Origin of the sequence: Algibacter pectinivorans, assembly GCF_900112595.1 — a bacterium.
Classification (GTDB): Bacteria; Bacteroidota; Bacteroidia; order Flavobacteriales; family Flavobacteriaceae; genus Algibacter_B; species Algibacter_B pectinivorans.
This window is the reverse complement of record NZ_FOMI01000001.1, coordinates 1-57,671: the sequence shown is the minus strand read 5'-3', so window position 1 is coordinate 57,671 and position 57,671 is coordinate 1. Positions and strand designations below refer to the sequence as shown.

The 57,671-nt window shown below is 33.4% G+C and carries 38 protein-coding genes and 1 tRNA gene (1 of these 39 running past the window's edge); 24 read left to right on the top strand and 15 right to left on the bottom strand.

Going from position 1 to position 57,671, the window contains the following annotated elements; genetic code table 11:
- The 5 genes in view from mutL to BMY96_RS00175 are tightly spaced (at most 53 nt apart) and all read left to right on the top strand, a layout consistent with a single transcriptional unit that may run on beyond the window.
- On the top strand, nt 1-992 hold the 3' portion of the coding sequence (gene mutL / locus BMY96_RS00195; protein ID WP_092847565.1) for a DNA mismatch repair endonuclease MutL. The gene continues 859 nt to the left of window position 1, outside the view; only the last 992 of its 1,851 coding nucleotides appear in the window; its start codon lies off the left edge, out of view; its stop codon occupies nt 990-992.
- A 1-nt stretch (nt 993) separates the two neighbouring features.
- A complete protein-coding gene (locus tag BMY96_RS00190) occupies nt 994-1,743 on the top strand; it encodes a rhomboid family intramembrane serine protease (protein ID WP_092847563.1) in 750 nt (249 codons plus the stop codon).
- Nucleotides 1,743-2,612, top strand: a complete 870-nt coding sequence (locus BMY96_RS00185; protein WP_092847561.1) for a rhomboid family intramembrane serine protease — start codon at nt 1,743-1,745, stop codon at nt 2,610-2,612. Before BMY96_RS00190 ends, BMY96_RS00185 begins: the two co-directional genes overlap by 1 nt.
- A 53-nt stretch (nt 2,613-2,665) precedes the next feature.
- A complete protein-coding gene (locus BMY96_RS00180; protein ID WP_092847558.1) occupies nt 2,666-3,022 on the top strand; it encodes a four helix bundle protein in 357 nt (118 codons plus the stop codon).
- Nucleotides 3,023-3,062: 40 nt separating this feature from the next.
- Nucleotides 3,063-4,085, top strand: a complete 1,023-nt coding sequence (locus tag BMY96_RS00175) for an endonuclease/exonuclease/phosphatase family protein (RefSeq protein WP_092847555.1) — start codon at nt 3,063-3,065, stop codon at nt 4,083-4,085.
- Between the two features lie 461 nt (nt 4,086-4,546).
- On the opposite strand, the gene BMY96_RS00170 is transcribed toward BMY96_RS00175, so the two are convergent.
- From BMY96_RS00170 to udk, 13 genes are all read right to left on the bottom strand, one after another.
- Nucleotides 4,547-4,855 (bottom strand): DUF6122 family protein, encoded by a 309-nt coding sequence (locus BMY96_RS00170; RefSeq protein WP_092847553.1) that lies wholly within the window; start codon nt 4,853-4,855, stop codon nt 4,547-4,549.
- Complete coding sequence (locus tag BMY96_RS00165; RefSeq protein WP_092847550.1) at nt 4,855-5,478, bottom strand: WbqC family protein; 624 nt, start codon at nt 5,476-5,478, stop codon at nt 4,855-4,857. Before BMY96_RS00165 ends, BMY96_RS00170 begins: the two co-directional genes overlap by 1 nt.
- Nucleotides 5,479-6,207 carry a M15 family metallopeptidase gene (locus BMY96_RS00160; RefSeq protein ID WP_092847547.1) on the bottom strand — a complete coding sequence of 243 codons (729 nt, stop codon included), beginning with the start codon at nt 6,205-6,207 and terminating at the stop codon, nt 5,479-5,481.
- A gap of 47 nt (nt 6,208-6,254) precedes the next feature.
- Nucleotides 6,255-7,844 carry a signal peptidase I gene (lepB, locus tag BMY96_RS00155; protein ID WP_092847545.1) on the bottom strand — a complete coding sequence of 530 codons (1,590 nt, stop codon included), beginning with the start codon at nt 7,842-7,844 and terminating at the stop codon, nt 6,255-6,257.
- A 65-nt stretch (nt 7,845-7,909) separates the two neighbouring features.
- On the bottom strand, nt 7,910-8,614 hold the full coding sequence (dapB, locus tag BMY96_RS00150; protein ID WP_092847543.1) for a 4-hydroxy-tetrahydrodipicolinate reductase: 705 nt from the start codon (nt 8,612-8,614) through the stop codon (nt 7,910-7,912).
- 36 nt (nt 8,615-8,650) lie between these two features.
- Nucleotides 8,651-9,271: a DUF5683 domain-containing protein gene (locus BMY96_RS00145; protein ID WP_092848734.1), complete on the bottom strand. Its 621-nt coding sequence runs from the start codon at nt 9,269-9,271 to the stop codon at nt 8,651-8,653.
- Nucleotides 9,261-10,175 (bottom strand): ParB/RepB/Spo0J family partition protein, encoded by a 915-nt coding sequence (locus BMY96_RS00140; protein WP_092847540.1) that lies wholly within the window; start codon nt 10,173-10,175, stop codon nt 9,261-9,263. The genes BMY96_RS00145 and BMY96_RS00140 overlap by 11 nt, the downstream gene beginning before the upstream one ends.
- 2 nt (nt 10,176-10,177) lie before the next feature.
- Nucleotides 10,178-10,942 carry a ParA family protein gene (locus BMY96_RS00135; RefSeq protein ID WP_092847538.1) on the bottom strand — a complete coding sequence of 255 codons (765 nt, stop codon included), beginning with the start codon at nt 10,940-10,942 and terminating at the stop codon, nt 10,178-10,180.
- Between the two features lie 112 nt (nt 10,943-11,054).
- A complete protein-coding gene (gene scpA / locus BMY96_RS00130) occupies nt 11,055-13,244 on the bottom strand; it encodes a methylmalonyl-CoA mutase (RefSeq protein WP_092847537.1) in 2,190 nt (729 codons plus the stop codon).
- A gap of 6 nt (nt 13,245-13,250) precedes the next feature.
- On the bottom strand, nt 13,251-13,928 hold the full coding sequence (locus BMY96_RS00125) for a hypothetical protein (protein ID WP_139205197.1): 678 nt from the start codon (nt 13,926-13,928) through the stop codon (nt 13,251-13,253).
- Between the two features lies 1 nt (nt 13,929).
- Nucleotides 13,930-15,291: a methylmalonyl-CoA mutase subunit beta gene (locus BMY96_RS00120; protein WP_092847532.1), complete on the bottom strand. Its 1,362-nt coding sequence runs from the start codon at nt 15,289-15,291 to the stop codon at nt 13,930-13,932.
- On the bottom strand, nt 15,284-15,607 hold the full coding sequence (locus BMY96_RS00115) for an FtsB family cell division protein (protein WP_092847530.1): 324 nt from the start codon (nt 15,605-15,607) through the stop codon (nt 15,284-15,286). The genes BMY96_RS00120 and BMY96_RS00115 overlap by 8 nt, the downstream gene beginning before the upstream one ends.
- Before the next feature lies 1 nt (nt 15,608).
- Nucleotides 15,609-16,214, bottom strand: a complete 606-nt coding sequence (gene udk, locus BMY96_RS00110; RefSeq protein ID WP_092847529.1) for a uridine kinase — start codon at nt 16,212-16,214, stop codon at nt 15,609-15,611.
- A gap of 260 nt (nt 16,215-16,474) precedes the next feature.
- Between udk and BMY96_RS00105 the strand changes: the two genes are divergently transcribed.
- Nucleotides 16,475-16,549: transfer RNA gene (locus BMY96_RS00105), tRNA-Pro, on the top strand.
- 388 nt (nt 16,550-16,937) lie between these two features.
- Here the strand turns inward: BMY96_RS00105 and BMY96_RS00100 are convergent.
- Together BMY96_RS00100 and BMY96_RS00095 are read right to left on the bottom strand one after the other, a co-directional pair.
- Complete coding sequence (locus tag BMY96_RS00100; protein WP_245750510.1) at nt 16,938-18,512, bottom strand: solute:sodium symporter family transporter; 1,575 nt, start codon at nt 18,510-18,512, stop codon at nt 16,938-16,940.
- A 30-nt stretch (nt 18,513-18,542) separates the two neighbouring features.
- Nucleotides 18,543-19,415: an inositol oxygenase family protein gene (locus BMY96_RS00095; protein ID WP_092848728.1), complete on the bottom strand. Its 873-nt coding sequence runs from the start codon at nt 19,413-19,415 to the stop codon at nt 18,543-18,545.
- Nucleotides 19,416-19,685: 270 nt separating this feature from the next.
- Between BMY96_RS00095 and BMY96_RS00090 the strand changes: the two genes are divergently transcribed.
- The 18 genes from BMY96_RS00090 to BMY96_RS00005 form a co-directional block, all read left to right on the top strand.
- Nucleotides 19,686-22,766, top strand: a complete 3,081-nt coding sequence (locus BMY96_RS00090; protein WP_092847527.1) for a SusC/RagA family TonB-linked outer membrane protein — start codon at nt 19,686-19,688, stop codon at nt 22,764-22,766.
- 12 nt (nt 22,767-22,778) lie between these two features.
- The gene (locus BMY96_RS00085; protein WP_092847524.1) at nt 22,779-24,431 is read left to right on the top strand and encodes a RagB/SusD family nutrient uptake outer membrane protein; all 1,653 of its coding nucleotides are present in this window, start codon (nt 22,779-22,781) and stop codon (nt 24,429-24,431) included.
- 75 nt (nt 24,432-24,506) lie between these two features.
- Nucleotides 24,507-26,585: a GH92 family glycosyl hydrolase gene (locus BMY96_RS00080; RefSeq protein ID WP_092847521.1), complete on the top strand. Its 2,079-nt coding sequence runs from the start codon at nt 24,507-24,509 to the stop codon at nt 26,583-26,585.
- A 2-nt stretch (nt 26,586-26,587) separates the two neighbouring features.
- On the top strand, nt 26,588-28,225 hold the full coding sequence (locus BMY96_RS00075) for a glycoside hydrolase family 28 protein (protein ID WP_092847519.1): 1,638 nt from the start codon (nt 26,588-26,590) through the stop codon (nt 28,223-28,225).
- Nucleotides 28,222-30,528, top strand: a complete 2,307-nt coding sequence (locus tag BMY96_RS00070; RefSeq protein ID WP_092847516.1) for a GH92 family glycosyl hydrolase — start codon at nt 28,222-28,224, stop codon at nt 30,526-30,528. Before BMY96_RS00075 ends, BMY96_RS00070 begins: the two co-directional genes overlap by 4 nt.
- A gap of 83 nt (nt 30,529-30,611) precedes the next feature.
- Entirely contained in the window at nt 30,612-32,051 is a 1,440-nt protein-coding gene (locus tag BMY96_RS00065) for a glycoside hydrolase family 125 protein (protein ID WP_092847514.1), read from the top strand.
- Complete coding sequence (locus BMY96_RS00060) at nt 32,052-33,128, top strand: phosphatidylinositol-specific phospholipase C1-like protein (RefSeq protein ID WP_092847510.1); 1,077 nt, start codon at nt 32,052-32,054, stop codon at nt 33,126-33,128. It begins immediately after the preceding gene.
- A 22-nt stretch (nt 33,129-33,150) separates the two neighbouring features.
- Complete coding sequence (locus BMY96_RS00055) at nt 33,151-36,066, top strand: glycosyl hydrolase 115 family protein (RefSeq protein ID WP_175473481.1); 2,916 nt, start codon at nt 33,151-33,153, stop codon at nt 36,064-36,066.
- Between the two features lie 7 nt (nt 36,067-36,073).
- Nucleotides 36,074-37,867, top strand: coding sequence for a metallophosphoesterase family protein (locus BMY96_RS00050; protein WP_092847505.1), 1,794 nt, complete (start codon nt 36,074-36,076; stop codon nt 37,865-37,867).
- Nucleotides 37,868-37,882: 15 nt separating this feature from the next.
- Entirely contained in the window at nt 37,883-41,917 is a 4,035-nt protein-coding gene (locus tag BMY96_RS00045; RefSeq protein ID WP_092847502.1) for a hybrid sensor histidine kinase/response regulator transcription factor, read from the top strand.
- 628 nt (nt 41,918-42,545) lie between these two features.
- Nucleotides 42,546-43,865 (top strand): L-fucose:H+ symporter permease, encoded by a 1,320-nt coding sequence (gene fucP, locus BMY96_RS00040; RefSeq protein ID WP_092847500.1) that lies wholly within the window; start codon nt 42,546-42,548, stop codon nt 43,863-43,865.
- Nucleotides 43,866-44,549: 684 nt separating this feature from the next.
- Nucleotides 44,550-45,524 (top strand): type I phosphomannose isomerase catalytic subunit, encoded by a 975-nt coding sequence (locus BMY96_RS00035; protein WP_092847498.1) that lies wholly within the window; start codon nt 44,550-44,552, stop codon nt 45,522-45,524.
- A 10-nt stretch (nt 45,525-45,534) separates the two neighbouring features.
- Nucleotides 45,535-47,868: a GH92 family glycosyl hydrolase gene (locus BMY96_RS00030; protein ID WP_092847495.1), complete on the top strand. Its 2,334-nt coding sequence runs from the start codon at nt 45,535-45,537 to the stop codon at nt 47,866-47,868.
- A 7-nt stretch (nt 47,869-47,875) separates the two neighbouring features.
- Complete coding sequence (locus tag BMY96_RS00025) at nt 47,876-49,786, top strand: GxGYxYP domain-containing protein (RefSeq protein WP_092847493.1); 1,911 nt, start codon at nt 47,876-47,878, stop codon at nt 49,784-49,786.
- Nucleotides 49,787-50,330: 544 nt separating this feature from the next.
- On the top strand, nt 50,331-53,210 hold the full coding sequence (locus tag BMY96_RS00020) for a glycoside hydrolase family 38 N-terminal domain-containing protein (protein ID WP_092847490.1): 2,880 nt from the start codon (nt 50,331-50,333) through the stop codon (nt 53,208-53,210).
- Between the two features lie 435 nt (nt 53,211-53,645).
- Complete coding sequence (locus BMY96_RS00015; RefSeq protein ID WP_092847488.1) at nt 53,646-54,617, top strand: type I phosphomannose isomerase catalytic subunit; 972 nt, start codon at nt 53,646-53,648, stop codon at nt 54,615-54,617.
- Nucleotides 54,618-55,453: 836 nt separating this feature from the next.
- Entirely contained in the window at nt 55,454-56,941 is a 1,488-nt protein-coding gene (locus tag BMY96_RS00010) for a xylulokinase (protein WP_092847485.1), read from the top strand.
- Nucleotides 56,942-57,135: 194 nt separating this feature from the next.
- Nucleotides 57,136-57,671 (top strand): apurinic/apyrimidinic endonuclease family protein (locus BMY96_RS00005; RefSeq protein WP_489884282.1); only part of this gene is annotated, 536 nt, incomplete at its 3' end.

Genomic DNA, 57,671 nt, shown 5'->3' with positions numbered 1-57,671 from the left:
ACTTAACCGTCGATCCGCAAACTATAGATATTAATATACATCCCACAAAAACAGAAATTAAGTTTGACGATGAGCATACCTTGTATGCCTTATTGCGTTCTGCCGTAAAGCATAGCTTAGGGCAATTTAATATTGCGCCTGTTTTAGATTTTGATCGCGACCCTAATTTAGACACACCGTATAGCTATAAAAAAACGGAAACTAGCGTTCCTAAAGTTGAGGTTGATAGAAGTTTTAACCCTTTTCAAGAAGAAAAAACTTCACAGCCAAGAGTATCAAACTATAAAAAAGAACCTACCGAAAGTTGGGAAAGTTTATATGTAGGTCTAGAATCTAAAGGAAATCATTCTAAACAGGAATTTAGTGCCATTAGCTTTGAAAGCGAAGAACGCACAGCATCTATTTTTGATGATGATAAGCAGGTTGAAAAAACGCATACCACGTATCAGTTACATAACAAATATATTGTAAGTACCATTAAATCTGGTATGATGGTTATCGACCAGCATAGAGCACATCAACGTGTGTTGTATGAAGATTTTTTAAAAAATTTAACGGTAAAGGAAGCGGCTAGTCAGCAATTACTTTTTCCGCTTCAACTGCATTTTTCGCCACAGGATATCGTTATTATAAATCAATTAAAAGTAGATTTAGAACATACAGGTTTTGTGTTTTCTAGCGTTATGGAAGAGTTGGTAGAGATTACCGGAGTTCCTGTAGGTGTGCCAGAAAGCGAAGTATCCATTATTTTAGAGCAATTAGTAAGCGATGTAGAGAACGAAGTGCCCGAAAGTCATTTTAGTGCTTCCGATTTGTTAGCAAAGTCTATGGCAAAAAGTTTAGCCATTAAAACAGGACAGTCTTTACAAAAGGATGAGCAAGAGCATTTGGTAAATAAACTTTTTGCATGTAAAGAACCCAATGTATCGCCTACTAATAGAACAACATTTATTACCATGAGTGTTGATGAGTTAGATAAAAAATTTATATAATATGATGAGAATTTCAGATACCGTTAAGCATTTAATAATCATTAACGCGATTATGTTTATTGGTACATTAACTATAGGGAATGGGAATACGTTCTACGAATGGTTCGCCATGTATTTTCCGCAGAATGATGCTTTTAAGCCTTGGCAAATTATAACGCATATGTTTATGCATGGTGGTGCTATGCATATTTTGTTTAACATGTTTGCTTTATGGATGTTTGGTACACCTGTCGAGCAAGTATTAGGTTCTAAGCGGTTTTTGTTTCTGTATATTTCAGCAGGATTAGGCGCCGTATTATTGCAAGTTGGGTTTTATTATTTTCAATATCTTCCTAATTATAATGCTTTAATAGATTCTGGTTTAACCTCAGAAAGTATCAAGCAAATGTTAACGAGTAATCAAGTAAGTTCCGGGGTTTCGCAAGCGCAGGTTGCTATGCTTAAAGATATTTTTCCTGCTTATAATGCAAGTATGGTAGGCGCATCAGGATGTATCATGGGTGTTATGGCTGCTTTTGGTATGATGAACCCTAATGCCGAATTAATGATGATATTTTTACCAATTCCAATAAAAGCTAAATACTTTATACCTGGAATTATTATTTTAGATTTAATTTCTGGTGTTACAGGGCAATCTTTCTTTAGTCCAAGTAATACGGCTTATATGGCACACGTGGGTGGTGCGGTAACAGGTTTTTTAATTATGTGGTATTGGAAAAAAAATCAGTTTAACAGTAACCGTTGGTATTAATGACAACACTTACACAAGACATAAAAGACAAACTTTCAAACCTTAACGTGCTAGAAAAAATTATAGCCATTAATGTGGTGGTTTTTCTATTGGCGCTTATTTTAAGAACAGATTTAATTTGGTTTGAGTTACCAAGTAGCTTTTCTAGTTTTATCATGAAACCTTGGAGCATTATTAGTTATGCTTTTTTACATTACGATGTTTGGCATATCCTATTCAATATGCTATGGTTGTACTTTTTAGGGCGCATGTTTTTAAACCTGTTTAGTGCTAAAATGGCTATAAATATTTATTTTCTTGGTGCTATTTCTGGAGGGTTGCTATTTATGTTTTGTTACAGCTTATTTCCAGGCGTATTTGGTGGGAGTTCAAGGTTATTAGGTGCTTCTGCAGCAGTGAGAGCATTACTGATTTTTTTGTGCGCTTACATGCCAAATCAAGAAATGCGTTTTTTTACATTTAGTTTAAAACTATGGTATGTTGGAGCCGCTATTGTAGCATTGGATGTTATAGGTGTTTTTTCGGGTATTAAAGATCCGGTATATGGAAATGCAGGTGGTAACTTAGCGCATCTAGGAGGAGCGATATTAGGCTATTTTTATGCTAAACAATTGCTTAGTGGAAACGATATAGGGAAAGGTTTCGAGCGTATGGCAGATAGCGTGGTAAGCATGTTTAAACCATCAAAAAAAGGACCGTTAAAAACGGTTCATAAAAATAAAGGAAAAGTTGGTGGTTATACTAAAGCCGATTTTAATGCCTTTAATAATCAGAAAAAAATTGATGTCATTCTAGATAAAATCAGTAAAAGTGGTTATGATAGTTTAACTTCAGAAGAAAAGGAATTTTTGTTTAGAGCAGGGAAATGAAAAGTGACGGAAGTCGGAAGGTAGAAGACAGAAGATAAAAAACGTATTGCGTTATGAGTAAATTTAAGTTCGAGAAACTGCTTATTTGGCAAAAAGCAATGGATTTAGGAGAGGAAATCAATGTATTGATTGATGATTTTCCTAAAAAAGAATATTATAATTTATCCTCGCAATTAATAAGAGCAGTAGATTCTGTTGCTTTAAATATTTCAGAAGGCGCCATTGGGCAATCAAACCCTGAACAAAACAAGTTTTTGGGGTATTCAATTAGGTCTTTAGCGGAAGTTGTAACCTGTTTACATAAAGCAATTAGGAGAAAATATATTTCAGAAGAACAATTTAATAAATATTATAACGAATCCTTTCATTTGATGAATATGATGATAGCATTCAAAAGAAACCTAAAGTAATCAACCGTCAACGGTCAAAAGTCTCCTAGCAGTTAATTTCATGAAAAAACTAAGCTTCATAAATAAAATCATTTACCTAGTAAATGTTGTTGTGGCTGTACTGCTTTTGCTATCTTTTGTTTTGCCTTTTTTACCGCCTAAAACATTCTCCATATTAGCGGTTGTAAACCTAGGTGTTTCCTTCTTAATTATTATTAATGTTGTGTTCTTTTTATACTGGATGTTTCGCTTAAAAAGGCAGTTTATGTTATCGTTGGTGGCCTTATTAATTGGCTATTTTTCCTTTGGTTCGCTTTATAAATTTTCATCATCTGTAAAAGTAGAAAGCCCCAGTAATATAAAGGTCATGAACTACAATGTAAGGTTGTTTAATTTATATCAATGGATTCCAGAAAAGGGTGTAGAAACTAAAATTGTAGACTTTATAAAAACCGAAGCTCCCGATGTACTTAGCATACAGGAATACCATCCGCATAAAAACATCGATTTATCGTTTTTTAAATATAAATTCGAAAAGCTATCCGGAAAAAAAATGAAATACGGACAAGCTATTTTTTCAAAATTTCCAATAATAAATTCCGGCTCAATCGAGTTTCCAGATACGGCTAATAATGCCATTTTTGCCGATGTTGTAAAAGGTAAAGACACCATAAGGTTTTATAACATCCACCTCGAGTCTTTGCGTATCGATACCAAGGTAGAAAGTCTTAAAAAAGAAGACTCCGAGCGCTTATTTAAACGTATTGGTTCCACCTTTAAAATGCAGCAATTTCAAACCGAGTTGTTTTTAATGCATAAAAAGCAATGCAAATACAAAATGGTTATTTGTGGCGACTTTAATAACACCGCATTTTCGTATGTATACCGACAAATTAGAGGCGATTTAAATGATACCTTCAAGGAAGCTGGAAACGGATTTGGCAGAACTTACGATTTTAAATTTTTCCCTGTTCGTATCGATTTTATTTTTGCCGACCAAGCCTTTAACGTCAATGGTTTTAAAGCCTATAACGCCCATTATTCCGATCATTATCCCATTACAACAACACTTAGTCTCGAGTAGGCAGCACCCTGTTTTTTTAATTTGGGCGCAACCACACCCTTCGACTCCGCTCAGGACAGGTGGTCGGGCTATCCGTTACAAGTCCTCGCACCTCCTACGTCGGGCTGTGGGCTTTCCTCTACTATCCCTTGCGCAGCTGTTCGCAGCGTCGTTTACTAAAAGCTAATTTTTTTTCAAATCTATAGGTCGTGTCTTTTCACCCTTATACAACAAACAAGTTTTCAGTCTCAGTGGCAGTATTCAGTCTTGCTCAATCGTAAAAAATATCATAAAGATTTCCAGAAATAAGAACATTCCCAGCAAACAACACTGCGCGACAACATAGTATTCAGTCTCAGTTTTTAGTTAATAGCGTAATGTTTCAGGTTACCTATTTGTCATTTAAAACCTTCTATTATACTGCTATCTAAAAGTAGCAATTTAGGCTTAAAACGCTCTACGAATCGCCGTGGTGTAATATGCTACATTAAAGCACAATCAACAGTATCAGCAATAATATGAATCACTAAACCTAAGCCTACCAATCTGGATGTTTTGGGCACACATAAAAAAATATAAAACAAAATAGCAAAACTAGAGTGTAACGGATGAAACCCAATACTACATCGGTTAGGATCGAAAATAGGCGTAGCCAATACATGGTCTAAATCAATTAACATACCTGCAATCATTACTAAATAAGCGTATTTCCAATTCGACTTATAAAAGAGTAATGCCACCACAAGTGGTAACAAAAAATGACAACCATAATGTGCAAAAGTTTGTAGCATTATAAAAGGCTTATGTTTTGAGCTTCCAGATAATTTAAAGCATTTGGACCCTCGTTAAAAAGCAAGTCTAAAATACTTAAATTAGGTATGTAACCGTGTTTACTATTAAATACCTGCGTGTAACTTTCAAAAGGATAAAGCGGCTCTTTTTTAGCATGCACTAGAGGTCTAAAGTCTGTTTTATCAGAGTAGGTTTTTTGGTAGGTTTCGGTTTTGGTTAACTCTAAATCCAACTGCAAACAATCGGTAATAACTTCAAAACATTTTAAATTAAAATCTAATAAAAACTCCGCTTTTTCGGTAAATAAATGTTGGAGCTCATCTTCGTAATATTCAAAAAATGGCGATGTTCTGTAGGCCGATAGTAAAGATTTCCAATGTAAACTTTGCCAATTATCTTCATTAAAAATTTTAACGTCCCTGTATTTTTGTCTGTTTTTTTGCGAATGAATAACGGGGATGTTCAAACCTAATTTACCGTTGGCGCCATAAATGTACGCGCGATTTCTGTAGGTTTGTTTCAGGAAATTATCATCCATTTCAAAGGCAACCGTTTTCGCGTTAGCCATAGCAACAAAGTGTGCAATATTAGGGAAGTATGTTGGATGTATAACAATATTCATTTAGTCTTTATTAAATGCCGTTTTGGCTTTTTTAGAAATACCATTTACATATAAAGCTATAGTATTCAATTCTTTTGCAAGCTTTGAGCCTTTAAAACCCGTAATATCCAAGTACGTTATGTGCTTATTATAAAACGCTAAGTAAGTTTTAGCTAAGGGCATGTAGGACCAATGCCAACGCTCTAAATTATAACCCGTTCTACCATTAGTTTTGTTCGTGTAAACTTGGTAAAAACCATAGGTATTAGCGTTTTTTAAAAGCCATTGGTATTCCAGTTTGCCTTTACCATGGTTAAAATACGAATTGGTAAAATTGTTTAAATCCATATCGGTGCCCCAATGGTGTCTAGATGTTGTGGGCATTGAACTATATTCTAATATTTTATTAGCTCGGTCCATGGGGTTTAGGCTGCTGTATTTTGCCCATTTACGTTCCCAAATGGCTTTCTGTTCTTTAAAATTTCTGGTACCAGATTTTATAATTAAATCAACGCCATCTGCCTTGGCGTGTTTATGCATTTTAAGAAATGCCGAATACACGTCTATGTTTAAAAATATGGTTTTAGAGGCATGAGCCATATCCACTTTAGTAAATTGGGCATGCGTTTTATAGTCAAATTTCCCTAAAACAAAATCTTTAGTAATAGCAGGTGCTTCTATAGCATTATGGTTTTGACCGAAAGCTATCAATCCTATAAAAAAAGTTATGATACCCGCTTTAAAAGACATACATATGGTTTGTGACGTTACAAGTCGGCCGTAAAATATACTTTAGTTTATTCCTTTTCTGCTTTACGCTTTCTCCATTTATTAAACCCTATCCAGCCAAATAATAAAACTAAAAACGGAATTAAAAATGAGGTTGCTTTCCCTGTTCCGCTAACGGTAGTAAAGAAACGCTCCCAACGTGGTTTAAATAAACTCATGTCTTTAAGGCTCATCCAAATAAATACAGGTTTACCAATAACATGATTAAAAGGTACAAAGCCCCAACGTCTTGCATCAATAGAGTTATGGCGGTTATCACCCATCATCCAATAATAGTCTTGTTTAAAGGTGTAAGTATTGGTTACTTTGCCATTAATAAGAATTTGATTGCCTTTAACTTGTAACGTGTTGCCTTCGTACTCGGTAATAGCACGTTTGTATAGCGGTAAATTTTCTATGTTAATTGCTATCGATTTGCCTTCTTCAGGGATATATAAAGGTCCAAATTGATCTACATTCCAATTATAGTTAGGATCGTGTGGAAAAATATCGGCATCGCGAACGCCTTTTTCTTGAATATTAGATGATATACTTTTTACATTAGGATGATTTTTAAATGTTGCTAGGGCTTCATCTGAAATCGCCGAAAAGTAATACGTGTTTTGAGCATTCATTATACCAAAACCATCAGTAATATCATAACGCTCCTTAATGTAGTTTGGGTTAAACTGATTTGTTTTAGGTTGCACCAAGTAACTAAATTGTAAATGTGCACGGTCTGGTAACTCATTTTTCTTGCCGTTTATATAAACATAACCATCTCTAACCTCTAGAGTATCGCCAGCAACACCAACACAACGCTTTACTAAGTTTGTTTTCTTATCTATAGGTTTGTAATAATTTCTATCTGGCGTAAAATCATTCATATCCAACAAGGTATCTGCCGGCTGATTGAAAACCACAATATCGTTACGTTTTATTTTTTGAAATCCAGGAATTCTTAAATAGGGTAGTTGTAGTTTGTTTTTCCAGGATGTGTTGCGGTCTTCAAAATGATCGTCAAATACATATGATTTTTTGTTTAAACCAGGAATGGTATCGTGTACCATAGGTGCGCCAACCGTTGTCATTGGTACTCTTGCGCCGTAATGAAACTTACTTACAAATAAAAAATCGCCTACCAATAACGATTTTTCTAAAGAAGAAGAAGGAATAGTAAACGGCTGCATAAAATACGTATGTACAATAGTTGCCGCTACAATAGCAAATAAAATAGAACTTGTCCAATCGCCAGAACTAGATTTTGGTTGTAAGCTTCTGTTTTCTATATAACTAACATCGGCAACATAGTTTAAGTAAAAATTGTAAAATCCTAGCGTAACAACCGCTAAAATGGTATCTACTATGGTGTTTTTGCCAAAGCTTCTCGCAGTTTCAACCCAAATAACGGGTAGCATAATAAGATTTACAATAGGCAGAAACAAAAGGATAATCCACCACCACGGACGGTTTATTATTTTCATTAATACAACACCATTGTAAACAGGAACAAAGGCTTCCCAGGCTTGTCTTCCTGCTTTAATATATAGTTTCCAGGTGCCTAAACCATGAATAATTTGTATTATTAAGATGAATATAAACCATTGTGTCCAAGTCATAATCTCAAAATTTTAATTTGTTGTTAGTTGTAACAGCGTTCTATTTGTTACAGTATTATTTTGTGTTAACCAATATTTAACACATCGTTCATGCTGAAAACACCAGATTTTCCAACAATCCACTCTGCTGCAACAACAGCACCTAAAGCAAAACCTTGTCTAGTATGTGCAATATGCTCTATGTTTATGGTATCTACTTCGCTTTCGTAAGTAACGGTATGTGTACCAGGTACATCGGCAATACGTTTTGCTGCAATAGGAATGGTTTGCTCTCCGCTTTCTTCTAATTTCCAGTTTTTGTAACCATCGTGGTTTTCAATTACGCCATCGGCTAAAGTAATAGCAGTTCCACTAGGCGCATCAAGTTTTTGAGTGTGATGAATTTCTTCCATAGAAACATTGTATTGTTTCAAGGCACTCATCATTTTAGCTAGTGTTTTATTAAGTTCAAAAAAGATGTTTACACCTAAACTAAAGTTAGATGCATAAATAAAAGCACCTTTTTTCTCTTGGCATAAGGCTACAGCATCTTCATATTTATCTAACCATCCGGTCGTTCCAGAAATAACTGGTACATTGTTGTCAATACAATTTGCAATATTACTATAAGCTACTGTTGGAATACTAAAGTCGATAGCTACATCTGCTTTAGTAATGTCGTAATTGGTGTCGCCTTTGTCGATAGTCAAAACTACTTTATGTCCGCGTTTAATGGCAATTTGTTCAATAGTTTTTCCCATTTTTCCGTATCCGAGTAATGCTATATTCATATTAAAATGTATTGTTTATAAAATCCCAATTAAGGGTTAAAAATTAAAGTTTAAAGTTAGTCCGAAATTACTTTTTGCATCAAATTCATTGAATTTATAATGGGGCGCTAAAGATAGGTTTTCATCAATGTTATACTGCAGTAAATGCGCATCTACATTGGCATCAATAATGTTTAAGGCATACAACCCAAGTGTTACTAAAAGTGAAATTTCTTTGTTACGCCTATAAAATTCTTGAGCGTCTTCAAGTTTATCGGTAGATAGTCTTGGAGTTGTTAATTGATTACCAGCGGCGTCCAAATAAAACTCATCGTTAGTAAAGCCGGCGAGTCTGCTTTTATAAGCATCTCTATACCTGTTGTATTCTTTGTTGTTAGTAATGTAAAAGTATACACCCGTACCTATGGCACCATAAACAATTGGGATTTTCCAGTATTTTTTATTGTAAGCTTGACCTAAACCGGGTAAAATTGCAGAATAGAATGCTGCTTTGGCAGGCGAAAGCGGATTAATAGGATCGCTAACTTTTACAATGGAGTCTACAACCACTTCTTTAGGAAGTACTTTTTCGTCTTTCTCCTTTTTTTTGTCTTGTGCAAAAGTGGCAAAACAAAGTAAGCATGATACTATTCCTGTTATTAGGATTTTATTTGGAATCACCTTGAACTAATTTTTTTATGCGATTAAAATCTTCTTCAGAATGAAAAGGAATTGTAATTTTCCCTTTGCCATTCTTAGAAACTTTAACGTCAATTTTATGTCCAAAGTATTCAGAAAATGCCGTCATGCCTTTTTTAACAAACTTTGGCATATCGTCTTCTTCTGTCTTTTTCTCGGTTTTTTTTGTTGGACTTTCAGAATTAAAATCGCGAATAAAGTTTTCGGTTTCTCTAACTGAAAGTTTATTGGATAGTATGTTTTCGTAAATATCTAATTGATCGCTTTGGTCTTCAATGGCAATTAATGCACGACCGTGACCCATAGAAATAAAACCATCGCGCATACCGGTTTGAATAATTGGGTCTAGTTTAAGTAAACGCAAATAGTTGGCTATTGTAGATCGTTTTTTACCTACACGCTCGCTCATTTGCTCTTGAGTTAAATTGATTTCGTCAATTAAACGTTGGTATGATAAAGCAATTTCAATAGGATCTAAATCTTGACGCTGAATGTTTTCAACCAATGCCATTTCCAACGATTCTTGATCGTTAGCAATCCTAACATAGGCAGGAATAGTTTCTAGGTTTAATGATTTAGACGCTCTAAAACGACGCTCTCCAGAAACTAATTGGTATTTGTTTAAGCCTAATTTTCTAACGGTAATGGGCTGTATAATGCCTAATTCCTTAATGGAAGAGGCTAGTTCGCGAAGCGATTCTTCACTAAAGTTAGTACGTGGCTGAAACGGGTTAACTTCAATAAAATCTAAATCAAGCTCTACAATGTTACCAATAACCTTATCGGCGTTGGTATCTTGAGCAGATTGAATATCGTTACTAGGGTCTTTCAATAGAGCCGATAAACCTCTACCTAAAGCCTGTTTTTTAATTGCCTTAGCCATAATTAAGCGTTTTTATTAATGACTTCTTTTGCCAAACTTAAGTAATTGTTAGCACCTTTACTACTGGCATCGTAATTAATTATACTTTCGCCATAGCTTGGTGCCTCACTTAGTCTTACGTTTCGTTGAATGATGGTTTTAAACACCATATCGTTAAAGTGTTTTTGCACTTCTTCAACCACTTGATTGGATAATCTTAAACGCGAATCGTACATGGTTAACAATAAGCCCTCAATATCTAAGTTGGGGTTATGAATTTTTTGAACACTTTTTATAGTGTTTAATAACTTTCCTAAACCTTCTAATGCAAAATATTCACATTGAATAGGAATAATAACAGCATCGGCCGATGTTAATGCGTTTAAAGTTAACAAACCTAATGATGGCGCACAATCAATAATGATATAATCATAATCATCCTTTATCTCTTGTAACGCTTTTTTAAGCATATATTCGCGTTCATCTTTATCAACAAGTTCAATTTCAATTGCAACAAGGTCGATATGCGCAGGAATAATATCTAAATTTGGCGTTTCTGTTTTTACAATAGCTTCTTTGGCAGAATGAGAATGCTCTAAAAGTTGATAAGTTCCAACGTCTACAGATTCTACATCAATTCCAATTCCAGAAGTTGCATTTGCTTGAGGGTCAGCATCTATAAGTAATACTTTCTTCTCTAGAACACCTAGTGAAGCTGCTAAGTTTATTGAGGTTGTTGTTTTTCCAACACCGCCTTTTTGATTAGCAATTGCTATGATTTTACCCATGAAATGATTTGGTTTTATTAGCTGTAAAAATACAATTATTTACGAGGAATAAAAGCGGAATTTGTTAACAATTGAAATAGACGACCTCATTTACGAGGTTGATATTTAATTATTAATTTATCAAAATTTCTAAAACCTGAATGGCAGTCTCGCTAATTTTGGTGCCTGGGCCAAAAATAGCTACGGTTCCGGCATCAAATAAAAACTGATAATCTTGTTTGGGCACAACGCCACCAACAATAACCATAATATCTTCGCGACCGTAATTTTTAAGTTCTTGTATTACTTGAGGTACAAGTGTTTTATGTCCTGCAGCTAACGATGAAATGCCTAAAATATGCACATCGTTTTCAACGGCTTGTTTTGCAACTTCTTTTGGTGTTTGAAATAAAGGACTAATGTCCACATCAAAACCAACATCGGCATAACCTGTGGCAACCACTTTTGCACCACGATCATGACCATCTTGCCCCATTTTTGCTATCATAATACGAGGGCGTCTGCCATCTTGCTCAGCAAAAACATCGGCTAGTTCTTGAGCTTTTTTAAAGGATTTATCGTCTTTTATTTCTTTACTATACACACCAGAAAATGATTTTATTTGTGCTTTATGTCGCCCGAATTCTACCTCTAAGGCATCACTAATTTCACCTAAGGTTGCACGTTCGCGGGCCGCTATAATAGCAAGTGCTAATAAGTTGTAATCGTCATCTAGATTGCCGTCTATTGATTCTGATTCCTGATTTTTATTGGACTTTCTATGTTCTGAATTTAACGAAAATTTTGCAGCTTCGCTTAATTTTGATAAGGCTGCTTTAACTTTTTCTGGATTTCTTTCGGCTTTAATCTTAGTTAAGCGCTCTATTTGCGCGTTTCTTACGGTTTGGTTATCGACTTCAAGTGTTGTAATTGGTGCTTCTTCTTCAAGCACATATTTGTTTACACCAACAATAATATCTTGATTAGAATCTATTCTGGCTTGCTTTCTAGCGGCAGCTTCTTCAATTCTAATTTTAGGAATACCGGCATCAATAGCCTTAGTCATCCCACCAAGGGCTTCAATTTCTTCAATTAAAGTCCAAGCTTTCTGTGCAATATCATGTGTTAGTTTTTCAACGAAATAACTACCAGCCCAAGGATCAACGGTTTTTGTAATATGGGTTTCTTCAAGCAAAAACAGTTGTGTGTTTCTTGCTATTCTTGCCGAAAAATCGGTGGGTAAGGCAATGGCTTCATCTAAAGCATTGGTATGTAGCGATTGTGTGCCGCCAAATACGGCTGCGGCAGCCTCTATAGTTGTACGTGCCACATTGTTAAACGGGTCTTGTTCGGTTAAACTCCATCCAGACGTTTGGCAATGGGTACGCAGTTTTAAAGATTTTTGGTTTTTAGGATTAAATTGTTTTAGCAATTTAGCCCAAAGCATTCGTGCAGCGCGCATTTTTGCAATTTCCATAAAATGGTTTAACCCAATGGCCCAGAAAAACGATAATCTAGGGGCAAAAGTGTCAATATCCATTCCGGCAGCTAATCCTTTACGAATATACTCTAAGCCATCGGCTAGTGTATATGCCAATTCAATATCGCAGGTCGCTCCAGCTTCTTGCATATGGTAGCCAGAAATACTAATGCTATTAAATTTAGGCATGAATTTGCTGGTATACTTAAATATATCCGAAATAATTTCCATGGAAGGTGCAGGCGGGTAGATGTAGGTATTGCGCACCATAAACTCCTTTAATATATCATTTTGAATGGTGCCTGCTAATTGTTCTGGTTTTACACCTTGCTCTTCGGCAGCCACAATATAAAATGCCATAATGGGTAGTACGGCGCCATTCATGGTCATGGAAACCGACATTTTATCTAACGGTATTTTGTCGAAGAGTATTTTCATGTCTTCAACCGAATCTATTGCTACTCCTGCCTTACCAACATCGCCAACAACGCGTTCGTGGTCTGAGTCGTAGCCTCTGTGGGTTGCCAAATCGAAAGCAACAGATAAGCCTTTTTGTCCTGCGGCTAAATTTCTTCTGTAAAAGGCATTGCTTTCTTCGGCGGTTGAAAATCCCGCATATTGGCGTATCGTCCAAGGCCTTTTAACATACATGGTGCTGTAAGGCCCTCGAAGATACGGTTCAATTCCTGCCACAAAATTTAAGTGTTGTAAACCTTCAATGTCAGCTTTAGTGTAAGTTGATTTCACATCAATAGTTTCGGACGTTTGAAAACAAGAAGGTGTAGTTTCTAAGTTTTCAAAGTCCGAATTAATTTTGATATGTTGAAGATTTTTTCTGCTCATTAGAGTTTAATGGTTATGTCCTGCGTGTGGGTCTTCTGCCGGGTTTTTTATAGAAGGTACTGCGTTAAAGTCAACCTTTTGCTCTGTTCTTTCAAAATTCACTTTGCTAAAATCGATATCGAACATTTTAGCATAAAACAAATCTAGGGTGATGTACATTGCTAAACTTTTGTCGTTTAATGCGTTTCTAGATTTGCTAACTAGAGCAGGACCAAATAATTTTGGTGCCATACTATTTGTAGATATTAGTGCATTTAAAGTTGTTTTTAAACTCGTGTCTTTAAGAGAATTGGCAATACAGTTTAGTACTTTGCTGTTATAATTCAGGTGACTTTTTGGGTTGTTAGCGTCCCAAAGATTGTCTTCCTTTTTTAATGCTTCAAAAACATTAACTGTATGTTTTGATGCGATATCCTCTATTTTTAACCTGCCATAAATAGAGTTTCTTATTATTTGCGAATAGGCTTGGTCTAGTCTAGGAGTGCCATTTCCTTTATGATAGTGCGTAATGATATCATTTTCAAAACTATAAAGCGCTTCGTTTAATAATTTTAAATTTACACCATCGCAGGTAATAGTTTCTGGCTTGTCGGCGTATTTAAAGTCTTTAAATTGACTTTCTTGATTACAGCTTAATAAAGTTATAACTAATAAAAATGTAAGTGTTGTGATTTTTGATTTCATTTTAATTTTCATTTTTTAATCGGTTTTTTTCTAAATGTTCTGATAATCTGTTTTCTATAATGGGTTCAATAAGTGTTTTTCTAGGTTTTATTTTAACAAAAGGATAAATTTCTAACTCGTTTTTCATTTTATCCATAGCATTTGGGTGTTTGTTTGTGCCCAACAAAATAATAGCTCCGTTATCAAATTGCTCTTGCTCTTTTGCTGCACTTTCTTTTATTTTTCGTTGAATTGTGCCTAGTTTTAATTGTTTTAAAAAACCACCTGCAGATTCCATGTTTTTAAATAACTCCAAGGCTTTTTCAGCGAGTTGTTGGGTTAAACTTTCAATGTAATATGATCCGTCTGAAGGATTATTAACTTTATCAAAATAACTTTCGTTTTTTAAAATTAATAGTTGGTTTCTTGCAATGCGTTCGGCAAATTCATTGCTTTTATGGAACACATAATCATAGGGTAAGTTACAAATAACATTTGCGCCACCCAACACAGCACTCATACATTCTGTAGTGGTGCGTAGCATGTTTGTGTTGTAATCGTATACGGTTTTATTGCGCTTTGTAGGAGTTACTTCAATAGCGCAATTTACATCTATATGATATTCTGATGCTAAGGTTTTACATAATACCCTTAGTGCTCGTAGTTTTGCAATTTCAAAAAAGTAATTTGTACCAACGGATACATGAAATGTTACGCTAAGCGAAGATAAATCACTTTTAAAGGCCTCTAGATTATTTAAATACTCGTTGGTATGGGCTAGGGTATAAGCCAGTTCCTGCACCATGGTAGCACCTGCATTTTGGTAAAGCGAAGCATTTATATGAAGTGCTTTGGTGGTGTTAATTAAGCTTTTAGAAGTCTTTAAGTCGTCGTTTAAACTTTTAAACCAATTTCCTGTTTTAGCTAATTGGCCAATGCAATCTAGTTTTATTTTGGCTTTTGGTACTAGGCTTTGTAATTGTGTTGTGTAGGCTTCAGAAAGGAATAGTAATTCAAATTGAAGGGTTACGGCATCTAGATTAATGTGCTGAATTAAATTTTTAATGGAAACAGCGTCTGATGGTATAATGAAATTAATTTGTTCAGCACCACCTTTAATACTGCGAATAGCGTTTAAATTAGATTTTTCGACATCGGCAACAAAAATACTTTGTCCAATTTTCCATTGTGTTGCTTTGGTGTTAGATATGTTTGGTAGTTTTTCAAAATCATCGGCATGATAAAAAGGCTTTAAATCGATGTCTTCATTGGTTTTCCAAATAAGCGTATCGTTGTAGTCAGCTCCTTTTAAATCGAACTGAATTTTTTGTTTCCATTGTTTAGCAGAAACCGAATTGAAACCATCAAACAAGTTTTTAGTCATTATCTGTAGTTTTTAAGCTGTCTTCGTACTCAATAATGTAAATTTCTTCATTATCACGCTTCATATAGTATGCTTCTCTAGCAAATTTTTCTAAACCTTCATCGGTGCTTATCTTTTTTAAATCTTTCTTGTCTTTTTCTATTTCTTTTTTATAGTAACTTTTTTCGTTTTCTAAATCTTCAATTTCTGTATTTAATTCATGATGAATTAGCCATGAGTTGGCATCAAAAAACAACATCCAAACTACAAATACAACTAATATAAGTAGGAATATATTTTTAAAAGGTTTTAAATATTTGCTTTTTGGAAGTGCCATGTTATAGTTTATCGTTTATTATGGTTCTAACTATATCTATAGCTACTGTATTGTGTTTATTGGTTGGGATAATAATATCTGCATATTCCTTAGTAGGCTCAATAAACTGATTGTGCATTGGTTTTAAGGTGGTTTGGTAGCGGTTTAAAACCTCGTCTAAATCGCGTCCTCTTTCTTTTATGTCTCGTTTTAGTCGTCTTATTAAGCGCTCATCACTATCGGCATGAACAAATATTTTAATATCGAACATATCTCTTAACTCTGGGTTGGCAAGTATTAAAATGCCCTCTACAATCATTACCTTTCTAGGATGCGTTAATATAGCATCGCCGGTTCTGTTGTGTTTTACAAACGAATAGACGGGTTGCTCTATGGGTTTGTTGTTTTTTAAATCTTTTAAATGAGCTACAATTAAATCGAAATCTATAGATCTGGGGTGGTCAAAATTAATTTTTATACGCTCGTCGTAGGACAAATGTGAGGTGTCTTTATAGTACGAATCTTGCCATAGTATACCCACTTCGCCTTCTGGAAGTTCGTTTAATATTTGATTTACTACAGTTGTTTTTCCGCAGCCTGTACCACCTGCAATTCCAATAATTAGCATAAAGATTATTTTACTTTTTTAATGAAACAAATTTAAGATTAATTCTTTGTAAAAAATTTATCGAGAAAATTATTTTTAAAAAGTAAAAAAGAACTAAAAAAAGATTTTATATCTAAAAGAAAACTATATATTTGCAGTCCTTAAAAATAGGATACCAATTCGGGGTGTAGTATCGCAGAAGTGCGGCATAAACTACGCTCAGAAAATAAAGGTAAATGTAGAATTTGAATTCCCAAAATATATTCAATTCTATTTAAATTCGGGGTGTAGCGTAGCCCGGTTATCGCGCCGCGTTTGGGACGCGGAGGTCGCAGGTTCGAATCCTGCCACCCCGACTAACCTAGAAATAGGAATTATTTAAAACACCGTTAATCCATGATTAACGGTGTTTTTTTATTGTTTATTTAAGAAATTTTTGTAAGATTTTAGTGGGTATCGTGTTTTAGATTAAAAATTCAAACGCAGAAATAGTTATCTGAAATTTCAAAGTGGTCCTTTTATTTGTTAATTAGAAAGTTAATGTAATTGTTTTTAGTACGTATGTATTAACTGTTTAAAAGTAAGGGGGGTAGTAGGAATTTATATTCTTATTTGTGCTAGATTTTAGTTAATTAATTGCAAATTATTGGTGTTCTTAAAACTGTTAAAATAGAAAGAGGTGTTATAATGAATAAGTGTAAAAAAAAGGGAAATTTATTTAACTCTAATTTTGATTTTTTTTTGTTAAGATAGCAAAACGTAAAAGGAAATAGTAATAAGTACTAGTGTGGCGCCATATATGTGAACATAAGACCATTGTTTTTCATTCGTACTAATGTCTTTATAAAAAGTGTGTTTTTGCTTAGAAGTAAAATTTTTTGAAACTAAAAACATAATTAAAAAATTTAAAACAAATTCAATACCCCATAAATGTACAAAATGGATGTTTAAATTTAATACAAAAGTTGTTAAGATATAAAAGGTAAGCCCAAAAAACAAGCCTGCTTTGGCACCCTGAGTATTTATTTGTTTAAAAAATATTCCCGCTATAATTATTGATGAAATAGGGATAAAAAATATGCCGTTTAATTGTTGTAATAATTGGTAAAGACCATCTGGAGCATATGCTACCAATGGTGCAATAGAGATAGCTACAACTGCTAATATAACGGATGAAATCTTTCCATATTTAACAAGCGTGTAGTCTGCGACGTTTTTGTTAATTAGTTTTTTATAGATATCCAAACAAAATATGGTGCTTGCCGAATTTAAAACACTGTTAAAGGTACTTAAAACGGCTCCCAAAATAACAGCCGCAAAAAAGCCATATAAGTAAGAAGGGAGTACTTTTTTAACAAGCAAGGGGTAAATTAAATCGGGTGTGCTATAGTAGGCGTCTTTAAAATAGTAATATGAAATTAGTCCAGGCAATACAATTATGGCAGGTACAAATAGCTTTAATACACCAGTATATATAAGGCCTTTTTGAGCTTCAATTAAGTTTTTTGCACCAAATGCACGTTGAATTATGGATTGATTCATTCCCCAAAAGTATAATTGGTTTATCATTAAGCCCGTGAATAATACAGAGAAAGGAAGTACAGAATCGGGTTCGCCTACAATATTGAATTTATTTGGAGCAAAATTGTAAACAGTAGTTAAGCCGTTTATTAGGTTTCCATTGCCTATTTGATATAATGCTATTGCAGGAATTAGTAGACCACCTAACATAAGTCCTACGCCGTTTAAAGAATCGGAATAAGCTACTGCTTTTAATCCACCAAATATAGCATATAAAGAACCAATAATACCAATTATCAATACAGTGCAAATTAAAGACATATTTTTAGATATGTTGAAAATTTTCGAAAAGTCAAATACACTTTCTATGTTTATGGCTCCTGAATAAAGTACTATAGGGAGTAGAGTTATAACGAAAGATGACATTAGTAAAAAAGCTACTATGGACCTAATTGAGCTGTCAAATCGCCTTTCTAGAAATTCGGGAATAGTAGTTAGTCCCATTTTTATAAATTTAGGAACAAAATATATGGCTGCTATTACTAGAGCAATTGCAGAGGTAACTTCCCAAGCAATGATAATGATACCGTTTTTATATGAGCTTCCATTCATTCCTATTAGGTGTTCTGTAGATATATTTGTCAATATCATAGATCCAGCAATAATAGGTCCGGTTAAGGTTTTTCCAGCTAAAAAATATCCTTTAGATGTGGTAAATTTGTCGTTTCTTAACTTATAAGTTGTATATAAAATAACAAATAACGTAAATCCAAAAAAGCCTATGTAAGTGTACAGCATATCAAAAAAGGTTGGCTAAATAAAAAGATATTAAAATTTTAATAACTCTGGTAGGTACTTTTTTACCAAGGCTTTGTAATAAGGTTTTAAAGCTTTAACATCTGGTTTTACGGGGGCCTTTGTATATAAATCGTATGGGTTGAATTTTTTAACCCATTCAAACATTTCAATGTCTTTGCTATCCATTAAATGAGTATATGCGTCTTCTCGATGTTGGGCATAAAACGAGTGGTACCTAATTATATAAAGAGCAGGCTCAGGAAGGTAGTCCTTAAGTATTTGGTATAAATATTCGTCGTGTCCCCAACTCATTTTAACATTTTTTAATCCACAGTTTGGGCTATACACTCCATATTTTGTGTTGTATTTTGGGTTTGAATTATCTGGGTTTTCTGCAAAAAAATCAGGATAAACTATTTTGTCTGAAAACTTGCAGCCAACAGGAAATGTATCTCCAACTACGGCCCATTGAGGTTCGCCAAACAGACATAAGACTTTACCTATGTCGTGTAAAAAACCAGTAAGAACAAACCAATCGGGGTGTCCATCGGCACGAATAGCTTCTGAGGTCTGTAAAAGATGTTGTAATTGGTCTAAATCGATGTCTGGGTCGCTATCATCTACTAATGTGTTTAAAAAATCAACTGCTTCCCAAAGCGACATTTCTTTTTTGTTGAATTTTAAAAACTCCGTCTCTTTTTTACTAACAAAATCATACGTTTGATTTATGTGATTTAATCTGTAAAATTCTCGAACCGTTTTAGCACGGTCTGAGTCAATGTAGTTTCTAAATTCTTCTTTTTCTTTTTTAGAGATATTGTGTTCTGGATACCTTTCTTTTAGGTTTTCTTCCCAATCATCAATATCCTTTAATGGGTTTTTATAGTTTTCTCGAATGTCCATTTTTTTTTGCTTTAGTGGTAAATCCAAAGTTAATCTGTAAATAGAAAGTTAGCATGTAAAATCTGTTCAATTGTCTGTAAAATAGGTGGTAAAAAAGAGAATTAACTTTCTTGTTTCTAAAATAAATTAAAAAGTTAATTGTCTTAATTTATTGTATTTAATTTAAGTGTTATAGCATGAAAATTACATGAGGTTGAGACGATTTTCTAGGTCATTCGGATATTAAAAATGTAATTTTAACAAAATTTTATTAACCAAACTTTTAAAATAATGAAACAAACTAAATTACTATTGTTGGTTTTGCTCTTAGGTTTTTCTTTTACATCAAGAGCTCAATCAAATCAAATTTCAGGAGTGGTTGTAGATAGCCAAGGCATACCACTTCCGGGAGCAAATGTACTTGATAAAGGGACAAGTAATGGGGTCGTTACAGATTTTGATGGCAATTTTAACCTTAATGTGTCCAATATTAATGGTACAATTACTGTATCGTATATTGGTTTTGTAACCAAAGATGTTAGTTTAAACGGAGCCCGTCAATATACAATTAGACTAAGCGAAGATACTCAGAGTTTAGAAGAAGTTGTAGTTGTTGGGTACGGCTCGGTGAAAAAGAGTGATGCAACAGGAGCAGTAGTTTCTTTGGATTCTGAAGCTATAACTGAGGCGAAAAAAACCGATGTTGCAGAAGCCGTGCAAGGACGAATGGCAGGTGTGGATGTAAGACGTGTAAACTCTAAACCAGGGTCACCGTTGTCTATCAAAATTCGTGGAAATACAGTTATTAGAAATGCTAATGTAGGAAATGATGGTGTAAGCGACGATTTAGGAGCAGATTTATCTAGACCTTTATATGTTGTTGATGGTATTTTTGTTGGAGATCTTAGTTTTCTTAACCCAGCTGATATTGAAAAAATAGATGTATTAAAAGATGCCTCTGCAACGGCAATTTATGGTTCGCGAGGTGCCAATGGTGTTGTTATAGTTACTACAAAATCTGGTATTGAAGGTAAAACACAAGTAACATACGATGCTACTTTTGGAGTTAATAATGTTGTAAATGAACCCGATATGTTTAATGGGGACGAGTATGTAGCTTTTGTTAGTGATGTTTTAAGAGGTGAACAATGGGTTGGGGAATGGACTGATGGAACAGCTACAGTTGAAGATTTTAATAATTTATCTATTGATACCGACAATGAATTTATTGGTATTAGTGAACGAGAAAATGTAGCAAATAGAGATTATACCAATTGGAGAAAGCTACTTAGGCAAGAAATGCAACTCCAAACGTCGCATACACTTGGTTTTTCTGGTGGATCGGATGGATTGATTTATAACGCTACTTTAGGTTACACGAGTGATAAAGGATTAATGGGGATTGAAGATTTTGAGCGCTCTAACGTGTCGTTGTCCTTAACTAAAAAGTTTAAAAATAAATTTACTTTAGGAGTAAAAGGATATTTTACTTCTACAGAAAGAGAAGGGGGGTCTTTAGAACTTTTTAGAAGTTCTATGAGGTTGGCACCAACGGTAAAACCATTTAATGAAGATGGGACTATAAAACTTATACCCGATGGACAGGATGTGCGTTTTATAAACCCGTTGTATGAAGTTGATGGATCTTGGACAACTAACCAACGAAACACTAGTTTTATTGCTAACGCATTTTTGGAATACCAACCAATAGAATGGTTAAAACTTAAAACTAACTTTGCACCTTCGTTTTCAAATGGACGTGGGGGCGAGTACAGAGGGTTGTTAACTAAAGCAGCTAGAAATGATCAATCTAGAACTAGAGCAGTTTATAATTCCGGATTTGGTAGAAGTTATAACTGGGATAATACTGCCGATATTAATTTTGATTTTAATGAGAATCATAGTTTAAATACCACATTAATTGCAGCTATAAGTTATGAAGATTTTGAAGGGTCTGCAATCCAATCTAGAAATGTAAGTTCAGATTTATTTGGATTCTATAATACTGAAGCAGGTTCTGATGTGAGGAACTACGGCACTAGGTTTAGTAAAGAAACCGTTTCTTCTTTTGCGGCTAGAGTTAATTATAGTCTTTTTGATAAATACCTAATAACTTTTACAGGAAGATATGATGGGGCTTCAAAATTAGCCGATGGCCATAAATGGGCTTTTTTCCCTTCTGCAGCCTTAGCTTGGAAAGTTTCTGAAGAAAATTTCATGAAAGATGTTAGCTGGATTTCTAATCTAAAGTTTAGAGTTAGTTATGGAGAGTCTGGAAATTATAACTCTGTTGGTGCCTATGCTTCTCAAGCAACACTTCGTCAAGTAGATTATCAATTTGGAGATGCTTATGCTTTAGGTAATACTCTAGGTAATTTAGTAAATGATGAGTTAACTTGGGAACGCTCAAAGGAGCTTAATATAGGTATTAACGCTAGCTTTTTTAAAGGGCGAATAAGAGCAGAGGCAGAGTATTACAATAAGAAAACCGTAGATGCTATTTTAAATAGAAACCTTATGGGGTTAACCTCGTTTTCTGGTACTGTAGGTAATTTTGGTTCGGTAAGAAACAAAGGTATAGAGCTATCTTTAACAACGGTAAATGTAGATACAGGAAATTTTAAATGGCAGACAAGTTTAAATTATGCACGTAATGAAAACGAATTGTTAGCATTAGATGGTGATATTGAAAAGCAGCCCTATGGAAGACATGGTGTGTTAGAGGTCGGTCAACCTATAGATGCTATGTACTCTTTCGAGAAATTAGGTATATGGCAAATAAATGAAGCTGCAGAAGCTGCTGTTTATAACGCAGTTCCTGGTATGTATAAGTTTAAAGACCAAAATGAAGATAACCTTATTAATGAGCAAGATCGGGTGGTAATTGGTAATCATGCGCCAGATTGGATTGGAGGTATGACTAATAATTTTAGTTATAAAAATTGGGATTTAAATGTAATGATTTATACAAGGCAAGGTGTGTTTGGTCACTCAGAATTTTATCAAAACTTTGCGACTCATAATCCAGATAATGCGACATTTAATAAAATAGATTTAGATTACTGGACACCAAATAACCAAAACGGTAAATATCCATTACCAGGTGCAGCACTTTCCAACGGTCAAGCTAACGAGTGGTTTTTTGAAGATATGTCTTTCGTAAAAGTTGGAAACATAGGTTTAGGCTATTCATTTCCTTCGTTATTAGCTAACAAATTACACTTAAGTTATTTGAAATTATCGCTAGATATAAAGAACCCGTTCATATTTACGGATTACCAAGGGCCCGATCCTGAAACAGGACTACAAAACTCTTACGGAATGGCTTATTCTGTTCAAACAGCAATTTTTGGTATAAAAGTTAGATTCTAAAAAAGTAAAAAAATGAAAATTCAAAATAAGTTAAAATATATAGTTATCGCTATAGGTTTATCAACCAGCTTTGTAGCTTGCGATAGTTATCTTGAAGAAGAAAATAAGTCGGCAGTAACAGCCGAAAATTATTACACATCCGATAATGCGATAGAATTAGTTAATGCCGTATATACAGCAGTACGAGAACCATATACGTTTTATAGTGAAGCTTTTTTTGGTACCGACATTTTCACGCAAAACGGCCAGCTTTTTAGTATAAATAATTTAAATGAGTATACTAATATTGCATCTGCAGATGGAGCCGGACCTTGGTATAGTAACTATTCCGTGGTTAGTGCCGCTAATATCGCTATCAATAGGTATGAAAATCAAATTTCATGGGAGCCAGCCTTAGTTGGACAAAGAGATTTGGGTATAGCCCAAGCCAAAGCCCTTAGAGCTTTAGCATACTTTAATCTCGTACAACAGTACGGAGGAGTGGTGATTTATTTAGATGAGGTTTCGGAAATTAGGTATGATTATGCTCGTTCTTCAGAAGAAGAAACTTTTAATCAAATTATAAAAGACTTAGAAGACGCTATACCTGTTTTAGAAACTACGCCAGCGGAGTTTGGACGGTTTTCAAGGCGTGCAGCTCAGCATTTGTTGGCAGATGTTTATTTAACAAAGGGTTATACAAATTTTGGAACAACTCAAGATTTTGAAACAGCGGCGCAACTAGCAGAAACAGCAATAGGAAGTTATGATATAAGAAGCCAAAGCTACGCTCAGGTATTCGATTTTGATAACCAAATAAATCCTGAAGTGTTATTCTCTATACAGTATGGATCTGAAGGTGTTAATAATAGAAGTAATGATAAAAACGGTATTTTTATGAATGTGGCTCATAATTACGCAGGGATTTCCCGTACAGCTAATCCTTATGGAGAACCTTCATTTTTAGGAATGCCAACAGATTTTTTCTATAGTTTATTTGAAGATAATGATTCGCGAGATGAAGTTACACTGCACAGAGTACTTTATGCAACTGTTAATTCATCAATATCCGAAAATGGTGTAGAAAATATAACTGTTGGTGATACTGTAGTATATTATCCTAAAACTGCTTTACCACAGACAGAGTTGCAAGATAAGTTAAATCGTTACTGGGTTTTCCAACCCTCTGATTATGGTTTTGATGTTGCAGATAATGTGTCAGGTGCGTTATATCAATATTCAAACAATTTAAATAATGTTAACTTTCCAATATTCGCCAAGTTTGATGAACGTGCTCAAGACGGAAATGGCTACAGAGACGTTTTTGTATTTCGTTTAGCCGAAACACATTTAATTGCGGCCGAGGCCTATTTAGGAGCAGATAACGTTACTGCTGCTTTACCACATATTAATAGGGTTAGGGAACGTGCAACTGGAGTACAAAATCATTATACAAATTTAACTATTGATGATATATTAAACGAAAGAGCCTTAGAACTGGCAGGTGAATCCAACAGATGGAATGTTTTAAAACGTACAGGTAAACTTCAAGAACGTGTTTTAATGTATAATCCACATTTTATCGATCATGGATCATTCGATCCAGAAAAGCACACTGTTAGGCCAATTCCTTCCCAGGAAATAGAGCTTTCAGACGGAAGTTTAGAGCAAAATCCTAAGTACTAGTTTTTAGACTAGTTCAAACCATTTAGTTAAAAGGCAGGTTGCATAGCCCTCCTGCCTTTATTTTAATTCTTGTTTATGAGAAAGTTTCTCTGTTTATGTATAATTATTAGTTTAGTATTATCACTTTTAGGCTGCAATAAGCAATCTAAAGAATTTGTTGAAATACCTGTAACTAGTTATATTAATCCATTTATTTCTACCGCTAACGACCACGGACAAACAGATGTTGCTGCCAGTGTTCCTTTCGGAATGGTAAAACCAAGTCCAGATACAAATCCAATAGCACATTCTGGGTACGATTACAGTGCAGAAGAAATCATTGGTTTTTCAAATACCAGATTTTCTGGTGTTGGATGTAGAGGTGTAGGAGGAAATTTAAGAGTATTACCTTTTGTTATTGCAAAAGGAGATTCAATTCCTAAAGGTCTAGCATATTCAAAAGAAAGTGAAAAAGCTAAAGCTGGATATTATTCAGTGAACTTAAGCAACGGTGTAAAAACGCAACTTACTGCAAATAGGCAAGTCGCATTTCATCAATATACATTTCCAGAATCTAAAAATGCTGGACTTATTATAGATTTAGCAAGTAGTTATGCAGGTCACGTATCTCATAGTTATCATATAGAAAACGGTATCATTAGTGGTAAAATAACAAGCGTTAATGTTTGCAGAAAAGGTAAATACACATTTTACTATGCCATTAATTTTAATCATGAAGTGTCAGAAGTAACTGAAGATAATTCTAAATTAATTTTTAAGTTTTCAACTAATAAGAATCAAGAAGTTTTATTACGATGTGCTTTGTCGGTTGTTGATGAAAACAGTGCCATTCAAAATTTAAAATTATCAGAAAAATTAAGTTTTTCTGAAGTTAAAGAGCAAGCATTTACATCATGGAACAATCTTATGGATGTTGTTCATGTAGAGACAGAAAATGATACACTAAAGGAATTATTCTATACACATTTGTACCACGCAACACAATCGCCATTTATTATAAATGATAAAAATGGAGTGTTTAGAGGTAGTGATGGTAATCCATACAAATCTAATTCATCGCATTATCACGGTTGGTCTGTATGGGATACGTTTAGAACAAAACTTCCTTTATTTTCATTTTTATATCCAAATAGATATAAAGACATGTTAACGTCTTTAAAAGCATTGTACAAACAAGGAAAACCTGATTGGGCAACAGAAACAGAACCTTTTTTAACCATTAGAACAGAGCATACCATAGCTATTGTGCTAGATGCATATCAAAAAGGAATTTTGCCATTTCCATTATCTGATATTTATGAAGAAATGAAAGCAGAAGCTGAACATTTACCGTTTAAATCGCCAGATAATGTACTAGAATCGAGTTATGATTTATGGGCACTTTCAGAAATTTCTAAGGCTTTAGGAGAAAATGCAGATGCTAAATTTTATAGAGATAAAGCTTTTGAATATAAAACCCTTTGGAAAGACAAGTTTTTAACTATGGATGAAAATTCAGATATCATGCATGGAGACGGATTATACGAAGGCACGTTGTGGCAATACCGATGGTTTGTACCTTTTGATATAAATGGAATTCAAACCATGATAGGTGGTAAAGATGAATTTGAAAATCAATTAGATTATTTCTTTGAAAACGAATTATTTAACATAGGTAATCAACCCGATATTCAAGTGCCGTATTTGTATAATTACACAAATTCGCCATGGAAAACACAAAGGTTAGTCGACCAGTTATTAAACAAAGAAACGAATAATTGGTACGGAACACACCATAAATTAGAACAACCCATTACGCGTAAAATTTTTAGTAATACGCCCGATGGTTATATTAAAGAGATGGATGATGATGCAGGCACCATGTCGTCGTGGTACGTATGGTCTACAATGGGTTTATATCCTGTTTTCCCAGGAAGTACTCAGTTGGCATTAACTACACCACAATTTGATAAAATTACTATAAAAACAAATGATAAACCGTTACAAATAATTGCAAACGGCAGAACATCAAAAAATATTTACATTCAAAAAGTAACATGGAATGGAGAAGAAATTAACTCAAGTATTATAGACTTTAATTTAATTTCTAAAGGCGGCATTTTGCAATTTGAATTAACAGATACGCCCAATAAAGGCTGGGGTAAACAAAATTAAACATGGCATACAAGACAAAATATAGTACTTCTGTTTTATATGCTTTTTTACTGATTTTATTTTTTTGGTCATGTAAAGAAGCTCCTGAAACACCTGTAAATGTCTCTCAAAGTGAAGTTAAAAAAGAGTATCTAAAAAAGACTAATAATAAAGAGTATTTGGTTACAGATTATGGTATAGTTGGTAACAGTAAAATATTAAATACAGTTGCTTTACAAGAATTAATAGATAAAGTTCATCAAGCCCATGGTGGTACTTTAGTATTTCCTACAGGAGAATACCTTTCTGGTAGTCTTGTAATGAAATCTAATGTAAGCTTGTATTTAAAAGAAGGTGCTGTTTTATTAGGGAGCACAAATCCTTACGATTATAAAGATGTACCAATGCCAGAACGACCAGAATCTCCAAAGAGAGATGATTATTCAAATATGGCATTTTTAGTAGCCTATAAAGCCAATAATTTTAAAATTTACGGCAAAGGTAAAATAGATGGACAAGGTAGAGCTTTGGCGTTAAGGATAGATAGTTTACACCATTCAGGAGACCGTATCGATCCAAAGTATAATTACCGGCGTATGCGTCCAAATGAAACGGCAAGACCTAAATTATTTAGATTTTCAATGTGCAAAAATGTAGATGTCTTGGATTTAAACCTGCAAAATGGAGCATGTTGGGGACTTTCTTTTGAGTTATGTGAAAAATTAAAATTGGATAACCTTAAAATAGTTAATAGAGCCTTTTGGAATAATGATGGTATAGATATTACCGATTGTAAAAATGTACAAATAACCAATTGCGATGTAGATTCTGCTGACGATGGCATTTGTTTAAAATCGTACTTTCCAAAATATTATAACGATAGTATATATATTGCAAATTGTACAATTAAAAGTAGTGCAAGTGCATTAAAGTTTGGAACAGCTTCTTACGGTGGATTTAAAAATGTGACTATCGAAAATATTAATGTTTTTGATACATTTCGTTCTGCAATAGCTATTGAAAGTGTAGACGGTGGTGCTATAGAAAACATTAGTGTGTCTAATATTGTTGCTAAAAATACAGGGAATGGTATTTTTATTCGCTTAGGTCACAGAGGTGGCGAGCAACCGGGAATTATAAAAAATGTACATATAAAAGATATAAAGGTTGAAATACCTTTTGGAAGGCCAGATATAAATTACGATTTAAGAGGACCAGAGGTCGATTTTTTCCACAACCCTTTTCCTTCTTCAATTGTAGGTATTCCTGGGCACAATATAGAAAATGTAATTATAGAAAATATAGATATTACATATCCTGGTAGAGCATCAAAAGGAATGGCTTATGTGCCTTTAAGTAGATTAGAACAAGTACCTCATAAAATAAAGGATTATCCAGAGTTTTCAATGTTTGGAGAACTTCCAGCTTGGGGGTTCTATGTTCGCTATGCAAAAGATATTACTTTTAAAAATGTAAATTTAAAACTGGAAAACAAAGATTTTAGACCAGCATTTGTATTTGATGAAGTAAACGTTTTAAATATAGAAAATGTGGTTTTACCAGAAACTAATCACAAACAATTTGCATTAAAAGGAACGTATGAGGTAACAAAAGATGATGAATTGAAACCGGCTACTGCCATTATTAAACAAACCCAATGAGATATTATAAATTTTTTATATTGTTTATACTATTATCAGTTTTTGCTTGTAAAAATGATAGTAAACAAATAGTCGCAGATGAAGTTGATAAAGATGTCGATTTTTCAAGTATGGTCTATCCTCAACTAGATACAGAAAATTCTAGATGGTTTTTCTTTTCGTCGGCATGCCGTCCTTTTGGAATGGTAAATTTAAGTCCAGATAACCAAATAGAAGGTGCTTGGGGTAGTGGTTATCGTTATAAAACAGATACCATAAAGGGATTTAGTCATATTCATGGTTGGCAAATATCTGGTGTTTCTGTAATGCCAGTTACCTTTTCCGAAGAAAATAAAAATAGCATTTTTACCGATTTCTATTCAAAATTTAGTCATGATAATGAAGTGGTAAAACCAGGTTATCATAGCTTAGAACTTCAACGTTTTAATATTAAAACAGAATTAACAAGTACCAAACGTGTCGGTTTTCATAAATATACATTTCCTGAAAAATCTGAATCAGGAATCCTATTAAATTTAAATACCGTTTTAGGGCCTAGCGATAATGCAAATGGCGTGTTAAAACAAATTAACGATAAAGAATTTGTTGGCTCTGTAGTAGCTACGCCAACGCATAGGAGACCAAAAGATTTAAAAGTATTTTTTAAAATAGCTTTAAATCAGTCTGTAAATCATCTTCAAAAAGATGAAGAAACAGGGAATTACATGTTGCATTTTAAGGATTTGAATACGCCGCTTTTAATGAAAGTTGCTATTTCATATACCTCAGAAGAAAATGCCAGTTTAAATATGAAAACAGAATTACAACATTGGGATTTTAATGCTGTAGTTTCAGATTCAAAAGACGAATGGAATAGCCTTTTAGGTAGAATAAAAGTTGAAGGGAATACTGAAAAGCAACAAAAGAGATTTTATACAGACTTGTGGCATGCGCTTCAAGGAAGACGAACCATAAGCGATGTAAATGGTGCGTATCCAGATAATACAGGAAAAAGCTTTAGAATAGGTGAATTGCCTTTAAAAGAAGATGGTACGCCTAAGTTTAATCACTATAACTCAGATGCTTTTTGGGGCGCGCAATGGACAATAAATACTTTATGGGGCTTAGTATATCCAGAAATTTATGAAGAATTTACATGGTCTTTATTACAATATTATAAAGATGGTGGTTTAGTTGCTAGAGGTCCATCAGGAGGAAATTACACTTATGTTATGACGGGAAGTTCGTCCACACCATTTTTTGTGAGTGCCATTCAAAAAGGTATTCTTAAAAATAATTTAGAATATGTATACGAAGCTCTAAAGAAAAACCATATGCCAAATGGTATTATGGAAAAGGCGGGCTATGAGCATAAAACACAAAAAGGAGGTGGTCTTAAATATTATTTAAAAAATGGTTTTGTGCCGCATCCAAATCCAGAAGGTAAATTTGGAGGGCATCAAGATGGTGCAGGTTTAACTTTAGAATATGCGTATCAAGATTGGACGTTAGCCCAATTGGCATTAAAGTTAGGCAAGAAAGCAGATTACAATTATTTTATGAAGCGTTCTAAAAACTATCAGAACCTATTCAATAAAAAAATAGGGTGGATGCAACCCAAAAATATAAAGGGACAATGGCAAGCCGACTATAGTCCTTACAATTATGAGGAAGGTTTTATAGAAGCCAATGGCGCACAATCCACGTGGTTTGTACCTCATAATATTCCAGAATTAGGAGAATTAATGGGAGGAAAAGATGTGGCTGCCGATAAATTGAAGACTCAATTTGAAGAAGCAGAAACTTTAAACTTTACCTCTGGGACATCACATGCATCAGAATTACATCCAGAATATAGAAAGATTCCAATAAACTATGGTAATCAACCCTCTATACAAACAGCTTTTGCTTTTCATAAACTGGGCAGACCAGACTTAACACAGTATTGGTCTCGAAAAGTAGCATCTACCGTTTTTGGAGGTTTAGCACCATCAACAGGTTATAATGGAGACGAAGACCAAGGTTTAATGGGAAGTCTTGCTGTGTTAATGAAAATTGGTTTATTCCAAATAAATGGCGGAACAGATGCAGATGCAGAATATCAAATTGGAAGCCCTATTTTCGATAAAATTTCCATTCAATTGCATCCCGATTATTATTCAGGAAAAACCTTAGAAATTCTAGCCACTGATAATAATGAAGCCAATGTATTTGTAAAAGAAGCGACCTTTAATGGTAAGTCATTAAAAGAATTTACCTTGTTTCATAAAGACATAACAAGTGGTGGTGTGCTTAACATGAAAATGGAAGCTAGAGATAATTAAAGTGTAGTAGGATGATATCTATTTTCTTAGAAACTAATCCTTAATTTTATTCGTACCATTTTTAGATGCTAATTCTTAAATAAATGACAACAAGAAGAAAATTTATAAAACAAAGTGCTTTGGGTGTTGCTGGACTTACAGCATTAAACTGTTCTGCTTTAGGAGTAGCTCGTAATTTTCAAGCGTATCCTTCCAACAGACCCATTCCTTCTAAAAGAACATTTGTTAGTGATGCTGTTGAAAAAACTATAAAAAATGTAAAAAAAGGTATCAATAATAAAGAATTGGCGTGGATGTTTGAAAACTGTTTTCCAAACACTTTAGACACCACAGTAGATTATGAAATTATTTATGGTAAACCAGATACATTTGTTATAACAGGCGATATTGATGCCATGTGGTTACGAGATTCTACAGCTCAAGTTTGGCCATATTTACCTTTGGTTCATAAAGATAAAAAACTAAAAAATTTATTTAAAGGCTTAATAAATAGGCAAACCAAATGCGTGTTGCTAGACCCTTATGCCAATGCATTTTATAAAGACACTACAAGACCAACAAAATGGAAAGACGATAAACCAACGCCACAGTCAGGTATTCACGAACGTAAATGGGAAATAGATTCTTTATGTTATGCCGTTCGTTTGGCTTACGGATATTATAAAGAAACTGGAGATACTTCTGTTTTTGATGCAGATTGGGATAAGGCCATGCGATTAGCAGTAGAAACCTTAAGAACAGAACAACGCAAAAACGGAACAACACCCTATTATTTTGAACGCGTTAGAAGAAATAAAAACGTTACAGCACCTTTTAGTGGAAAAGGCAGACCAATAAAACCAGTAGGACTCATTTGTTCTGCATTTAGACCATCTGATGACGGTACGATGTACCCCTTTTTAATTCCATCAAACCTGTTTGCAGTAGAGTCTTTAGCACAATTAAGTGAGGTTTATAAAACAGTTTTTAAAGACGATTTGTTTTCTAAAGAATGTGCTTCATTTTCTAACGAAGTATTGCAAGCAGTAAATAAATATGCCATTTCAGAGCATTTACACTATGGCAAAATATATGCCTACGAAATAGATGGTTTTGGGAATAAAGTATGTATAGACGACCCTAATATTCCGTCATTAATCGCCATGAAATATTTGATGAATGAAGCGTTTTACGATTCCGAAGTCTATAAAAATACAAGAGCCTATTTGTTAAGTGATGATAACCCTTATTATTTTAAAGGGAAAGCAGGCGAGGGGCAAGGTGGTCCACATGCAGGTTTAGATACCATTTGGCCTATGGGCATTATTTTAAGAGCCATGACAAGTGATAATGATGAGGAAATAGTTTGGTGTATCAAACAATTGATGAATACACATAATGGTTCAGGGTTTATGCATGAAACCTTTCATAAAGATGATGCTTCTAAATTCTCTAGGTCTTGGTTTGCTTGGGCGAATACCTTATTTGGAGAGCTAATTTTAAAGCTATACAACGAAAAACCGAAACTTTTAAAATCTATTTAAATGAAACAACGGGCTCTTTTATGTCTAATTATTGTTATCTGTTTTGGGTGTGCAAATCAAGCACATTTAAAACTGAATGATGTTCAGGTTATTGGAAGTCATAATTCATATAAAATAGGAATAGAGAAACCGTTATTAAATTATATTGGAACTATTGATTCTAGCAAAGCAAAATCTTTAGAATATGAGCATATTAGTATTAAAGAACAGCTAAATCTAGGTTTACGACATTTAGAATTAGATGTGTTTTATGACCCAAAAGGTGGTCGTTTTTCGAATCCGAAAGGTTTAGAAATTATAAAACAATCTGGAGTTACTCCAATGCCTTATGATGAAGATAATACTTTAGAAGCATCTGGATTTAAATTATTTCATATTCAAGATATCGACTTTAGAAGTCATCATTTGCTATTCAAAGATTGTTTAAGCGTGATGAAGCAATGGTCGGATCAAAACCCAACACATACACCAATTATCATCTTAATGAATACGAAAGATAAAGCACTACCACAGTTAACAAAACCACTGCCATTTTCAGTCAAAGCCTATCAAGAATTAGATGCTGAAATACGTTCGGTTTTTTCAAAAGACGATTTGATAGTGCCAGATGACGTGCGGAAAGATTTTAATAATTTGGAAGAAGCAGTCTTAAAAAACGGCTGGCCAAAATTAGAAGACTGTAAAGGAAAATTCCTTTTTGTTTTAGATGAAAAAGAACAAAAAAACAAGCTTTACATTAATGGTGATACCACACTAAAAAACCGCGTATTTTTTGTGAATAGTAAAGAAGGAAATCCTGAAGCTGCGTTTAGAATTGTAAATAACCCCATTACCGATTTTGAATATATAAAGCAGTTAGTTGCAAAAGGGTATATGGTGCGCACGCGCGCCGACGCAGGAACTAAAGAAGCTAGAACAAACGATTACACCAAATTTGAAAAAGCAAAAGCATCGGGAGCGCAAGTAATATCTACCGATTATTATAAACCATCAACATTATTTGAATCTGATTTTGAAGTGAAGTTTGATGATGGCACTTATGAAAGGATTAAAAAAGTAACAGAATACAATGACTAAACTCTTTAAACTCTTATTTTTAATGTTTTGCCTTTCCTCATGGGGGCAAAATACGATTCAATTCCCACTGGTAAAAAATGGAGAAATAGCTTCAATACACATTGATAAAAAAGAAGCAGAAGTGGTTAGAATTGCTTCTAAAATTTTAGCAAACGATGTAAAAAAAGTTTCAGGAAAAACAGTTGCAATCCATCAAAATAAGGCATCCTATCAAATTATTGCAGGTACATTAGGGAAAAGTAAACGCATCAATCAATTGGTTACAAAACATAACATTGATGTTTCTCAAATTAAAGGCAAATGGGAAACATATAACATTCAAGTTATAAATAACCCTTCAAAAGGAATAAAAAAAGCATTAGTAATTATCGGTTCAGACCGAAGAGGAACTGCCTACGGACTGTTAGAAATATCTCGAATGATTGGTGTATCTCCGTGGGAATGGTGGGCAGATGTTAATCCAGAAAAGCAACAAGAATTAGTTTTAAACATAGAAAACAAGATTTATGGTGCGCCATCAGTAAAATATCGAGGCATTTTTTTAAATGATGAAGATTGGGGCTTACAACGTTGGGCCGCATTAAATTACGAACCAGAAACGGGAGATATTGGCCCCAAAACGTATGCAAAAGTATTTGAGCTTTTATTGCGTTTAAGAGCCAATACCATTTGGCCTGCAATGCATAAATGTACAAAGGCATTTTATCATTATCCAGAAAATAAAATAGTTGCCGATAATTATGCCATAGTTATTGGAAGTTCGCATGCAGAACCCATGCTGTGTAATATAAATGCAGAATGGCATCATGAAACTATGGGCGATTATAGATACGATACGAATTCAGAATCCATAAAATCGCTATTTAAAAAACGAGCAAAAGAAACGGCAAATTTTGAAGGTATTTATACCGTTGGAATGCGTGGAGAACACGATTCACCTATGATAGTTGGCGAAGATGATACCGATGCCCAAGTAAAACTTCTAGAAAAAGTGATAGCCGATCAACGCCAGATTCTTAGAGCCAATACAAAGCGAGGAATCGCAAAACCACAGGCATTTGTACCTTATAAAGAGGTGTTGCATTATTACCAAAGTGGTTTAGACTTGCCCGAAGATGTTAGTTTGGTTTGGACCGATGATAATTACGGATACATGCGCCAATTGAGTAATGAAGATGAACAAAAAAGAAGTGGAGGGGCAGGAGTTTATTACCATACCTCGTATTGGGGAAGACCCCACGATTACCTATGGTTAAATTCTACAAATCCTGTTTTAATGTGGGAAGAAATGACGAAAGCCTATGAGTTTGGATCTCAAAATATTTGGATTCTGAATTGTGGCGATATCAAACCACATGAATATAATATCGAGTTGTTTTTAGATATGGCTTGGAATATTGATACTTTTAAAAATGACGATTCAGTTAAAAATCATCATCTAAATTGGAGTGCTAATGCATTTGGAAAGGAAAACGCAAAGGCTATTACCAATTTGATGTTTAAATATAACCAATTGGCCTTTCAGCGTAGGCCAGAATTTATGGCTTGGAGTAGTGTAGAACCGGTTACCAAATCAGGAGAAACGGAGTTGACACAATATCATTATGGAGATGAAGTTGGTAAGCGCATTCAAGCACATCAAAATTTAATTAGTGATGTAAATAAAATTCAAAAGAATATTTCAACACACAGAAAAGATGCCTTTTACCAACTAATTCATTATCCCATTACAGGCGCATCAAATTTAAATCTTAAGTGGCTTTACAGTTATAAAAATAAATTTGTTGCAGCTCAAGGAAGACAAAGTGCTAGCGATTTTGCTACAAAATCTTTTGATGCATTTAAAGCGATTCAAAAAGAAACGGACTATTTTAATAATACGCTTCAAAATGGAAAGTGGAAGCATATTATAACAATGGCACCAAGGCACTTGCCTGTGTTTGCTGAACCAACGGCAACAATAGCTTTAAAAGAAAAAACGAGTACTTTGGGTATGGCTTTAGAAAGCTATCAAATGGAAGTAAATGATGCGGTTATAAACTCCTATGCCGATGTTTTACCCGTTTTTAATGCATACACCAAAAACAAGTATTACATCGATTTATTTTTAAAAGGAAAAGATGAATTGGAATGGGAAGCAGTGCCTAAGGCAAATTGGATTATAATCTCGAAAACATCAGGAATACTGAATAAAAACCATTTAGAAGAGCGTATTTGGGTAACTATAGATTGGGATAAAGTCCCGAAAGGAGAAAACAAAAAAGAAGCACCTTTGGGGCACGATTATCAACTTATTCCACCAAGTTTTAAAGTAAATTCTGGAATAGATTTTATTTCAAAAGAAAAGAAAACGCATATTGGGGTGTCTGTTTTTAATCCAAAATTAAAGGAGTTGGAAGATTACAAGGGCTTTGTTGAAGACAAAGGATTTGTTTCTATAAATGCAGAAAATTTTTCTCGTAAAGTTGATGGGAAAGAAGCAAAATGGACTACTTTTAATGGTGTAGGTTACACCGGAAATGTAAGTGTGGCTTTACCACGAAAAGCAAATTCTGAAACAGAATTGGAAGCTATAAAACAAAATAGCCCTATTTTAGAATACGATTTTTATGCGTTTAATTTTGGAGAGGTTGATGTGTTTTTACAAGCCATTCCAACACATGCACCCAATAATAAAACAGGTGTGCGTTGTGCCATAGCTATTGATGATGCAGAACCTGTTATAGTCGATTTTCAAACTTTTGGGAGAAGTGATGCTTGGAAACAAAATGTATTAAAAAATGCATCCGTACAATCTGTAAAGCAAATTGTAAATACAGCAGGAAAACACAAATTAAAAATTTGGATGGTAGATGCTGGCGTAATGATAGACCAAATTTTAATCGACTTTGGAGGATGGAAAAAATCGTATTTATTTCCTCCAGAAACTAAAATGTAGTACCTAAATGTTCAAAAGACTTAGTGTCATTTTTATTGGTTTGCTATTGTTTTCTTGTAATGAGAAGCAAGGAAAAACAGATAAGAGTTTTAAAGTGGCTTTTATGGCAGATGTGCATTTGCAAGATATTTACGGCACGTTTTCAGATAATGAGTATAAAGGTGTTTTAAATTCAGCAACAGGCAAATATACCTTGGCAAGAACCATGCAATCGCAACTGCAATCTACGCGATTATTCAACGAAAACTATTTTGCTTTTTTAGCTGCTTTAGATGATGTAGCATCTCGAAACATAAAATACGTGGTACTACCAGGAGACTTTAGTGACGACGGACAAATGCTAAACATAAAAGGATTAAAACGGATATTAAAAAAGTATTCAGAAGCGCATGATATCGAGTTTATACTTACAACAGGAAATCATGACCCTGTGCGCCCCTTTTACCAAGAGTCGGGTAAACACGATTTTCTTGGAGAAGCCGGAAAACAACAACCTATTTTTAGTTCCGAAAAAGCGTTTAAAGCTGAAGAAAATCAAGAATTAAACCCCATTTTCACCAAAGATATTGCTAAGTTGGGGTATAAAGAAATACTTTCCGAATTAAAGGATTTTGGGTTTTTTCCAAAGGAAAAAGATGTGTATTGGGAAACACCGTTTTCAGATTATACGTATTCAAATTATCAATTTAATGAGGCAATACAACAGGCCGATTTATTGAACAGAAATTATGAAATTCCGCCTTTTGGCAACAAAATTCCAGATGTAAGTTATTTAGTAGAACCCACGGATGGCCTTTGGTTTTTAGCTATTGATGCGAATGTTTATGTGCCAAAGAATTCAAAAAATTACAGTAGTGCTAGTATTGGTTATAATAATGTTTTAACGCATAAAAAACACTTGTTAAATTGGATTAAAACTGTTACACAACGTGCAGAAAAGTTAAATAAAAAACTAATTGTTTTTAGTCATTATCCAACTGTAGATTTTAACGATGGTGCCTCAGAACATATTCAAAATTTATTAGGAGAAACTAAAATGCAATTGCACAGAGTACCTAAAGAAGTTGTTGCAAAAGCTTTTATAAATGCTGGTGTAAAAGTGCATTTTGGCGGTCACATGCATATTAACGATACGGGCATAGCAACCTTTAAAAATGGTAGTTTGGTAAACGTTCAAATTCCATCATTAGCAGCATATATTCCCGCCTATAAAATAGCAACAGTAACAGCGAAAGCATTTAAAATAGAAACTGTTGTAGTAGATAGTGTTCTTAGATTTAGGGAGTTATTTCCGCTATACAAGCAAGAGTATGAACATCTGAAAAAAAGTAATTCAAAAACAGTATGGGATTCCGCTATTTTAGAAGCTAAAAGTTATAAAGATTTTACGCAATTTCATTTAAAAGAATTGGTGCGATTACGGTTTTTAAAAGAAGATTGGAATATTTCTTTTACCGATTTTCTAGTAGAAGCAACAGGGGAGGATTTACTGAAATTTGCTTCAGGGGATACTAAAAATAATACTGAATTTAAAACTTGGACAGGTTTTGATATGCTTTTTGATTTATATCGACTGCGTTCTGCCGATGCGCTTGCTTTTAGTGATATTGGAGAAAAAAGATTAGATAATTACAAACAAATCATTGAACTGTTTCAGGATAAATTCCAACATTTAAAAACACCTTCTAATAGACAAAAAGACTTCTATCAATTTTGTGTTATATTTAGTAAGTTTTTAAATGGAGCACCTAGCAATTGTTTTGTTATTCGTTTAGATAAAAATAAAACTATATTGTACTAATAAAAGTTGTTTTTTATGTGTAAAAATAAGATATTATACTTTTTACTTTCAATGTTTTACATAAATGGCATTGCACAAGAGTTGTATTTTGAGCATTTTAATGAAACCAAAGGTTTATCTCATAATTCGGTTAGAAGTATTGTTCAAGATGATAAAGGCTTTTTATGGTTAGGTACGTTTGGAGGTGTAAACCGTTTTGATGGTTACGATTTTAAAGTGTTTACAGCCAAGGAGCAAGCTTCAGATCAACTTAATAGTAATGATATTTTACAAATAGTATCAGATGCAAAATCTAATTTGTGGATTGCAACAGATAATGGGTTAACTGCATATCACCTTCCTACATCCAGCTTTAAAACGTTTCGTGCAAACCCTAAAGATAAGCATGCGTTGGTGGATGATCGAGTTCGATCTGTATATATTGATGAAGCTCATAGGGTTTGGGTGGGAACATTAAATAATGGATTATGTTATTTAGATACCAATACTAATAAATTTTACAATATCGATTTAGGTGAAATTGATAATATAAGAGGTATAACCCAGTCGCATGACGGTAGAATGTGGGTAACAAGTTTCACAAAAGGAGTTTATAGCTTTTTTATAGATGATTTCGGGAAAATAGTAGATTTACAAAATTACACCCTATACCCCAATAATGAGACTAAAAAAAATGCCAATGCCTATTTTATATTTGAAGATAAAGCGTATAATGTTTTTGTAGGAACCCGAGAAGGTTTGTTTAAATTAGATAAGATAGATAATACATTTAAAGACACTGAAGCAAACTCCATGAGTAGCTATTTTAGGTGTTTTACAAAAGCTCCGGATGGTAGTTATTGGTTTGGTACTTCTAACGGAATAATTGAATGTCCTTCAATGGAAGAATTTGTAAAAGGTAACTTTAGGCAATATACAACAGACTTAAACAATCCAAATTCGCTTGTTAATAATTACATTATTTCTTTATATTTTGACTTTTCGGGAGTGCTTTGGGTAGGTACAGAAAATGGTTTAGAAAGCCTGAATCCTTTCGAAAACCAATTTAAATCTTTGGGACTAAATTTTACGGGAAACAATCAAATCCCAATAATAAGTTCTTTTGCTAAAACATTTGATAATAACCTTCTAATAGGAACTCAAGCCCAAGGTGTGTTTTTGAAGAAACATGATGATTTTATAAAGTTATTAGATAGTTACAGCGAAATTAGTAGTATTTATACAAAAGACAATATTGTTTTTTATATTGGGTTATGGGACGGCGGTGTAGTAGAATATGATTATAAGAATAATAAAGAAAGAAAATTTAATGTAGGTTTTGTAAACTCTCCTGTATTTGCTTTTTATAAAATATCGAACAACGAACTTTTAGTGGGATCTCAAGGAGAAGGATTGGTAAAGTTTGATTTAATTACGGGAGAAAAGGATTTTATAAAAAATAATAATCCAAAATTTAAGGATATTAATAAAATACTCTATTTAGAACACCAAAAGTTGTTTTGGATAGCCACAGAAGAGGGTGTTTTTAGGTATAATAGGAAAGACAACAATTTAGAGCAGTATGTACACCAAGATGGTGAAAATGGCTTATCCAACAACAAAGTAAAAGAACTTTTTTTTGATGATAGTGGTCGTTTATGGGCAGGAACTCGAGAAGGTTTAAACTATTACGACCCTGTAACCAATAATTTTAAACTACAAACAGAGCCCAAAGAATTAGCAGATAACTGGATAACAGATATAGCGGTGGATAGTTTAGGTATTATGTGGTTAAACTTAAATTATAACAAAATTGTAAAATACAACCCAAGAAATAACGATTATAAAACATTTTACGTGAAAAATGGGGTGCGTTCAAACTTGTTCAATAAACGTGGGTTTTTACATTTTAATAGAACCAAAATTTACGTTGGAGGCAACAAAGAAATAATACTATTTAATCCCTTAGATATTAACGAGAACAACAATTCACCAACTCCAGTAATTTCAGAACTCAAGGTTAGTAACAACGAAATTAAGCCAGGAGAAACACTTGAGGATATTGTTGTGTTAAATAAAGATATAAATTACGCTAAAAAAATACGATTAAATTATAAAAATAGAAATTTTACGGTTAAATTCTCTATGCCTTCTTACGTTAGCCAGCGCCAAAATACGTTTTATTATAAATTAGACGGTTTAGATAAGCACTGGAACAAAACAAGCAGTGGTTCACGTTCTATACAATATGCAAATTTACCACCAGGAGACTATAATTTAAAATTAAAGGCAACTAATAATAATGGGTATGAAAGTGAGATATCAAGTTATGCAATTAAAGTACAGCCTCCTTTTTGGCTTTCTCCATTCTTTTTTATTTTTATCTTTATACTTATCTCTATAGGGGCATATTTTTTGCATAGTCAATTAAAAAACCGAAGACGTTTAAAACAAGAATTGCTCTTTGAAAAAGTAAGGCGAGAGCGCGACGAAAAATTAAACAACGATAAACTCCGTTTTTTTACAAATATTTCGCACGAATTAAGAACACCTTTAACACTTATTTTGGGGCCGGCTAAACAGTTAATAAATAATCAAAATGACGATTATATACTTAGTAGAGCTAATTTGGTTTATCAAAACGCTAACCGTTTGTTAAGGTTAGTAAATCAAATTTTAGATTTTAGAAGAGCCGAAACGGGTGAACTAAATTTAAAAGTAGCCAAAACTGATGTGAGCGAACATGTTAAAAGTATATTCAATTCTTTTAAAGAATTGACACTAGAAAAAAACATTAGTTTAAGTTTAAATATTGAAAGTGAAGATGCATTTATTTGTTGGATAGATATAGATAAGTTTAGTAAGATTCTGTATAACTTACTTTCTAATGCTATAAAATTTACGGAAAGAAATGGAAATGTAGATTTGTTTTTGGGACTTAAAGATAATGATTCCAATATGTTGATATTAGAAGTAAGTGATAATGGTATTGGAATTTCAGATGAAAGCCATGAAAAAATATTTAAGAGGTTTTATCAAGCTAGAACGACCATAGAGAATACAGGAACTGGAATAGGCCTATCTTTAGTTAAAGCATTAGTAGACATTCATAAAGGAGAAATTAAAGTTAAAAGTAAGCTAGGAAGTGGAAGTGTATTTACCGTGGAAATACCAGTAAATAAAAGCGCATACAACAACGATGAACTTTTTAAAGCTATTAACTCTAAACTCATAGACAAAGAGCCTAAAGAGCGTAAAACTAATAACCAACTTGAAATTAGAGAGTCTTTAGTAGTAGAAAGTACCTTACCAGAAACCAGTGTAAAACAAAAGATTCTTGTAATTGAAGATAACACCGAATTAAGAGATTATGTAGTACAATATTTATCTACTTACTATAAGGTTTTAGAAGCTAAAAATGGGCAAGAAGGCCTTGAGATATGTAAAAAAGAGAAGCCGGTATTATGTGTTGTTGATGTAATGATGCCTGTTATGGATGGGTTTGAGTTTGTTGAATCCTTAAAATCGGACGATGATATAAGCCATATTGCTGTAATACTCCTCACAGCATTGGCCGAAAATGAAAACAGAATAAAAGGCTACTCTATTGGCGTAGATGGATATCTTACAAAACCTTTTGATCCCGCATTGTTAAAAACCCGTATTGATAATATAATAAAACTACATTTTGGTTTAAAGCAACGTTTTTTGGGAGAAGTAGATGGCGATATTTTAACATTAGCACACTCGCAATTAGACATAGATTTGGTGTCTAAAATAAAAGAAATAATTGAAGACAATATTAGTTCTACCAAGTTGTCGCCAAATTTTATTGCCGAAGAAGTTGGGATGAGTACATCAAAATTATATAGAAAAATTAAGCAACTTACCGATTTAACACCTTATGAGTTTATTAGGACCATTCAGTTAAAGAAGTCTGCACAACTTTTAAAAACTAAGCGCTATAATGTTTCTGAAGTTTCTGATATGATAGGGTTTAATGACCCCTTCTATTTTAGTAAAGTTTTTAAAAAGCAATTTGGTTATAGCCCAAGCAAATTATTAAAGTAAATTAATTATTTACCCCTTTTTTTACCTTTAAGTAACTCAAAAACAAATAAACTTTAAAAATTGTATTAAAATACTACTCTATTTTTTTTAAGATAAAGGTAAATTTTAGGAGTTTAGTTTTGTAAAACATATAATTTAACACCATATCTGAGGTAACCAACTAAAACAATCCTGAAAATGAAATAGTTTTAGAGTTTAGAAACTAATTTCTTAAACCATTTTAAAATGGTCTAACACCTCTTTTCCCCAAAAAGAAATATTTATGGCGTTTTTGCACAATCCATTGGCTAAATATCGCTTAGTAGTGCTTAATTTATAAATTAAACTAATATTATTGTGCAGACTAAAGTATGGACTTAAACTGAAAATGGTTACAAAATTGGGTAATAAAAACAGTAGACTCTTCTAATTTGAGCTTCTAAAGCTTAACTATTATATAATATATTTTAGATTTAAGTAAAGTAAAGTTATAGAGTTTAATGTATTCATTTTTAAATTGTTATTGCTTTTTTTAAGAGCAGTATGTCATTTGTCCTAAATGTTAATTACATGCTTTTGAATATATTTTACAGCCCAATGCAAATAAAATATAGGATTTTGCAGGATATAATTTTCAATAGACTAAAAGATGAAATCGAATATTCCAGTGGTTCCTAATAAAATGTTGCTCCCTTTTATATTAGTTACTTCCCTTTTTGCTCTTTGGGGGTTTGCTAATGCGGTAACAGATCCTATGGTACAGGCTTTTAAAAAAGTTTTAGAACTTTCTAATTCACAAGCCGCATGGGTACAAATGGCTTTTTATGGAGGCTACTTCTGTATGGCGTTACCTGCTTCAATATTTATGCGAAAATATTCTTATAAAACAGGAATTTTAATTGGATTAGCACTGTATGCTGTAGGTGCCCTTTTGTTTTATCCGGCCGCTACTACAGAGAAGTTTTGGTTTTTCTGTTTAGGCTTGTATGTTTTAACTTTTGGGCTGGCCTTCTTAGAAACAGCAGCAAACCCGTATGCACTAGCTATGGGAGCAAAAGAAACAGCTACTCAACGGTTAAATTTGGCTCAAGCATTTAACCCTGTTGGATTAATCTTAGGGTTGTTTGTTGCTCAACAATTTGTGCTTAAAAACTTGAAATCTGATGATATTGAAAACTTCTCATCGCTCGATGAGGCTTCTAAAATTCTAATTAAAACTTCAGATTTACTTGTAATTAGAAACCCGTACGTAATTTTAGGACTAGTTCTTATAGGTGTGTTTGTGCTATTTTTAGTGTGCCAAATGCCCCAATCTAAAGAAGATGGTAATTTGCCAAGTATTAAAGAAACATTTAAAAACTTAGCTAAAAATAATAACTACATACTTGGTGTACTAGCTCAAGTTTTATATGTTGGAGCTCAAATTATGTGTTGGACATATATTTACCAGTATGCAGAAGGTATTGGTGTAGATAGTGTAACAGCAGGGTATTACCAAATGGTCGCATTTATTTTGTTTACTATAGGTAGAGCCTTAGGTACCTACATGTTAAGATTTATTGGCTCAGGAAAATTATTAATGCTATTTGCTTTTTTAGCAATAATATTTGTTTCAGGTACTATTTTTGTTCAAGGAATCTTAGGTTTATATATGTTAGTGGGGGTGTCTTTTTGCATGTCTTTAATGTTTCCAACTATTTATGGGATAGCCTTAGGAGGGCTCACCGAAGAGCAATCTAAAGTAGGGTCTGCCGGCTTAGTCATGGCTATTGTTGGCGGGGCTTTAATGCCTAAGTTACAGGGTAATATTATAGACTTTGGAGGTGCTGGAGTTTCTGATATAGAAATCTTAGGTGTATCAGAAATTAATTTTTCATTTATATTGCCTCTACTGTGTTTTTTGTACATTATGTGGTATGGATTTTTTGTCGGCAATCAGGAAAAACTAAATGAGACAAGTTCAAGTTAACATACTGTATGCTTTAAGATTTTCAATAAAATGTTAATAACAAAATAGTAAGGGAATAGAATGAAGTATTTACATTTAAAATTCTAAGTATTATTGTTCATTGTTGTTGGTTGCTATATTTTTTGCATGGGCCAGTAAGAAATAGAAATAAATTTAACCTCAGCCTAAAAGATATATTAATAAGTAATTCGAGAAATAGTCTAGTATGTTCTTATAACAACAGGCCGCGGATGGTGTTTAACTTTTTTAATATCCTGTTAGTTATTGGCTTAGCATCAATAACGGCCCCTTGTTTTTAACTAAGCAAAACAATTAAGAAACAAATAGGCAAAGTACTTGTCGTGATTTTAATCAAAAACAAATAGATTTTACATCAAATATATTGCAATGTCTTTAAAAGGTTTTAGGGAAATAAAACTTCAATATGTAAATCCAATTTTTTTCAATATAGTTTAAAAATAGGATAAAAAAATAAAGATATTTTGAAATTATTCAATTACGGTCTTTAAATAAATGGTTTGCAAAAAAAATAAGAACCTATAATTTAAATACTTGTGTTTTTGTTAAAGTAGACATAAAGAAACTTTTTACATTAAAATGCATGGAAATTCTAGGTAAATAAATTGAAAATTATGTTGATTTGGCATAAGTAAACAAGAAAAAAAATACTAGATAGATATAAAAATGAAATTATACCCTTTAAAATTTATCCCACTTTATAAATATAGAATTTGGGGTGGCGAAAAATTAAAAACACTTTTACATAAAAACTATACAGAAGAAAATATAGGAGAATCTTGGGAAATTTCTGGTGTAGAAAACGACGAAACTTTAGTGGCTCAAGGCACACTAAAAGGCAAAACACTAAGAGCATTAATTACAGATTATAAACAAGATTTAGTAGGCGAAGAAGTGTATAATAAATTTGGTAGCACTTTTCCGTTATTAATTAAATTTATTGATGCAAAAACACCATTATCCATTCAAGTACACCCCAGTAATGAGGTAGCTAAAAAACGCCATAATGCTTTTGGTAAAAACGAAATGTGGTATGTTATTCAAGCCGATGATAATGCTGAATTAATTGTTGGTTTCGATAAAGAAATATCACAGAGTCAATACAAAACACATATAGAGGATAATACCATTTTAGATGTAATGCACCATGAAAATGTTAAAGCGGGTGATACGTTTTATATTCCAACAGGGCGTGTACACGCTATAGGTGCAGGCGTTTTATTAGCTGAAATACAACAAACATCAGATGTAACTTATAGGATTTACGATTACGATAGGGTTGATGCCAAAATCGGTAATAAACGTGAATTGCACAATGAGTTAGCTATAGATGTTATAGACTACCAAGTGCGTAACAGTTATAAAACAACGTATAGTTTAGAAGAAAACACCTCAAATACCTTAGTGCATTCTCCTTATTTTAAAACTAATATTATAGATTTAAATCAAGAGGTAAAAAAAGATTATTCAGTAATAGATTCATTTGTAATTTATATCTGTGTAGAAGGCGAGGTTATTGTTACCTGTAACGGCGAAAATTATCAGTTAAAACAAGGAGAAACATTATTAATTCCTGCAAGTTTAAATGAGCTGCAATTAAAAGCAACAAAGGCTAAACTTTTAGAAGTTTATTATCAATAAAACATTATTTATGAAGAAGTTATTTTATTTAATATTATCATTATTCGTTGTCTCTTGTGTTAACACAGAAGCCGGACATGGAGAAACCAACACAACAATAAAAGAAGAAAGTTTAGTAGATTTCGTAAATCCCTTAATGGGAACAGACTCTTCTTTTGAATTATCAAACGGAAACACATATCCCGCTATAGCAATGCCTTGGGGTATGAATTTTTGGACCCCCATGACCTCTAAAATGGGAGATGGATGGACATATAAATATGATGACCATAAAATTAGAGGGATAAAACAAACACACCAACCAAGTCCTTGGATAAATGATTATGCTGCGTTTTCATTAATGGCCGTGACAGGAGATTTAAAGTTTAAAGAAGACGAGCGCGCATCGTGGTTTTCGCATAAAGCAGAAACGGTAAAACCACATTATTATAAGACCTATTTAGCAGATTACGATGTTATTGCAGAGGTAACACCAACAGAACGTGCTGCACATTTTAAATTTACCTTTCCAGAAAATCAATCCTATATTTTGTTAGATGCCTTTTTTAAAGGTTCAATGGTGAAAATACTACCAGAAGAACGTAAAATAATCGGGTATTGCAGAAACAATAGCGGTGGTGTGCCAGAGAATTTTCATAATTATTTTGTAGCTGAATTTGATAAAGATTTTGAGTTAACCCATACCTGGGGAGATAATTGGACCTTAATAGAAAATAGTACAGAAAATGAAGGCGAACACGTAGGTGCTATTATAGGTTTTAAAACCAAAAAAGGCGAAGAAGTACACGTAAAAGTAGCCTCTTCTTTTATAAGCCCAGAGCAAGCACAACTTAACTTAAATAGAGAAATAGGAGATGACAATTTTAAAGCCACTTTAAAAAAGGCAAAAGCTTCATGGGAGAAAGAATTAGGAAGAATAGTGGTTGAAGATGATAATATTGATAACTTAAGAACCTTTTATTCTTGCCTGTACCGTGTATTGTTATTTCCAAGACAATTTCACGAAATTGATAAAAACAATGCTATTGTACATTATAGCCCATACAACGGAGAAGTTCTACCTGGATATATGTTTACCGATAATGGCTTTTGGGATACCTTTAGAGCCGTATTTCCATTTTTTAACATGATGTATCCTGAATTAAACTCAAAAATCATAGAAGGGTTGGCCAACACCTATAAAGAATCGGGGTGGTTGCCAGAGTGGGCTAGCCCTGGGCATAGAGATTGTATGATAGGCTCTAACTCTGCTCCAATTATAGCCGATGCCTTTTTAAAAGGTATTACAATTAAAGACCAAGAGATTTTATTGGAAGCGATTTTAAAAAATGCGGAAACGTCTAAAGGGCGTCCAATTTCAAAAGGTGGAAATACTCTAAAATCAGTTGGAAGAGAAGGTGTGGAGTATTATAATAAATTAGGCTACGTACCGTACAATGTCGGTATCAACGAAAATGCTGCAAGAACATTAGAGTACGCCTATGCCGACTTTACCATAGCCCAAATGGCAGATAAATTAGGAAAGAAAGATGTTGCAGAGCGTTTCTATAAGCAATCTTTAAACTATAAAAATCTATTCGACCCAGAAACCAAATGGATGCGGGGAAAAAACGAAGATGGTACTTTTCAAAGTCCTTTCAATCCGCTTAAATGGGGCGATGCCTTTACAGAAGGGAATAGTATTCACTATACATGGTCTGTTTTTCATGATGTAAATGGGCTAATAGAATTAATGGGAGGTAAAAAGGAATTTGAGAATAAATTGGACGAAGTGTTTGAAATGCCACCAGTTTTTGACCATTCTTACTACGGCTTTACCATACACGAAATTCGTGAAATGCAAATCATGAACATGGGTAATTACGCACATGGTAATCAACCCATACAGCACATGATATATTTATACAATTATGCCAATACATCTTATAAAGCGCAAGAAAAAATAAGAAAAGTATTAACTAAATTATATGCACCAACACCCGATGGGTATTGTGGCGATGAAGATAACGGTCAAACTTCTGCGTGGTATGTATTTAGTTCGTTAGGATTTTATCCAGTAACACCAGGCGTAGACCAATATGTTATTGGTAGCCCATTATTTAAAAAGGCAACTATTCATTTGGGAAATGGAAAAACTTTCAAAATTTTAGCACCTCAAAACAGCAAAGCTCATGTTTATATAAATTCTGCAAGCCTAAATGGTAAAGACTACAATAAATCGTATTTAGATTATAATGATGTAATGGCCGGCGGAACCTTAAATTTTGAAATGAGCACTACTCCCAATAAAAATTGGGCAAGTACCGAAGATGCCGTTCCTTATTCATTAAGTCTTAAGAACTAAAAAGTACATGATTAAAATCTTAAAAGTGCAAAGAATATTAACAGTCTTGGTTTTATCGTTTTTAACAAATGCATGTATAAATAATTCAAAAAAAGAACATAGTAATTCTGAGGTGGATAAAGCCTATAATAACGAATACGATTCCTTTAAAGATGTAGGGCAATATTGGCATCTAGCAATGCAAATAAAGCCAAAGAAATACTGGAGTATTACGGGTTTAGTACCTAAACTTCATAAAAATGAATTGGGCCATCTAGAATTAACCAAAGGTATCCAGTATCACCTTTTATGCCAATCTATATCAGGCTTAGTAAATAGATCTGTAGACCAAGGAAAAAGTGATATTGGTATATGGTTATATGACCATAGCGAAAAAGAAACTTATATAGCAGCCAAACAAGGGCTGGCAAAAATGGGTGTTCAAGAATACGCTCAAACTACTGCCATAGAACTTGTTAGCGAAACGTATACTAATGTTGATGGTGTAAAAGTACAAGTGAAAGATTTATTTAATGGTTATGTATTAACAGATGTTGAAAATAACCCGGAAAGCAACACGGTGGCTACGGTAGCATCGCATGTGCATAACGCTATCATAGTAGATATTAGGGATAAAGACTATTTTGATTCTTTAGGTTTTAAAATGAAGTACGATGCGTCGAAAAAACATACCCAAGATGCATGGAACGAGTTCAAAGATAAATGCAATAATAATGCTTTGGTTGTTATGCCCCTTCAAACTGCAGAGCAAAGGGAATTTGCCATAAAAAACAATTTATTTGTAATTAATTTAAATAAACAATATAATGATGCTTCGGCGGGACAAAATATAGCTTTATTTGAAGAGGTATTACAATGGCTAGAACCTGGAGCCCCTGTATATGGCTGGGAACAAGGAGTTGGAGAGCATTTGTTTGTAGACAAGATTTCGGAAGCTGGAAATATTATGATACCTGCAGATTGGATGTATAATTTAAATTTAACATCAATATTGTATAAAAATCGCCAAAAAGGACTAGCCAAAATATTAGATCCAAGGACAATAGATTTTAAAGAAATAGATAAAAACTATGTGTCCTATCATTTATCCGACGGCGACAATGTACAATGGATGATGAATGCATTTGGTGGTAAACAATATTATACTCATCCAGAAGCTAATACCATGAAAGTAGCTTTTGGTCTCCCGGTAGATAATTTATCGATGATGGCTCCAGACGTGTTAAACTATTTATTTGAGAAACAAGCTAAAAACACTTCTATAGTGCAGACTTTTGGAGGAGGGTATAATTACGCCGATAGCTTTGGCTTAAACCGTAACAGAACCGAAAGTTTAAAGAAATTGGCTAGTAGCACAGCTATGCACATGAGGCAACACCGTGTTAAAGTTTTATCGTTAATGGCAAAAGATGTAGGTTCTGCAAAAGCAAAAGAAGCATACAAGGCCTATATTAAAGCTAATAATCAACTAGAAGGAATAATAGCTGTACAATATTCGCCATATGCAGGTGGAAAAGGAGAAATATATTGGGTAACCAACACTGACGGTTATGATATTCCAATTGTAACAGTTAAATATTCCCTTTGGAATTTTGGAAACGTAAATAAAGACTATGAAGGTACTCCAACGTATATAGCTAACAAACTAAATTCGCAAGTTAGTACAGATACAAGTAACCTATTTAATTTAATTTCTATCCATGCTTGGAGTAGGTTCTCTAAGGCTAGAGTGGGTAATAGTGAGCTTGTTGAAAATAAACTAGGACCAATTATAGGACCAGGAGTGGCTAAATTAAACGCAGCGAAGTTAAGCAGTAATTTTAAACTAGTAAATGTCGAGGAATTAATTTGGCGTATAAGGATGCATTATAAACCAAAACAAACTGAAAAAAGATTAGTATTATTAAATAGAAAGTAATATTTTAGTAAACTAAATCGGTTTAGTTTAGGTTGTTAAAATAAATAGTTAAAAGAATACCTAATAAAAAATGATTTAAACATATCAAATAAAACTATTTGCATTAGTGGATATACATTGTTCTAATAAAAAAACAGATTATGTGGTTGTAAATTACTTTATAAGGATGAAGGGTAACAAAAACAAAATTCGGGTAAAATTTTATGTAGGCTTTAGGTTTAATTCAGGCTTCTAGAGTTTCTAATCCAAAGATTTACAAAGGTTACCAGTCTACATTTCATAAATTTAAAATAGATAAAGATGCGTAATTTGTTAAGTACACCATTTACAGCTGTTATACAGCCTAAGAACTATATTGGAAGTGTAACCTTATAAACATTACTAAAAAAAATGAAAATAAAATGTCTCAAAATATTACAAAGCATGAAGACCTAATTTTAGATTTAAAATTAGAAGAAATAAAATTCAGAAATAAATATAATAACTTTATTTAATAAATTACTAAACCGGTTTAGTAATTTGTTATAACATAAACTTTAAAATAATGAAAAAGAATAGTAGACTAAAAGTAAAAGCTATAAGTGTTTTGGCTCTTTTCGTGTTTTTTAACGGCCTTTGTCAAGAAAAATCAATAATAAGTATTACTTACCCAAAGCCTTATGAATATAAGCAAATAGAAGGTAAATTAGCAGTAAAAGCTCATATAAAAACGAGTATTAAATCTACTTTTAAAAAGGTTCGTTTTGAAAATGGAAACACTACGAATATTCAATACAACGCTAAAAATACTTTCGCTTGGTTTCCAATTTTTGGAAATCCAGAAACCATTGAGTTTATAGATTCAAAACCTTCTAATAATCAAAAACAACTGTTTACACCACTTGTAACACCAGATTGGGGATATTTCTCAGAAGGAACATTTCATGTTATTTCTTCTTCTCATCAAGATATTGCCTGGATGGACACCCCGGAGGTTTGTAGACATGAGCGTATTAACGAAATTATTGCACCAGCATTGGATATCATGAAGACAGATGGTGACTATCATTTTGGTATGGAGCAAACATTAAATCTTAAAGAATTTATAGAAGAACAACCAGAACGTAAACCGGAAGTACTAGAACGTTATAAAGAGGGGCGTTTTACATGGGGAGCAACCTATAACCAACCTTATGAAGGTATGCAGATGGGAGAACAATTGATAAGGGAAATGTATTTGGGTAAACTTTGGATAAAAAATAATTTTGATAATGTAAACGAAAAAACAGCATATAACACAGATGTTCCAGGTAGGTCCCTTCAATTTCCACAAATTCTTGCAAAGTCTGGTGTAGAAAATCTTTTTGTGTCTAGAATGAGAGAAGGTTTTTATAATTGGCATTCGCCAGATGGCTCTGCTGTAGCAACTTATTCTCCTGGTAATTATGGTTGGGCAATTATGTTTTATAAGTTTTTTGAAGAAGACGCTATTGAGGCTCTTAGAAAATTACAAACAAGGGTTAAAATGTGGGGAGATTATTATAAAAAACATAATTTACCACCTCATTTTGCTATAGTTTTAAGTAATGATGCTTCAGGGCCGTCGCATGTAGGTCCAATTATCAAGGAATGGAATAAGATCGTAGATTTGGCAGATGTTAAAATACCTAGTCTAAGGCATTCAACGGTTACTGGTTTTCTATCTGAAATGAAACAGCCAGGAGCTAAGTTTGAATACTTGGAAGGAGACAGACCAAACATTTGGGCATATATTCATGGCCCAGGGCACCATAAAGCTATATCGGCATCTAGAGAAGCAGGAAGGATTCTTCCGTCTGCCGAGATTTTTAATACCGTTGATGCCCTGGTAAATAACAGTTTTGAAAACTACCCAACAGAACGCTTATCTAAAGCCTTCGAAGAATCCATTTATCCAGACCATGGATGGGGAGGTAAAAATGGTCATGTAACTGATAGTATTTTTAAAAGTAAGTTGGAGTTTGCAGCAAACGAAGCCAATAGTTTACTTGAAAATTCACTAAAATCAATTTCTAAAAAAATACAAACAGAAAAAGATAATGCTGTCATTATATTTAATGATTTATCATGGGAAAGAAATGGCTTAGTAACGATTAATATTGATGATGCAGGTACATATTACGTGATGGATGAGAACAACAAAGTAGTACCATCTCAAGTGAGTGCTACAAATAAAAATAGCCTGTATATACATGCACCAAGTATTCCTTCGTTGGGCTATAAAACATTGTATCTAAAAAGAGGTAAAAAGAGCTTAAAAGTTGAAAAATCGGTGTTACCAAATGTTGTTTCAAATGCTTTTTACAATATTCACCTAGGTAATGGAGGAATAACGTATTTGTATGATAAGGTTTTAAATAAAGAAATACTAAATACTACAAAATTTTCTGGTGGGGACGTACTTACCTTAGGCTACAAAGGAAATGGCGCAGGAGAGTTTACTCAAATGACGGAGCCAGATATGGATGGATTTAATAAAACTAGTAACCAAAGTAGTTTATGGCAAATTACTAATAATGGAGCTGTATTTACAGATTATGTAGCTAAAACTAAGTTTAAACATTCGGAAGTTGTTCAGAAAATTAGAGTATTTCATCAAGAAAAGAAAATAGATTTTTTAATAGATTTATTAAATTGGGACGGTACACATAATAGAGAGTTTAGGTTTGCAATACCTTTAAATATGGAGAACTCTAAAATTAAGTTTGAGCAACCAATGGCTATTGCCGAGGTAGGTACATCAGAAATGAAAAATGCTCCAGGTGGTTGGGCATGGGGAGGTACCTATGACAGCAAACCAGAAACAGTACATCCTCGTGAAGTGCTCAATTTTATATCTGCGGAAAATGATGATTTAGTAGTAGCTATGTCAACTGACGTCGCCGTTGCAGATTGGATTGATCCTACAAGAGAAGCAGTACAATACGCTGTGCTTCAAGGGCTTTTGTTGGCGTCTCATAAAAGTTGCCACGGAGAAGGTAATTGGTACCATCAAACAGGAGATCATCAGTTCAAGTTTTCTTTAGGAACTAGCTCTCCAAGTTCATCATTCGCTTATAAGTTTGGTACGGCTTCAAATCATCCATTAAGGTACATAGTAAAGAAAGAAAAGAGTAAGCGAGCTAAGTTACCTGAAAGCATGAGTTTTGTTAACGTTTCAGACCCAATGGTTCGTATTAGTACTATTAAGAAGAGTGAACAGAGTAATGATGTTATTTTAAGGTTGGTAGAAATGGAAGGTAAGAACAAACAGCCTATTCTTGAGTTCTCAAAACCAGTTTCAACTATTATTAAAACAAACTTAATTGAAGAGGAGGAAGGCCAATTGAAAGTTCCTGAAAGCGCTTTAAAAATAGATATTGGCCATAACGCTATAGATACTTATAAGCTAACATTTAAAAACTAACTAATTAATAAAGTTAAACAAAAGTCTAATGTAAAACCGTTATAGAATAATTATACATAGCTATGTATTATAGTAAAAGTAGAACTATTTGTTGCGTTAGTGGTTGATATTTTAGATACACTAGGGTATCAACACTAACTCTTGATTCCTAATATAAAATTAGTAAACCCTAATCTTGTAGTTATTGGTAGAGCCAGACTAGTTATTTAGGCCGATGTTTTTGAAGAGTCTGTTTAGTTTAGCAAAAAAACTACAATTAAAAACCATTAATTATTTGAAATTATAACATTTAAATCTCTATAATGAGTAAAATATTTAAATAAGGTATAATTTATAAAAGGTATTATATAGTTAAGTTGAAAAATGATAAAATTTAAAAAATGTGCTAAATTGCAAATCTTAATTATGGACTATAAAAATTAATAAAATATATTCATGGAATTATACCCTATAAAATTTGAGCCACTTTATAAATACCGCCTTTGGGGAGGTGAAAAATTAAAAACACACCTTAATAAGGAATATAACAAAGAGAGTATTGGCGAATCATGGGAGATATCTGATGTAAAAGGCGATGAAACCCAAGTTTTAAGTGGTACTTTAAAAGGGCAAACCCTTAAACAACTCATTCAAACATATAAAGGTGCTTTTTTAGGAGAATCTGTTTATAAAATTTTTGGGGAAGACTTTCCTTTACTAATAAAATTTATCGACGCTAAAACGCCTTTGTCAATCCAGGTGCATCCTAGTAATGAACTAGCAAAAGAGCGTCATAATTCATTCGGAAAAAACGAAATGTGGTATGTTATGCAAGCAGATAAAGATGCTGAATTAATTGTAGGTTTCGAGTCTGAAATTAGCAAAGAAGAATATCTTAAGCAATTGGAAGAGGATACCATATTAAACGTTATGCATCATGAAACCGTTGCAAAAGGCGATACTTTTTATATTCCTACAGGGCGTATTCATGCTATTGGTGCTGGTGTTTTACTAGCCGAAATTCAGCAAACTTCCGATGTTACATATAGAATTTACGATTATAATAGAGTAGATGCTACTACAGGTAAAGAGCGCGAATTACATAACGATTTGGCTATAGATGCTATTGATTTTACATACTATAATAATTTTAAAACTAATTATAAAAAGGATATAAATACAACGAATACCTTAGTGCATTCTCCTTACTTTAAAACTAATTTTATTAAAGTTCAAGGAGAATTTATAAAAGATTATTCTAAACTAGACTCTTTCGTTATTTATATGTGTGTTAGTGGAGATTTTGAAATTGAGTGTAATAATAAGAAGTACTCATTACAAATGGGAGAGACAATATTGTTTCCAGCAACTACTATTAATGTTAGAGTTTTTTCGAATAAAGCAGATTTTTTAGAAATATACTATTAGTAGATTATTTATAAGTATACACGAAATACCTTTTAATTTTGTTATAAGCTACTATGGTTATAATAGTCGAGAAAACGAGTACATATAAAAACAACATAAAATTTGTTTTATATATACTACTATTAACCACTAGTGTATCTGCCTAAATAGCTTTCCAAATAGTTTTACTAAAATAATAGTATAGTTACTTTAGTCTATGCCAATGTTAATTATTGCTGTAAACGCTTCAAGTTTCTAAATTAGACGTACTACAATAACATTTTAACTAGTTTGCATTCATTCTAGTATTTTATTAAAAGACGGCAATTAGTTTATAAGTATTAACAATAAACGAAGGCATTTAAATTTGGGATGGTTCTAAAAGATGAAAAAGATAGGATTTTATTACAAGTAGCCTACAGTTTAGTTTCACTGATAAAAATATCTAATAGATAAACGTGTCTTTTTTATTCATCTCTCCCCCTCACTAGTTTAATTTTAAGGTAAGTAACTAATTTAATCGCATTTCATGCTACCTAACCTAAGCAGTATTTTAGTTTAAATAATTTCTATTTAAAAGTGAATAATAACGCAAAAATCTAAACGTTAATAAATAAATCTTCATAATATCACTAACTCTAATAAATATTTTAGTTTAATAATGAAAAAAAAGAGGTTAGGATATTTAAAGTGAAATAAGAAATAATTTATTGCTTGTGGTTTTAAAGTCTTTTTGTAGCTTTAGCGCAAAATTAATATCAATTTAAGTTTAATTTTAGTAGTAAAAGTGATATTTTTTTTACTATTGTATTCAAATTATAAAAACTAATAACCAAACTAAATTATAGAAGCTAAAAATGAGTTATCATTTAGGAATAGATATAGGAAGTTCTTCCATTAAAGCGGCTTTGGTCGATTCGGAAACAGGAAAAAGTTTAGGCGTAGTCCAAGAGCCTAAAACAGAAATGAGTATGCAAGCCGTAAAAAACGGATGGGCAGAGCAAGATCCAAATGATTGGTGGTTGCATATTTGCAATGCTATTAAGGAATTAAAAAAGGAATTTAATGTAACCAGTACTCAAATAGATGGAATTGGTATTTCGTATCAAATGCATGGCTTGGTGGTAGTAGATAAAGCAGGAAATCCATTGCGTAAAAGCATCATTTGGTGCGATAGTAGAGCGGTAACTATTGGTAACGATGCCTTTAAAGCTATTGGCGAAGATAAATGTGCTGCCCATCTTCTAAATTCTCCAGCAAATTTTACGGCATCAAAATTAAAATGGGTAAAGGATAATGAGCCGGATGTTTATAGCAAGATTCATAAATTCATGCTTCCTGGCGATTATATAGCTTATAAATTTTCAGATACTATAAATACTACCATTTCAGGATTATCCGAAGGGATGTTTTGGGATTTTAAAAACGATACGGTCGCTAATTTTTTGTTAGAGCATTACGGTATTAATCAGGCTTTAGTGCCAGATATTGTACCAACGTTTGGTATCCAATCTATAGTCGATAAAAAAGGTGAAGCCGAAAGCGGAGTAGCAGCAGGAACCCCTATATATTATAGAGCAGGCGATCAACCTAACAATGCCTTATCATTAAACGTGTTTAATCCCGGCGAGGTTGCTGCTACAGGTGGTACATCTGGCGTGGTATATGCGGTAACCGATAATTTATCAGGTAAAGAAAGCACACGAGTAAATAATTTTGCACACGTTAATTACACAAAATCTAACCCTAAAATTGGTAAACTTTTAAATATTAATGGTGCCGGAATTCAATACCGATGGTTACTAAATAATTTAGATGTAGGCTCATACGAAGATATGAATACTTTGGCCTCAGAGATTCCAGTTGGGTCAGACGGTGTCTGTTTGTTGCCCTTTGGTAATGGTGCCGAACGTATGCTAAACAACAAAGAAATAGGTACACGATTGGTACATGTTAATTTAAACAACCATAACAAAGGCCATTTATGTCGCGCAGCACTCGAGGGTATTGCATTTTCATTCTTTTATGGTATGGAAATCCTAAAGTCCGATGGCATTAAAGCAAGCGTTATTCGTGCTGGAAACGATAATTTATTCCGCTCAGAAATTTTTGCAAATACTGTAGCCACACTCATTGGTCAAGAAATAGAAATTTACAATACCACAGGAGCTATAGGAGCTGCACGAGCAGCTAACTTACATAAAGGCGATTTTAAAGCCTTCGGAAAAGTCATTATGGATAACGATCATGTAATGACATTTAAGCCATTAAAGGATAAAACACCGTATGTAAAAGCCTATAATACATGGAAAAAAGAATTAGAGTTAGCCTTACATAATAATTAGGGCGCCTGCCGGCAGGCAGGTTACCCAAAAAGGGTCGGGCTTGTAGCCTGTCTTAGGCAAAGTCGAAAGGTTGCAGGTCCTCGCTCCAAAAAGGTCGCTGTGGGGATTCCACTGCAACCCCTAACGGAAACAGAGGACTAAAAATAAAAACACACAAACAAATAAAAAATTAAACCATTAAACACATTTTCAGAATGGCAAATACAGAGTATTTTAAAGGCATAGGAAACATTAAATTCGAGGGTAAAGAATCAGACAATCCCTTAGCATTCAAATATTATAACCCAGACCAAGTTGTAGCAGGAAAAACCATGAAAGAATGGTTTAAATTCTCTATTGCATATTGGCATACCTTCTGTGGTCAAGGCTCAGATCCCTTCGGTCCAGGAACACAGAAATTTGCTTGGGACCAATCATCAGATCCAATTCAAGCCGCAAAAGATAAAGCTGATGCAGCATTCGAATTTATTGGTAAAATGGGCTTCGATTATTTCTGTTTCCACGATTTCGATTTAATTCAAGAAGGTGCAACTTTTTCAGAATCAGAAGCACGTTTAGAAACCATTACCGATTATATAAAAGGCAAGCAAGCTGAAAGTGGTGTTAAGTTATTATGGGGAACAGCAAACTGTTTTTCTAATCCACGTTACATGAATGGAGCGTCTACCAATCCAGATTTTAATGTGGTAGCAAGAGCCGGGGGGCAAGTTAAATTAGCTATCGATGCTAC

Excerpts from the sequence above, each read along its gene's own strand:
- BMY96_RS00190 (WP_092847563.1), top strand. The coding sequence starts at position 994 with ATGATGAGAATTTCAGATACCGTTAAGCATTTAATAATCATTAACGCG.
- BMY96_RS00185 (WP_092847561.1), top strand. The coding sequence starts at position 1,743 with ATGACAACACTTACACAAGACATAAAAGACAAACTTTCAAACCTTAAC.
- BMY96_RS00180 (WP_092847558.1), top strand. The coding sequence starts at position 2,666 with ATGAGTAAATTTAAGTTCGAGAAACTGCTTATTTGGCAAAAAGCAATG.
- BMY96_RS00175 (WP_092847555.1), top strand. The coding sequence starts at position 3,063 with ATGAAAAAACTAAGCTTCATAAATAAAATCATTTACCTAGTAAATGTT.
- BMY96_RS00170 (WP_092847553.1), bottom strand. The coding sequence starts at position 4,855 with ATGCTACAAACTTTTGCACATTATGGTTGTCATTTTTTGTTACCACTT.
- BMY96_RS00165 (WP_092847550.1), bottom strand. The coding sequence starts at position 5,478 with ATGAATATTGTTATACATCCAACATACTTCCCTAATATTGCACACTTT.
- BMY96_RS00160 (WP_092847547.1), bottom strand. The coding sequence starts at position 6,207 with ATGTCTTTTAAAGCGGGTATCATAACTTTTTTTATAGGATTGATAGCT.
- lepB (WP_092847545.1), bottom strand. The coding sequence starts at position 7,844 with ATGACTTGGACACAATGGTTTATATTCATCTTAATAATACAAATTATT.
- dapB (WP_092847543.1), bottom strand. The coding sequence starts at position 8,614 with ATGAATATAGCATTACTCGGATACGGAAAAATGGGAAAAACTATTGAA.
- BMY96_RS00140 (WP_092847540.1), bottom strand. The coding sequence starts at position 10,175 with ATGGCTAAGGCAATTAAAAAACAGGCTTTAGGTAGAGGTTTATCGGCT.
- BMY96_RS00135 (WP_092847538.1), bottom strand. The coding sequence starts at position 10,942 with ATGGGTAAAATCATAGCAATTGCTAATCAAAAAGGCGGTGTTGGAAAA.
- scpA (WP_092847537.1), bottom strand. The coding sequence starts at position 13,244 with ATGAGCAGAAAAAATCTTCAACATATCAAAATTAATTCGGACTTTGAA.
- BMY96_RS00125 (WP_139205197.1), bottom strand. The coding sequence starts at position 13,928 with ATGAAATCAAAAATCACAACACTTACATTTTTATTAGTTATAACTTTA.
- BMY96_RS00120 (WP_092847532.1), bottom strand. The coding sequence starts at position 15,291 with ATGACTAAAAACTTGTTTGATGGTTTCAATTCGGTTTCTGCTAAACAA.
- BMY96_RS00115 (WP_092847530.1), bottom strand. The coding sequence starts at position 15,607 with ATGGCACTTCCAAAAAGCAAATATTTAAAACCTTTTAAAAATATATTC.
- udk (WP_092847529.1), bottom strand. The coding sequence starts at position 16,214 with ATGCTAATTATTGGAATTGCAGGTGGTACAGGCTGCGGAAAAACAACT.
- BMY96_RS00100 (WP_245750510.1), bottom strand. The coding sequence starts at position 18,512 with ATGCTGTACACTTACATAGGCTTTTTTGGATTTACGTTATTTGTTATT.
- BMY96_RS00095 (WP_092848728.1), bottom strand. The coding sequence starts at position 19,415 with ATGGACATTCGAGAAAACTATAAAAACCCATTAAAGGATATTGATGAT.
- BMY96_RS00090 (WP_092847527.1), top strand. The coding sequence starts at position 19,686 with ATGAAACAAACTAAATTACTATTGTTGGTTTTGCTCTTAGGTTTTTCT.
- BMY96_RS00085 (WP_092847524.1), top strand. The coding sequence starts at position 22,779 with ATGAAAATTCAAAATAAGTTAAAATATATAGTTATCGCTATAGGTTTA.
- BMY96_RS00080 (WP_092847521.1), top strand. The coding sequence starts at position 24,507 with ATGAGAAAGTTTCTCTGTTTATGTATAATTATTAGTTTAGTATTATCA.
- BMY96_RS00075 (WP_092847519.1), top strand. The coding sequence starts at position 26,588 with ATGGCATACAAGACAAAATATAGTACTTCTGTTTTATATGCTTTTTTA.
- BMY96_RS00070 (WP_092847516.1), top strand. The coding sequence starts at position 28,222 with ATGAGATATTATAAATTTTTTATATTGTTTATACTATTATCAGTTTTT.
- BMY96_RS00065 (WP_092847514.1), top strand. The coding sequence starts at position 30,612 with ATGACAACAAGAAGAAAATTTATAAAACAAAGTGCTTTGGGTGTTGCT.
- BMY96_RS00060 (WP_092847510.1), top strand. The coding sequence starts at position 32,052 with ATGAAACAACGGGCTCTTTTATGTCTAATTATTGTTATCTGTTTTGGG.
- BMY96_RS00055 (WP_175473481.1), top strand. The coding sequence starts at position 33,151 with ATGTTTTGCCTTTCCTCATGGGGGCAAAATACGATTCAATTCCCACTG.
- BMY96_RS00050 (WP_092847505.1), top strand. The coding sequence starts at position 36,074 with ATGTTCAAAAGACTTAGTGTCATTTTTATTGGTTTGCTATTGTTTTCT.
- BMY96_RS00045 (WP_092847502.1), top strand. The coding sequence starts at position 37,883 with ATGTGTAAAAATAAGATATTATACTTTTTACTTTCAATGTTTTACATA.
- fucP (WP_092847500.1), top strand. The coding sequence starts at position 42,546 with ATGAAATCGAATATTCCAGTGGTTCCTAATAAAATGTTGCTCCCTTTT.
- BMY96_RS00035 (WP_092847498.1), top strand. The coding sequence starts at position 44,550 with ATGAAATTATACCCTTTAAAATTTATCCCACTTTATAAATATAGAATT.
- BMY96_RS00030 (WP_092847495.1), top strand. The coding sequence starts at position 45,535 with ATGAAGAAGTTATTTTATTTAATATTATCATTATTCGTTGTCTCTTGT.
- BMY96_RS00025 (WP_092847493.1), top strand. The coding sequence starts at position 47,876 with ATGATTAAAATCTTAAAAGTGCAAAGAATATTAACAGTCTTGGTTTTA.
- BMY96_RS00020 (WP_092847490.1), top strand. The coding sequence starts at position 50,331 with ATGAAAAAGAATAGTAGACTAAAAGTAAAAGCTATAAGTGTTTTGGCT.
- BMY96_RS00015 (WP_092847488.1), top strand. The coding sequence starts at position 53,646 with ATGGAATTATACCCTATAAAATTTGAGCCACTTTATAAATACCGCCTT.
- BMY96_RS00010 (WP_092847485.1), top strand. The coding sequence starts at position 55,454 with ATGAGTTATCATTTAGGAATAGATATAGGAAGTTCTTCCATTAAAGCG.